The following is a 45,795-nucleotide window of genomic DNA, read 5'->3' as shown; positions in this document are numbered from 1 at the left end:
ACCGCCTGACCCGGGTGCGCCATCTGCGCGACGAATCGCTGGAACACATCAGCCACGACCTGGCCAACAACCTGCTGATCCACAACCGCCCCGGCCCCACCCGGATGCAGGGCAACCGCCTGCGCCAACGTGATGACAGCCATTACGACTACGACGCCTACGGCAACCTGATCCGCGAACGCCGCGATAACCCAAGCCAGGTCACCGAATACCACTACGACGGCCAGCACCGCCTGACCAGCGTCACCACCCCGGACGGCCGAAAAGCAAGCTACCGCTACGACGCCTTCGGCCGACGCATCGCCAAAACCGTTGACGGCCAGACCACACAGTTCTTCTGGCAAGGCGAGCAACTGATCGCCGAAAGCGGCCCCAACCACTACCGCAGCTACCTCTACGAACCCGGCACTTTCCGACCCTTGGTCATGCTCGACGGCAAGGGCCGCCAAAACGCCCTCCCGTTCTACTACCAACTCGACCACCTCGGCACCCCGCAGGAACTCACAAACCACGACGGCCAACGGGTCTGGTCAGCGCGCTACAGCGCCTACGGCAAACTGCGCGAAGTGAGCCACGGCGGCGGCGAACCACTGGAACAACCGCTGCGTTTTCAGGGCCAGTACTGCGACGCCGAGAGCGGCCTGCACTACAACCGGCATCGTTATTACCACCCGGATCTTGGACGTTACCTGACGCCGGATCCGGTGAAGTTGGCGGGTGGGTTGAATCCGTATCAGTACACGCGCAATCCGACCGGGTGGGTGGATCCGTTGGGGTTGAGCGGGAATTGTCCGGGGGCGAATAAATCGGGTTGCTCTGCGCCGGATGATATTTCTGGCGCTAAGGTTAATGAGGGAGAACCATCAGTTCCGGATGTATCAAGACGAGGGGCATTTCGGCAGGCTAAAGCCGATGCGGGGATTCCCAGAAGTCAGCAACCGGACATTCAGGTGGATGATTATAGTGGTAGGGCTAGCCAGGTTGGCTATGTCGATATGACTGATAAGAATGGTAAAAGCATTTTGAATAATCAGGGTGTGCCAATTAGGACCAGGCATTATCAATTTACTCGAGAAGACGGATTTACACTTGTGCTACAAGATCATGCTGCGGGCCATAAATTTAATGCAAAAAACAATGCGGGTGATCAAGGTCCACACTTCAATGTCCGACCGGCGGATAATTTGCGAAGTGGGAAGGTTGAGGGCGCAAAAAAGCACTATCCATTTGGGAGGTAAAGTATGAAGTATTGGAACGATTTCGAAGGTAGTGTTTTTTTTAATATGGTATTTAGTGGGTTGATTGAGGTTGGTGAAGTAAAGCTGTTTTCATTCAATATAGATAATGTTGGCGCGACAGTGGCTTTGGCGTTCGACATAAAAGAGTTGCCAGACAAACCTCCGCTGAAATGGAGGGCTATAAACTATAATGCCTGTCGTGTCGGAATAAGCTGTAGCGAAGTGAGCGATTTGTCAGTTAGAGATCTCCCAACAAGCTCTGTGCTGGCGCTGACTGTTGAACGCTATGATTCTCGATTTCGAGTGTCGGTTGGTGCGGAGAACTCATTGATAGAGTTTACTGCTGCATACGTAAGACTCCGTGATCCATCTGTTTACTTTACTGATGATGTTTTTTGAAATTCAAGGTGATCCAGTTATTGGTGGCAGGCTTATTGCGAAGTTTTACGGACAACAAACAGGTGGCTTTTGAGGTCTGTTGATTGGTGTATTGAGAGCAATGTTAGGAGTATGGATGGTTGATTTGGCGTTTGTCACTGGAGTAATTTCTTATGATGAATTGTCTTTGTTAAGAGGTGACGACCTGGTAAATCAGGTTGGCGTTTTGAAGGAAGACATGTTGCAAGTTTTGTATTCGTCATCAATTCTGCTAGATGTTGGTTGGTATCCTTCATTTGATGCAAGTGGAGGTTTTCAGATAAGGGCAATAAAGGATTGTGATTGGGAATCGCCGATATTCTTTACAAAAGCTGCCACAATTGCGCTGCTTCTTAAGGAGCTAATTGCTGCGCAAAATAAAATTAATAGGTTTTTTTAACTGGGTGCGGCGGTCGTTCTAAAATGATTATGGAGTATGTGGCGCTTGTGCTGTCGATTCACGAGAGCGTCGAGGCGGAGGTCGTTTTGCTCATTGGAAGCGTAGAAGCTAAATGCTTTATAAGCTACAGCCCATCAAAAATAGAAGTGGGAAAGCAATACAAAGTCGAATTCGAGATGATGCTTCCGGACAAGCCTCTTGTCATACTTTCTGAAGAGACAACGCAGGCAATTGAAATGATGGGTGGCGGGTTTTCGTGTGTTCTTTCCGGGTACTTGGACAATGACGTCTTCCGCTCGTTTGTTGATTTTTACGATCAAGACATCCACTACGACTATCCAGATCTCAACAAGCAATACGTGAAGATTGCGGTGGATAGAATTGATGTGTCTTTTGATTGAGGCAGGAAATTTCCGGACAAGGTCTTCGGAAGTTTCCTTCCAACCCCGGCGGCATCCATGAACTAGTGCGCATCTACTCCGTCGATCCTCAGCGATCGCCATAACGATGTGGCCGAGGCCTTCGGGTTGCGCTTCGCGTTGCCGGACTACCTGATCGAGTTGTATAAAAACCTGCGCAATGATCTGTCGGCCTTCAACGATGATCCGTCCTGGACATTGCCGATGCCGGCGCGTTACGTGATCGGGCAGGACGGCGTGATCCGTTACGCCGAGGTCAACCCCGATTACACTCAGCGTCCAGAGCCTGAAGCGATGCTGGGTGCGATTCGCGGTTCGCACTGACAACCTCCATCCCTTGTGGGCTTAAGACAACTCCAGGATTTGCACAGGGACCTTCAATGGACCGACTCGGCGCAATGGAAACCTTCGTCTACGTGGTGGAAACCGGCTCGTTTTCTGCTGCCGCCCGGCGCCTCAACATCGGCCAGCCGGCCGTGTCGAAAACCATCGCGCAACTTGAGTCTCGGCTGGCGGTGCGGCTGTTGCTGCGTTCGACGCGAGGCCTGACACCCACCGAGGCCGGGCTGGCCTTTTTCGATCGAGCCAAACGCGCCATCGAAGAGGCCGATGAAGCCGATAACGCCGCCCGCGGTTGCGCCAGTGGGCTAAGCGGCAACCTGCGTATCTGCGCGGCGGTCACCTTCGGCCGGCTGCACATCGTTCCGCACCTGGGGCCTTTCCTGGAGCAAAACCCCGAGCTGAACATCGACCTGATGCTCGATGATCGCAACGTCAACCTGGTCGAAGAAGGCGTCGATATCGCCCTGCGCATGGGCGCGTTGAGCGACTCGGGCCTGACCGCCCGCAAGATCGCCGAGTGCCGGCGTGTGGTCCTGGGCACACCGGCCTACTTCGAAAAACACGGCGAACCCACCTCCCCCGCCGACCTGTGCAAGCACCAGGCAATCGTCTACAGCCTCGGCGGCGGCGCCAACTGGCCATTCAACAAGGACGGCGAAGAGCAGTCGGTCATCATTAGCGGCCGGATTCGCGTCAACGCCGCCGAAGGCCTGCGTGAAGCCGTGCTGGCACACCAGGGGCTGACCATGGCCTCGCAATGGATGTTCGCCCCGGAACTGGCCAACGGCTCGGTCCGCGAAGTGATGAAGGACTGGGCGCTACCGAACCTGGATTTGTGGGCAGTGTTCCCCACCGGGAGAATGGCCAGCGCCAAGGCGCGGGCGTTTGTGGAGTATGTGCAGGGGTTGTTGAAAAAGGGGGCTTGAAAGCTTGCGATCTTGCCCCTCCTACAACACACACCCATCAAACCCAACCCTGACATTCGCCGGCAACTCGCTGAGATGCTTCATCAACCACGCATCCAGGGTGTGCCCGACATGGGTCAATACCGCCGATGTGGGTTGCAACTCGTCGATGCATTGCAGAGCCAAGGTCAGGTCATTGTGATTGCGCGGCGCCTGGGGTTGTGGCGGCATGGAGCAATCCAGCACCAGCACGTCCAGCAGTTCACGCTGCAGCCAGTGCAAGGTGTCTGGTGGCAGGCCTACGGTGTCGGTCAGGTAGGCGATGCGCCGCCCTTCCCCTTCCAGCAGATAACCGAGGGTCGGTTTCGAGTGTTGCAGCGCCAGCGCGGTGACGCTGAGTGCGCCGAACTGCCGGGTTTCGAAACCGTCGAACGGCTGGCTGAAGTCGAGTATGCCGGGGTGTTTGTAGAGGTCGGCCAGGCCTTCCGGGTCCACGGGGCCGTGGACCGGAATCACCAGGCCCTGGCCCCAGCGCAAGTGCAGAAGGCCCTGGGCGTGATCGGCGTGGTAGTGGGTCTGGAAAATGCCGTTGAAACTGCGCGGTGGAAAGCGTTCGCACAGGTCAGGCAAGCCGCTGTCGATCAACCAGCGCTGACCGGCGCATTCGATCAACGCGCTGCACGGTCGACGCTGCAAGCGCTCGTCGTAGCGGGCCGCATCGCACGCCGCACACTCACAACCGTAGACCGGAACCTGCCGGGCATCGCCGGTGCCCAGCAATGTCAGGCGCATGCGGCTTGACCATCGATGCAGGCCAGCATGCGTTGCACCGTATGCTCCAGTGCCCCGGAGTTATCCAGCACGTGCAGCGTCGGGTCTTTGTCGGCGAGCACGCGCCGGTTGAAGCGGGCATTGCGCGCCAAGCGGGCGTCGATTTCGGCCACCGACTCCCGCCCGCGTGCCAGCAGGCGCTCGCACAATACGGCCTGGTTCACGGTCAACAACAGCACCAGTACATTCGGGTAACGCTCGCGGGTTTTCTGCAAATGCCCCCGCGAGCCATTGACCAGCACATCGTGCCCGGCGGCCAGCCAATCGTCGATTTCCCGAGGGATGCCATAGGACAACCCGTTAGCGTGCCAGCACAGGGCAAATGCCCCTTCGGCCTCCATGTCGGCAAACTGCTGCGGGCTGACGCCCAGTGCCGCCTCGCCCACCGCTTCCGCCGAGCGAGTGATGACCCGGCGCACGATACGGCAACCGCGCTCGGCCAACCGCTCGCGTGCGGCATCCAACAGGCTGTCCTTGCCTGACCCTGAGGGTCCGATGAGATAGATCAACCTGCCCGCCATCAAAACACCCTCTTCGCTTGTCGCCATACTTGCTGGACCACTGGCAAACCATCCTGACTGCGCGCCTGGATCAAGTCGGCGCGTAGCCCTACAGCGATCTCGCCGCGGTCATTCAACCCGGCCGCCCGGGCCGGATTCAGGCTGACCATGCGTACCGCTTCGGCCAGGCCGATCCGTTCGCTCTGCCCTGCCAGCACGAACGCCGATTGCAGCAGGCTCGCCGGGTAGTAGTCGCTGGACAGAATATCCAGCAAGCCTTCGGCGGCCAGCGTTGCGGCGGCCACGTTACCCGAGTGCGAACCGCCGCGCACGATGTTCGGTGCGCCCATCAACACTTTCATATTGCGCTCGCGGCAACCGCGCGCCGCCTCGACCGTGGTCGGGAACTCGGCGATGGTCATGCCGTAGCGCGCCGACTCTTCAACATGCGCAAGCGTCGCATCATCATGGCTGGCCACCGACAAACCACGACCCAGGCAATGTTCGACAATCGCTGCGCGATAACGGTCGCTGTAGACCCGCGAGTTGGCCATTTGCAGGGTGATGAATTCGTCCATCTGCGGGGTGGTCAGGTGGTATTTGCCCATGTAGTACTCACGGTACTTGGATTCGAGCACGAACTGGCGCTGACCCGGCGAGTGGTCCATTACCGACACCAGTTGCACCAACGGGTTTTCCACCAGATCGCGAAACACGCTGAGCGTATCCGGGTGGCACAGCTCGCAACGCAAGTGCAGGCGGTGTTCGGCGCGGGTCAGCCCGGCGTCGGTGGCCTTGGAGATCGCATCGAGCATCGCCGGCAGTTTCTGCATGCGATTGCCCTTGGGGTTCACATCGCCGATGGACACCGCGTCGAACACCGTGGTGATGCCGGCCGCGATGATCTGCGCATCGTGGCTGAGCACCGCCGGCACCGACGGCCAGTCCACGCCGGGGCGCGGGGTCATGTGGCGTTCGAGGTTGTCGGTGTGCAACTCCACCAGCCCAGGCAACAGGTAATCGCCGTTCAGGTCCAGCGCTTGCGGCAGACGGCTCGGGCCTTCGGCGACCTCGGCGATCACGCCGTCGCGCAGCACCACGGTGCCGTAGAACACCCGGTCAGCGGTGACCAGTTGGGCATTGCTGAGGATCTGTTCAATGGGCATCGGCGTAGTCCTTTTCGGGCAGGGCGGCGGGCGTCATGTCGAAATGACGATCAGCAACCGCCTCGCGGGCGAGGCGGTCGTGGAAGATGCCGATCAACGCGGCACCGGCGGCTTTTGCTTCATTCATCAGTTCCAGCACCACCTGGCGGTTGCTGTCGTCGAGGGATGCGGTCGGCTCATCCAGCAACATCACCGGCCACGCGACCATGAAGCCGCGGGCGATGTTGACCCGCTGCTGCTCGCCACCGGAGAAGGTACCCGGCGCCAATTGCCACAAGCGTTGCGGGATGTTCAGGCGACTGAGCAAGGATTCGGCCCGCGCTTGCGCCTGCTCCTTGGTCCAGCCTCGGGCCAGGGCTGGCTCCATCACCACGTCCAGGCACGCCACCCGCGGGATCACCCGCAGGAACTGGCTGACATAACCCAGGGTACGCTGACGCACTTGCAGGATGTCCCGGGGTTCGGCGCCGACCAGTTCCAGCCATTGGCCGTCGTGTTGCAGGCGAATGCTGCCGCCCGCCGGCAGGTAGTTGCCATACAAGGTGCGCAGCAAGGTGCTCTTGCCCGCACCGGACTGACCGTGCAGCACCAGGCACTCGCCCGCCGCCACACTGAAATCGACACCGCGCAGCACGTTGAGGACCACGCCGTTCTGCTGATGCAACGTGAAGGTTTTCGAGAGGTCACGGACCTCGATCAAGGTTTTCATTGCTCGGTTTCCACAGTTGGACGGGGCTTCACGGCTGCAACACCGATGACACCAGCAGTTGCGAATAAGGGTGCTGAGGGTCGTCGAGGATCTGGTCGGTCAGCCCGGTTTCCACCACTCGCGAGCGGCGCATCACCATCAAGCGATCCGCCAGCAGACGCGCCACCGCCAAATCGTGGGTGACGATCACCACCGCCAGATCCAGTTCACGTACCAGGCCACGCAGCAAATCGAGCAAGCGCGCCTGCACCGACACATCGAGGCCACCGGTCGGCTCGTCCATGAACACCAGCCGTGGGCTCGACACCAGGTTGCGAGCGATTTGCAGGCGTTGCTGCATGCCGCCGGAGAACGTGCGCGGCAAGTCGTCGATGCGCTGCGGATCGATTTCCACCTGGCTCAGCCAGTCCAGCCCGGCCCCGCGCAGTTGCTGGTAGTTGCGCACGCCCTGCGCCATCAGACGCTCGCCGATGTTGGCCCCGGCCGACACGCCCATGCGCAAACCGTCCCGCGGGTTCTGTTCGACGAAGCCCCATTCGGTGCGCAACAGCGTGCGGCGCTCGGCTTCGCTGGCGCTGTACAGGTCCAGCCAATGGCCTTGCTTGTCGCGGTAACCGATGTGGCCGCGTTGCGGCGGCAGGCGACCGCTGAGCAGCGACAGCAAGGTCGATTTGCCCGAGCCGGACTCGCCGACAATCCCCAACACTTCGCCGGGGTACAAATCGAAACTGACGTCCTGGCAGCCCTTCTCCGGACCGTACAACAACGACAGGTCACGCACTCGCAACAGCGGTTCAGTGACCACCGACAACTGGTTTTTCAGTGCCTGGTTCATTGGCCCGTCTCCTGCTGGCTGACGCGCTGGGCGCAGTAATACGTGTCGGAACAGACGAAGCGCTGGGTGCCCGCGTCGTCGAGGATCAGTTCGTCGAGAAACGATTCACGGCTGCCGCAAATGGCGCAGCACGCTTCCCATTTCTGCGCTTCGAACGGGTGGTCCTCGAAATCCAGACTGGTGACGCGGGTAAACGGCGGCACCGCGTACAGACGCTTCTCGCGGCCCGCACCGAACAGCATCAGCGCCGAGCTCATGTCGAGTTTCGGGTTGTCGAATTTGGGGATCGGCGAGGGGTCCATCACGTAGCGTTCATCGACCATCACCGGGTAGGCGTAAGCCGTGGCGATGTGGCCGAAGGTGGCGATGTCTTCATACAGCTTGACGTGCATGACCCCGTAATCGTTGAGGGCGTGCATGGTCCGGGTCTCGGTTTCCGACGGTTCGATAAAACGCAGCGGCTCGGGGATTGGCACCTGATAGACCATGATCTGGTCGGCGTGCAGCGGGGTTTCCGGGATGCGGTGACGGGTCTGGATGACCGTCGCGTCCGGCGTACTCTCGGTTGTTTCAACACCGGCGGTGCGGGCGAAGAAGCGGCGGATCGACACGGCGTTGGTGGTGTCGTCGGCGCCCTGGTCGATGACCTTGAGCACGTCCTCGGCACCAAGAATCGCCGCGGTCAATTGCATGCCGCCGGTGCCCCAGCCGTAAGGTAACGGCATCTCGCGGCCGCCGAACGGCACCTGGTACCCGGGGATCGCCACGGCCTTGAGCAAGGCGCGGCGGATCATGCGTTTGGTCTGCTCATCGAGGTAGGCAAAGTTGTACGCGGCGTCGCGCACCGGAGCCTGGCTCAAGTCATTCATGTTGGTTGCCCTCGGCAGGCTTGCGCAATTTGCGGATCAGTTCCAGTTCGGCCTGGAAGTCGACGTAGTGAGGCAGCTTGAGGTGCGAGACGAAGCCCGCAGCCTCGACGTTGTCGCAATGCATCAGCACGAACTCTTCCTGCTGCGCCGGCGAGACGATCTCTTCGTTGTATTCGTCGGCGCGCAATGCACGGTCGACCAGCGCCATGCCCATGGCCTTGCGCTCGGCGTGTCCGAAGGCCAGGCCGTAGCCCCGAGTGAACTGCGCCAGTTCCGTGGCCGTGCCGACGAACTGGTTGACCATTTCGCATTCAGTGACTTCGATGCTGCCCAGGTTGATCGGGAAACCCAGCTCTTCAGGGTCGATCCACACCTCGACTTCACCGATGCGGATTTCCCCGGCGAACGGGTGATTACGGCCATAACCGCGCTGCGTCGAATAACCCAGCGCCAGCAGGAAACCTTCGTCGCCACGGGCCAGGGCTTGCAGTCGCTGGGCGCGACTGGCGGGCAATTCCAGCGGATCGCGGGTGATGTCCGCCACGGTTTCGCCATTGTCCGATTCGGTCTTGATCAGACCTTCCTGCGCCAGCAAACCGAGAACGCGCGGGCACGCTTCGAGGCTCGTTTCAGGGTCGGCCTGCGGCCCTGGATATTCACCTTCGGCCAGCAACGCAAAGTCCAGCAGTCGATGGGTGTAATCGAAAGTCGGACCAAGCAGCTGTCCGCCTGGCACATCCTTGAAGGTGGCTGACAGTCGACGGCTGAGCAGCATGTTCGCGGTATCGATCGGCAGGCTCGGGCTGAAGCGCGGCAACGTGGTGCGGTAGGCACGCAGCAGGAAGATCGCTTCCACCAGATCGCCGGCGGCTTGCTTGATCGCCAGAGCCGCCAGTTCTTCGTCGTAGAGCGAGCCTTCGCTCATGACCCGCGCCACGGCCAGCGGCAGTTGCTGGCGGATCTGCTCGACACCGAGTTCAGTGACCGACGTATCGCCCCGGCGTTTTTTCGCCAGCAGGCGGTGGGCGTTGTCGATGGCCTGTTCGCCACCTTTTACGGCTACGTACATCAGGCGCGCTCCTGTGCGATGCGAGTGCTGCGTGGCAGGCCGATCAGCTCGTGGCCGGCGGTGAAAAACAGGTCCAGGCCCCGGGGGAATTGATTGTGGCGTTCGCGTTCGGCCCAGAAACCGTCGGCCAGCGGCAGGCTGACCGTGTGCAGGGTTTCGATGCCCGGCCCCTGCCAGCCCAGCCCTTCTCCACCCACCAGCAAAGGCAACTCCACCAGCAAGGTGCAGGACTGATCGGGGTAACGGTCATTGCCGGTATCGAAACCGCTGAGGTCGTGCAAATCCGCCGCCGCCAGCACAGCAAAACGTGCAGTTTCGCGGTTTGCGGTCAGCGGGCAGCCGCAGTGAAACGCCAGGTTGGCGCGGATCGTTGGCGTGTCGAAGGACGGCGCCAACCACAGCGGCGTGTCGACATCCAGCAACGCCAGGCATAACGCGTAGGTCGCCGGCGCCAGCCCTTCGAGGGTCGGTGCCGCCTGTAGCGTCTGGATCAAGCCAGGGCTGGCCAATGCCTTGAGGGCGGTGCGAAAGCCACGTTGGGCATCCAGCACCGGATCGCTGAACGCCGGCTGTAACAGTTGTGCGCTCATCAGTTTTCTCCTCGCACGAGGGTGAAGAATTCGACTTTGGTGGCGGCGGTTTCCGCCTCTTTTGCGGCCCGGCGTTCGGCTTGCGCCGTGGCCAGCGGCGTGATCAGTTGCGCCAGCCAATGGCGTTGCTGCGAGCCCTGCAAATGCGCGTCGGCCAACGCGGCGAGTTCGGCGTGAACCTTGTCGCGACCCGCCAGGTAGCTGTAGCCAGTGCGGCCATCGGCCAGTCGCACCACGCAACGGGTCACACTCATTTCGCCAACGTTGAACGGTGCGCCATTGCCGCCCATGCGACCGCGGACCAGGGTCATGCCGATCTCCGGGGCGCGGATCAGTTGGTACTCGACATCGCGCAACGCATCTTCGAAAGGCTGCAATTGACCGCGACGGGCGCGGGCCAGCACGCCGATCCAGTGCTGGCGTTCGGTGTGAGGAACTGGGTTTTGCATGGACTTCTCCATCAGGTGACGACCTGGTACTGGAAGCGATCGGAGCGGCTGGTGGACTGGGCCAGCTCCACGGCACGGCCGTCGCGATCGCGGGAAAGGGTGAACACGCTCAGGGCCGGCAGATGCCGGGGCATCATCAGCAAGGCGGCTTCTTCGCGGTTGGGCAAACGGGCGCCGATCAAGCTTTGCGTGCGGGTCAGTGGCATGTCCCGTTCACGCAGGTACTGGCGCAGCGAGCCACCGTTGTAGTCCGCCAGCAGCGGCGCATGGCTGGCGCAGTAGCGGTGGCGGATCAGGCTGACCGGTTGGTGGTCGAGCTTGCGCAAGGTCTGCAATTCGATCATCGGGGCCATTTCGGCTAGCCCTAAGTGCTGCGCCTCTTCACGGCTGGCGAAGCAATAGCGGCGCTTGAGCAGCAACGCCTCGACACCCAGGCCCTGGGCCGACAGTGATTGGCTGTAGGCACTGTCGGCGGTCATCGAGTAAATCAGCGGCCGCTCCAGCACCTGGGTGCCCTTGCCCTGGCGGCGCAACAGGCTGCCCTCGAACACCAGCTCATCAATGGCGCGGCGCAACGTGTGACGGTTGACCCCGAAGCGTTCGGCCAACATCACTTCGCCCGGGAGGAAATCCCCGGCGCGGTAATCCGCCAACTCGCGACGCAGGATATCGGCCAGTTCGCGGTACACCGGCTCATCTTGTCTAGACAAGTTCATGCTTTAAAAAAAGCGCCCGCGGGCACCCCTCCGAAAAATCAGATGAACTGCTTGCGCAGGCGTTGCGACAGGATGTCGATCGAGCTGACCACGACGATGATCACCAGCAAAACGGCGCACGTCTGGACAAACTGGAAAGCGCGGATGTTCTCCCAGAGGATCACTCCGATCCCGCCAGCGCCGACCATTCCCACCACCGTCGCCGAGCGCACGTTGGCCTCGAAGCGGTACAGCGCGTAGGACACCCAAAGCGGCATCACCTGCGGGATCACCCCGTAGATCACCTCTTGCAAGGCACTGGCGCCGGTGGCGCGAACGCCTTCGACCGGGCCCGGATCAATCGCTTCGACGGCTTCGGCGAACAACTTGGCGAGGACCCCGGTGGTGCTGATCCACAGCGCCAGCACGCCGGCAAACGGGCCCAGGCCGACAGCCACCACAAACAACATGGCGAAGACCATTTCGTTGATCGAACGGAAGGCGTCCATCACCCGGCGCAGGGGTTGATGAACCCACCACGGCGTGATGTTTTCCGAGCAGAGGATGCCCAACGGCACCGAGCAGACAATCGCCAGCACCGTGCCCCACAGGGCGATCTGCACGGTGACGATCATTTCCTTGAGGTACATGCGCCATTCATGGAAATCCGGCGGGAAAAAGTCAGCGGCGAAGGTCGCCATGTTTCCCGAGTCGCGGTACAGCGCCATCGGATTCATCTCGGCGCCATGCCAGGCCCAGGCCAGTGCGACCAGGAACAGGCCCCAACCGGCGTACTGCGGCCAGGTACGCTTGCCGACAGCTTCAGCGTGCAGAGTGGTCATGAGGGTTCTCTAAATTGCGTCATACAGAACCTGTAGGAGCGAGCCTGCTCGCGATGAACGCAAGGACACCGCGTATCTCCCGGTTTCCCGCGTTATCGTTGACGACTATCGCGAGCAAGCTCGCTCCTACAGGGGTTAGCCGTTGGCTGCGGATTTCTTGTCGGCGGCTTCGTTGAGCAAGGTCAGGCGCTCTTGCAGCTTGGCCAGCTCGGCATCGATATCGGCCAGTTTCCTGGCCTTGTCGGCGGCATCCAGCTTGTCATCGGCGTTGACGGTGGTGCGCTGCTTGAACAGCTCAAGCTGACGAATCGGCAGCAACTGGTCGTCGCTGGATTTCAGGAACTTGCCCAACTGCATGCCCTTGAGCACGGCTTTCTCTTCGTCGGTGTCGCCGTAACTGAAGATGAAATCGCGGATCTTGGTTTTCTCGCTGTCACTCAGCGCTTTGCTCCACACCAGCGGGTCGGCCGGAATCAGCGGCGACTTCCAGATCACTTTGAGCAGCGCGGCTTTGTCTGGCTGGGTGACTTCCAGGCGATCCCAGCTTTCGGTGTTGAAGGTCGCGACATCCACTTGCCCCTTGACCACGCTCAACGCGTTGACTTCATGGCTGGAGTTCAAGGTGCGCTTGAAGGCGGTGGCGGCGTCGACGTGGTTCTTGGCGAACACGTAGTAGCCCGGCACCAGGTAGCCCGAAGTGGAGTTCGGATCACCGTTGCCGAAGGTCAGGCTCTTGGCGTTTTTCAGCATGTCGTCGACCGAGTTGATCGGGCTGTCCTTGCGCACGATCAGCACGCTCCAGTAACCGGCGGCGCCACTGGCGGCAGCGGTCTGGGCGAAGATCTCGCCATTGGAGCGGTCAACTGCCTCGATGGCGGCCTTGTTACCCAGCCAGGCCACATCGACCTTGTTAAAGCGCATGCCCTGGATCAGGCCGGCATAGTCGGAGGCGAACGTGGCGTTGATCTTCAGGCCGGTCTGCTTCTGCATATCATCGAGGAACGGCTGCCAGATGCTCTTGAGGTTTTGCGAAGACTCGGTGGACATGATGCCGAAGTTGATGGCATTTTCTTCAGCCTGGGCGCTGCCCGCTACACAGCTGGCGAGCATGGCAGCGCCAGCAAAAATGCGACCGATACGGTTCAACATGAAAAGGTTTCCTGGGGGTGAACGGTTAGGGATTCGAGGTTGATCACACGCGCGCCAGGACCAGCCGCGGTGCTGTTTCGCTGTGACGGGAGGACTCGGAACACATGAGGCTGGTGTCGATGTCGGCACCGTACAAATCGTTGAGTAACGGGCCGCTCAATTCGCAGCCCGGGCCATCGAAATGAATCCGCCCGGCCTTGAGCGCCACGGCACGCGGGCAATAACGGGTGGCGTAATCGACCTGATGCAGGGTCACCACCACGGTCTTGCCGTCGCGGCGATTGATGTCGGCGAGAATCTCCATGACCTTGCGCGCCGATTCCGGGTCGAGGGAGGCAATCGGCTCGTCCGCCAGAATCACCTCGGCCCGCTGGGTCAGCGCACGGGCAATCGCCACGCGCTGCTGCTGACCGCCGGACAGGGTCGAGGCGCGCTGTTGCGCCAGGTCCGCCAGGCCGACACGGTCCAGGGACTGCAGGGCGAACTGTTTTTCCTCGGCGTTGAACAGGCTCAGGTTGCCGCGCCAGCGCGGCATGCGCCCCAGGCAACCGAGCAGCACGTTGTCGAGCACGCTCAGGCGGTTGACCAGGTTGAACTGCTGGAAGATGTAGCCGATGTCGGCACGCAGGCGGCGTACCTTGCCATTCAAACGACCGGATGCCTGCACCTCGCGACCCAGCACCTTGACGCTGCCGCCATTGTTTTTGTCGCAGCACGCCAGGCCCGCCAGGTGGCGCAGCAACGTGGACTTGCCGGAACCGGACGCGCCGATCAGCGCGACCATCTCACCGGCCGCGATGGTCAGTTCGAGGTCGACCAATGCGCTTTTACGCGCAAAGGTCTTGTTCAGATGATCGACGTGGATGGCTGCGTTCATGGGCTTCTCTGTCTGGTTGAACAGCCGTCCATGGCTGCATTTGAGTTCAACCGACTTTAGGCACGGGGCATGTCAGCCCTATGACTTGCACATGTCGCTGGATGGGTCATTTGATGAAGGTTTTGTGAAAGGTTGAGCTGGCCCTTCGACACATATCCCGGTTTACCCGGCTTTGGCATTAACCGAAGAACCCTGTAGGAGCTGGCTTGCCAGCGAAGACTGCAAGCCAGTCGACAACGATGTTGAATGACCCACCGCATTCGCTGGCAAGCCAGCTCCTACAGGGGATTTGGGAGGTGCATGAATTTTTGACAGACACAAAAAAGGCGACCCGAAGGTCGCCTTGTCGTTACTGCCCGAACTGCCGCCCCAGTCCACCCGGTACGCCGTGGATGTCGGTCTCCTCCCACGGCCCGTTCGGACCAATCGAGCGGCTCCAGCCGTTATCCCAGCGGTAATAGGTGCGCTGGCGATAAAAGGTATTGGGCTGGTCATCCAGCACGTACACACCGAGCTTCTGATCCCAATGGCTATTGCCCCCCGGTGGTGGCGCGAAGCTGGCCGAGGTACGCGGCATTGGCTTGGCCGGTTTCGCTGGAACACCCGGCTTGCCTGGCGACGGGGATGTCGATGGCGTGGGGCTGGGTTGCGACGGCGGGATCGGTTCGGGCGCCCGCTGTTCTGGAGGTCGATGGACCGCACAAGCGCTTAATCCCAAAACAACACTGAGCAGGGTGATTCGAGCGAATGCGGTCATGGTGCGTTTTTCCTGTTATTTGTCCGGGCTGTCGATGGTCAGTGTTTGCGGCGCGGTGGTGCTGCTGGCCAGAGGCTGGCTGCGACCGATCCATTCGCCGGCGGTCGGTTTGCCGGCACGGGAGATGCGCGCAACCAGTTGGACTTCAGGGAAGTTCGACAGTTTCAACTGCGGCATCATTGCGTCGGCATCGCCCAGTTCGACAGTCACCGGCAAATCGGCCACGGTCATGCGCTTGACCGCCAGCGGCGCCGGCGGACCGGACATCGCACGGGCAAAGATGAACACGCTGTCACCGGGCTGGACCTTGGCTTTCAAGTCCGCCGCCAGATCGACGCTGACCTTGAGCACCGCCGAGGCCTTGGCGGCCGGGGCCTCCGCAACTTTGCCGCCACTGGCCAGCAGTTTCTCCTTGGCTCGGGTGATCCCGCCTTGCAGCGCTTCGCGGGATCGATCTTCCGGCGGCAATTGCGCCAGCAGTCGGTTCCAATAATCGATGGCGTCACGATAACGCTCACCCTCGAACGCAGCGATGCCCAGTAGACCGAGGCTGGTGACTTCTTTCGGGTCAGCCTTGAGCGCTTCGTCGGTCAGGGCCTGTATCTGCTCCGACCATTTCTTGTCATTGGCAAAGTACAGCGCCTGCGCCCATTGCCCCAGCAGCTCCGGCTGACGACCGCCCAATTCCACGGTGCGTTGGAACATCTTCGCGGCATCCGCCGGACGATCCTGGGCCATGTAGGTACGACCCAGGAAGTACACGCCTTCGGCAGAATCCGGTTGCGCGGCGACGGCGCGCTCCAGGCGCTTGGTCATCTCGTCCATTGACTGCGGTGCCTGGGCAAACTCGCGGGTCAGTTCGACCTTGTCGCTGGCGCCGTAATGCATGTACAGCCCCAGGCCAAGCACCGGCACCAGAACCGCCGCCAGCAATGGCAAAGGTTTGCCCAGGCGCGACACCCGAGGCGCTTCGACGCCTTCGGTGTCGGCCAGCAGTTCACGGGCGGCTTCGGCGCGACCGGCGTCCATTTGTGCGGCAGTAAGAACGCCCTCCTCCTGCTGAGACTGCAACTCAGCCACGCGCTCCTGATACAGCGCGACGTTCAGGGCAGTACGATCCTCTTCACGCTGGGCGCGACGGCTGCGCAACACCGGGATCAGCAGAAAACTCAGGGCAACCAGAAGCAGCAGACCTGCAGCGAGCCAGAAATCAATCATTCTTGGTTTTTATCCAACAGGTGGTCGAGGCGCGAGCGCTCCTCGGGAGAAAGCTCATCCTTGATGTCGGCGCGTTGCCCGCGACGACGGCGCACGATCACCGCAATGATCACCACGCCGCCCAGCAAAAGGCCGGCAGGACTGAACCAGAGCAAGGCGGTCTTGGCGTTCAGGGCCGGCTTGTAGCGGACGAAATCACCATAGCGGTCGACCATGAAGTCGATGATCTGCTGGTTGTCCTTGCCCTCGCCGAGCATGCGGAAAATCTCTTTGCGCAAGTCGGCGGCGATCGGTGCGTTGGAATCGGCGATGTCCTGGTTCTGGCACTTGGGGCAACGCAGCTCCTTGGTCAGCTCGCGAAAGCGCTCGCGATCACCCTCCTTGGCGAACTCGTAGGTATCGATGGCCGCGTGGGCCACGCCGGCCAGGCTCAAGCCCAGGACAACAGCAGCAAACCAGCGCTTCATGGCGTGGCCTCATCGACCAGCGCCTGGTACTTGGCCGCCAGTTTTTCACGCCAGACCTGCTCGTCGATTACGCCGACGAACTTGTCGCGGATGATGCCCTTGGCATCGATGAAGAAGGTTTCCGGCGCGCCGTACACGCCGAGGTTCAGGCCCAGCGAGCCTTCATCGTCACGGATGTCCAGCACATACGGATTGTGGAAATCCGTCAGCCACTTCAAGGCATCGACGTTGGTGTCCTTGTAGTTGATGCCGTAGATCGTCACGCCCTGCTGGGCCAGTTTGTTCAGCACCGGGTGCTCGACCCGGCAGGAAATGCACCAGGTGCCCCAGACGTTGACCAGCGCCGGCTTGCCGAGAATGTCGGCCTTGGTCAGGGTTTTGTCGCCCTGCACCGCCGGCAGAGAGAACTCTGGAAACGGCTTGCCGATCATCGCCGAAGGCAGCTCGGCCGGGTCGAGGTACAACCCACGGTAAAGAAACACAGCAACCACCAGAAAAATCGCCAGTGGCAACAACATCAACCAACGCTTCATGCAGTGGCTCCCGACAGGCCCAGTGCTTCACGCACGCGGCTCTTGACCTTGACCCGATAACGCCGATCCAGCGCCGCCAGCAATCCTCCGAAACCGGTCAGCAGTCCGCCGAACCAGATCCAGCGCACGAACGGCTTGACGTGCACGCGCACAGCCCAGGCGCCATTGCCCAGCGGTTCACCGAGGGCGACATAGAGGTCGCGGGTGAAACCGGCGTCGATGCCCGCTTCGGTCATCACCGAGTTCTGCACGGTGTACAGGCGTTTTTCCGGGTGCAGTACGCTGACTTCCTTGCCGCCCTTGATCACCCGGATGGTGCCCTTGTCGGAAGTGAAGTTCGGGCCCTCGAAGTGTTTGGCGCCTTCGAAGATGAAGTGGTAGCCGGCCAGGTCCATGGACTCGCCCGGCGCCAGACGCAAATCGCGTTCGGCACTGTTCTGGCTCGACAGCACGACACCCAGCGCACACACGGCAATGCCCAGGTGCGCGACCTGCATGCCCCAGTAGCTGCGGGTCAGGGTCGGCAGGCCCTTGATCAGGCCTTTGTGGCGGGTCTTGTCGAAAAGGTCGCGCACACCGGCCAGTAACACCCAGGCCGCGAGCATGAAGGTCGCGAGCACGGCCCAGTTGAAATCGCCGTAAGCGATGCCAGCCACCACGGCCATGGCGGCGCTGCCGAGCAACACTGGGGTGAGCATGCTAATCAGCCATTTCACCGGGGTGTCCTTCCAGCGCACGATCACACCGACCGCCATCACCATCATCAACAACGCCATCAATGGAATGAACAGTGCGTTGAAGTACGGCGGGCCAACCGACAGCTTGGCGCCGGTCATGGCGTCCAGAATCAGCGGGTACAAGGTGCCGAGCAGGATCATCGACGCCGCCACCACCAACACCAGGTTGTTGCCCAGCAGCAGGGTTTCCCGGGACCAGAGGTTGAAGCCCACCTGGCTCTTGACCACCGGCGCGCGCAGGGCGAACAGCGTCAGCGACCCGCCGACCACGAACAACAGGAAGATCAGGATGAACACGCCGCGCTCTGGGTCGGAGGCAAACGCATGCACCGAGGTCAGCACGCCGGAACGCACGAGGAAGGTGCCCAGCAAGCTCAACGAGAACGCGGCGATGGCCAGCAGCACGGTCCAGCTCTTGAACACGCCACGTTTTTCCGTGACGGCCAACGAGTGAATCAGCGCCGTGCCCACCAGCCAGGGCATGAACGAGGCGTTTTCAACCGGGTCCCAGAACCACCAGCCGCCCCAACCGAGTTCGTAATAGGCCCACCACGAGCCGAGGGTGATACCGATGCCGAGGAACGCCCAGGCCACGATGGTCCACGGACGCGACCAGCGCGCCCACGCCGCATCCAGGCGACCGCCCATCAGCGCAGCGATGGCGAAGGCGAAGGCCACCGAGAAACCGACATAGCCCATGTACAGCATCGGCGGGTGCACGATCAGGCCGATGTCTTGCAGCAGCGGGTTGAGGTCGGCGCCGTCACTCGGCACCTGCGGCAGGATGCGCTTGAACGGGTTGGAGGTCATGATCAGGAACAGCAGGAACCCGGTGCTGATCATCCCCATCACCGCCAGCACGCGGGCCAGCATGACCTGCGGCAACTGCCGCGAGAACACCGACACCGCAAAGGTCCAGCCGCCGAGGATCAAGGCCCACAACAGCAGGGAGCCTTCATGGGCACCCCACACGGCGCTGAACTTGTAATACCACGGCAACGCACTGTTGGAGTTGTTGGCCACATACGCGACAGAGAAGTCATCGGTCATGAACGCGTAGGTCAGGCAACCAAAGGCAAACACCAGGAAGGTGAACTGCCCCCACGCAGCAGGCTGGGCCAAACTCATCCACAAGCGATCACCGCGCCAGGCACCGAGCAATGGCACCACGGCCTGGGCCAAGGCAAAGCACAGGGCGAGAATCATCGCCAGATGACCCAGTTCAGGAATAAAGATGCCGGATGTCATGGATCAACCCTCCTTCGCGGGCGTTGGAGCCGATTGACCGCTGTCCTTCAACGCCTTGGTCACTTCCGGCGGCATGTACTTCTCGTCGTGTTTGGCCAGCACTTCATCGGCCACCACCACGCCTTCACCATTGAGCTTGCCCAGGGCAACGATGCCCTGCCCCTCGCGGAACAGGTCCGGGAGGATGCCGCGATAGGTGATGGTGACGGATTTATTGAAGTCGGTGACGACGAATTTCACGTCCAGAGAATCGCTGGAACGCTCCAGCGAACCCTTCTCGACCATGCCGCCAGCGCGGATGCGTGTGTCGAGCGGGGCTTCGCCGTTGGCGATCTGGGTCGGTGTGTAAAACAGGTTGATGTTCTGCTGCAGGGCGCTCAGGGCCAGGCCGACGGCAGCGCCGACCCCCACCAGGATCGCAAGAATGATGATAAGGCGCTTTTTACGCAGCGGATTCACTTGCCGTTCTCCCGGCGCAAACGACGCGCCTCTTGTTGCAGATACCGCTTGCGGGCCAGGATCGGCGCCGCCACGTTGAGGGCCAATACCGCCAGGCAGATGCCGTAGGCGGACCAGACATACAGGCCATGATGACCCATGGCGATGAAGTCGCCGAATGAAGCAAAACTCATCGAGCGGTCTCCAGGCTGTTTTCCACTTCGGCCTTGACCCAACTGGCCCGGGCTTCGCGCTTGAGCACTTCAAGGCGCATGCGCAGCAACAGCACCGCGCCGAAGAAACAGTAGAAACCCAGCACCGTCAGCAGCAAGGGCAGCCACATCTCGGGGGGCATCGCCGGTTTTTCAGTGAGGGTGAAGGTCGCGCCCTGGTGCAGGGTGTTCCACCACTCCACCGAGTACTTGATGATCGGGATGTTGATCACGCCGACAATCGCCAGTACCGCGCAGGCCTTGGCCGCGCTGTCACGATTGCTGATGGCGTTGCCCAGTGCAATGAGACCGAAGTACAGGAACAGCAGAATCAACATGGACGTCAGTCGTGCATCCCAGACCCACCATGAGCCCCAGGTCGGCTTGCCCCATATTGCCCCGGTGACCAGCGCCACGGCGGTCATCCAGGCGCCAATCGGCGCCGCGCATTGCAGGGCGACGTCGGCCAGTTTCATTTTCCACACCAGCCCGACGATGCCACACACGGCCAGCATCACGTAGATCGACTGCGCCAGCATGGCGGCCGGAACGTGGATATAGATGATGCGAAAGCTGTTGCCCTGCTGGTAATCGGGAGGCGCGAACGCCAGGCCCCAGACGACGCCAACGCCGATCAACAGCAACGCCGCGACGCTCAGCCACGGCAACATTCTGCCGCTGATGCCGTAAAACCATTTGGGCGAGCCAAGCTTGTGAAACCACGTCCAATTCATACTGTTTCCATCACGGTTGCTCTTTACTGTGAAGAGCCAGGGCCTGCTTTTTTTCAAAAAGAGTGGTTAATTTTTAACCAGGCCTCATTATTATTCGCCGACACTGATCTTCAGGCCAGCAGCTATTGCAAAAGGTGTCAGGGTTATCGCCAGGGCGGTCAGGCTGCCCAGCCATAACAGATAACCAGTCGCCGGCATGCCTTGCAGGGCCGCTTGCAACGCGCCACTGCCAAGGATCAACACCGGGATGTAAAGCGGCAGAATCAGCAGCGCCAGCAACAGGCCACCGCGCTTCAAGCCCACCGTCAGCGCCGCGCCCACTGCACCGAGCAGGCTCAACACCGGTGTACCGAGCAATAACGAAAGCAGCAACACCGGCAGACAGGCGGCAGGTAAACCGAGCATCAACGCCAACAAGGGTGCGAGACAAACCAGTGCCAGTCCGGAAAAAGCCCAGTGTGCCAGCACTTTGGCCAGTACCAGAAGGGGCAAAGGGTGCGACGAAAGGACCCACTGTTCAAGCGATCCGTCTTCGAAATCACTGCGGAAAAGCCCGTCCAGCGAGAGCAAAACCGATAAAAGGGCCGCGACCCAGACCAACCCCGGAGACAAGGTTTGCAACAATTGAGACTCGGGTCCGACGGCCAGCGGGAACAGCGAAACCACGATAGCGAAGAAAACCAGTGGGTTGGCCAATTCCGCCGGACGGCGGAACAGCAGACGGGCCTCACGGGCGACCAACAGGCCGAAAACACTCATACCGCCCACTTCCCCAGATCGATGTCGCGGTAACTGGCCGGCATCCGGCTCAGCGTGTGGTGGGTGGTCAACATCACCATGCCACCGCGTTCGCAGTGGCCGGCCAGGTGTTCTTCGAGTTGGGCCACGCCCTGTTTGTCGAGGGCGGTAAAGGGTTCATCGAGGATCCACAGCGGTGGGCTGTCCAGATACAACCGCGCCAAGGCAACACGACGTTGCTGGCCTGCGGACAAGGTATGACAGGGAACGTCCTCGAATCCGCGCAGGCCCACGACGGCGAGCGCCTGCCAGATCGCCTCGTGGCTCGCCCGATGGTGCAAGGCACAGAGCCAGCTCAGGTTCTCCTCCGGCGTCAGCAAATCCTTGATCCCGGCCGCGTGGCCGATCCATAACAGGTTGCGCGCCAGCAGGCCGCGTTGCGAGTTCAGCGGCTGGCCGTTGAGCAACACCTGACCGGCGGTCGGTTGCATCAAACCCGAGAGCAGACGCAACAGGCTGGTCTTGCCGCTGCCGTTGGGGCCGCTGATTTGTACCATTTCGCCACTGGCCAGTCGCAAATCGAGATTTTCGAAGAGCAGCCGCAGGTCTCGCTCGCAGGCAAGGGCAACGGTTTGCAGGACAGGACTGGTCAAGGGTTCACGGGCCTTATACGGTTCAAGTCGGCTCTGGCGCGGCCGTTAAAGAGATGCAGCATAGTTGTAATGACGACGTGTTCTAGCGAGCTGCGTCAAACTATTGCAAAGTTTTCGCCATTTTTGGATACAACGGCGCGGCATTATACATGCCGTGCCTTACTCTAAAGAGTGCATTTTCCTCAGGTTGTGACCGCGTATGACAGGCGAAATGAACATCCTCCCGCTGCCGCCAACCGTCCCGGCGACTTCGCGCCCGCAGGCGGTAGGCGAGTTGCTCAAGTTGCTGACGCCGGTGGAGGGGCTGATCAGCGCCGGCCAGACCGCCCAGGCCGAAGTCCTGTCGCTCAAGCAGGCGGACCAGACGTTCCAGATGCTGCTCAAGGTCACCCTCGATAGCGGCCGTCAGACCACTGTGCAGACCAGCAGCAACCAGCCGCTGGCACTGGGCACGACACTGGTCGTCACCCAGCCCTCGGCCGGCAACCTGGCCGTGACCGTGCAGCAAGCCATCGCCTCCAACGTCGCCACCCTCACCCGCCTCGACACCGCGCAACTGCCCGTCGGCACGCTGCTGCAAGGCAAAGTGCTGACGTCGCAACTGTTGCCGCAGGTGCCTGGCCAACCCATGGTGTTCCGCTCGATGGTGAACCTGCTCAACACCGCACTGAGTGGGAGTACCCTGAGCATCGACAGCCCCCAACCCTTGCGCATCGGCACCTTGCTCAGCGCGCAGGTGCAGGACGCCCAGACGTTGAAGTTTGTGCCGCTGAGTAGCCGACAAGAACAGCTGGCGGTGACCCAGCAACTGGTCGACCAGCAAAGCCGCCAGGGTTCACTGGACGGCCTGCTCAAGCGCCTGCAAAACCTTCCGGACTCGGACCAGACATCTGTCGAATTGCGCAGCGTCGCTGCCCGACTGCTGGCCGGTCTGCCGGATGTCCAACAATTGAGTTCTCCCAAGGGCCTGGCCCTGGCGTTGGCCAGCAGTGGTGCGCTCTTGGAAAGCAAATTGCTGAGCGGGCAAAACCCGACGCTCGCGCCGGACATGAAAGGCGATCTGCTGAAACTGGTGGCGCAGTTGAGCCAAGGCTTACCGGCCAACACCAACCTGGGCGCGATCATCGCCGCCAACACCCTGGCCCAGGCCCTGCCGAATTTTGTCCGCAACGCCTTGGGCATGCTCGGTCAGGTCAGCGCAAAGCCGTCACCTAGCGGTTTTCCGCTGCCCGAACGCCAGTTGCCAAGCGCTGAAGGCGAAGGCGATCTCGAACATCTGCTGCGCCTCGCGGCCGCCGCGGTTTCACGCCTGCAAAGCCATCAGTTGTCGAGCCTGGAGCAAACCGGCGTCACCGCCGACGGACGGCTGATGAGCACCTGGCAACTGGAAATTCCGATGCGCAACCTGCAAGACATCGTACCGTTGCAGGTCAAGTTCCAGCGCGAAGACGCGCCCGAAAAAGAACAGCCAAGGGAACGTCACGAAGAACGCGAACCCAAGCAGCAACTGTGGCGGGTGGAACTGGCGTTCGCCATGGAACCGCTGGGGCCGCTGCAAATTCAGGCGCAACTGATCAAGGGCAGCCTGTCCAGCCAGCTCTGGGCCGAACGGCCGTACACCGCCAGCCTGATCGAAAGCAATCTGGCCGGGTTGCGTGATCGCTTGCTCTCTGCCGGCCTGAACGTCGGCGACCTCGATTGCCATCTCGGCACGCCACCTCAGGGTCCGCAAACCCGTCTCGAACAACGCTGGGTCGACGAAACCGCATGAACACTTCCAATGCCCCACGCCAGGCCATCGCCCTCAAATACGACGGCACCCATGCCCCGACGCTGACCGCCAAGGGTGACGAAGAGCTGGCGGAAGAAATCCTGCGCATTGCCCGCGATTGCCAGGTGCCGATCTACGAAAACGCCGAGCTGGTGCGCTTGTTGGCGCGCATGGAACTGGGGGACAGCATTCCGCAGGAGCTGTACCTGACGATTGCCGAGATCATTGCGTTTGCGTGGCATTTGAAAGGGAAGTTTGCGGCGGGGCAGGATCCGGATGCGCCGATGGTCGAGAAAGACATCACCGAGCGCGGGGAGGATTATTGAGAATTCGAAGGCGCCTTCGCTGGCAAGCCAGCGCCTACAGGTTCGCTGCGATACCGTAGGAGCTGGCTTGCCAGCGAAAGCGATTTGCGCCCGAACGCAAGGCTCAGTGCTTGTGCAACTTGCTCATCAACTCGGCCTCAGCCTGGGTCAAGCCGCAGGACTGGGTCAGTTCGTCGACGCTGGCGCCCATCCCGACCAGTCGCGCCGCCTGGGCAAACGACAGGCTCGATGGATCGCGTTGCTCAACCTGAGCCAGTTTGTCCGGCAATGGCGCAACGATCGCCCGCAATTCATGCAGGTCCTCGCCCATGCGCACGTTGCCGTTCTGGTAATCGTCGACGCGCTTGCCCAGGTCGCGGATGCGTTGATCGCGCAACGCATCACCCTGGGCCTGTTGCGCGGCGATCAGCTTTTGACCGCGAATGTACGCCAGGAACATCGCCAGCGTGCCTGCCCAGAACAGGAACAGGACAATGACTGCAACCTCAAGCATCAATCAGATACTCTCCAGTTCCGACCATTCTTCTTCGCTCATCATCTTGTCCAGCTCGACCAGGATGAGCAGTTCGTTGTTCTTGTTGCACACGCCTTGAATGAACTTGGCGGACTCTTCGTTGCCGACGTTCGGCGCGGTTTCAATTTCTGACTGACGCAGGTAAACCACTTCGGCCACGCTGTCGACCATGATCCCGACCACTTGCTTGTCGGCCTCGATGATGACGATACGGGTGTTGTCGCTGATCTCGGCATTCATCAGTCCGAAGCGCTGACGGGTGTCGATCACGGTGACGACGTTGCCGCGCAGGTTGATGATGCCCAACACGTAGCTCGGAGCACCCGGCACCGGGGCGATTTCGGTGTAGCGCAGGACTTCCTGGACGCGCATCACGTTGATGCCGTAGGTCTCGTTGTCCAGCTTGAAGGTGACCCATTGCAGGATCGGATCTTCGGAACCTTTTGCCGCCGTCGCCTTATCATTCATACCCTGACCCCTCAAGAAACCGCCCTAGCGGTGTGTGTTCCGTGCAACGCCATCGAGTGCCGTCGCCTGTTGTTTATTTAACGTGTGTCGGTTTGTGGTTCGGCTTACTGCCGGACATGTGCTTGGCCCCGCCGCTGGCGATCAACTCCGCCAGCGAGGCAACGTCGAGCAACGCGCACATGTGTTCAATCACCGTGCCGGCGAGCCATGGCCGCTGACCTCGATGACTTCTCCATTTGATTTCATTCGGGTCCAGGCGCAGCGAGCGGCTGACTTGATGCACCGCCAGCCCCCATTCGTAGCCCTGGACCGAAATCACGTATTGCAGGCCTTGCTTGAAATCGTCGCGGTAGCGGTCTGGCATGACCCAGCGCGCGGTATCGAGCACCTTTAGATTGCCGGCCTGGCTCGGCAGGATGCCGAGGAACCAATCCGGCTGACCAAACAGCGGCGTCAGCTCGTGACCGGCCAACGAATAAATCGACCCCAGGCACACCAGCGGCACCGCCAGGGTCAACCCGGCGACATCGAACAGCAGGCATTCGAAAGGCTCGGCGGCCCACGACGGACGACCATCGGTTGCCACCGGAGGCGGCGTATTGCTTGGTGGCAAATGGACTTCGACGACCGGCGGCACCAGCACCAGAGGCTCTTCGATCAGCGGTGCATGAGGCGGCTCGACGAAGGGCTGCATCAGGCTGTGCAACAGCGGCGCGATGGCCGATACGGGTGCCAAAACCGGGGCCGGTGGCTCGATCAGCGCAATGGCGGTCTTCGGCTGCGGCGCGACAGATGAGACCTCTGCGGCGTGGTTCTGTGCGTCGCGGGCCTGTTCTTCGAGCACGGCCGCCTGGAACTCATCCAGCGCGCCTTGCGCTTCGATGGCCTTCACTGCCTCGACCACTTCCGTAACGTCGATAAGTACGTCGACTTCAGACACGAGTTCTTCGGTCGCATCTTGCAGCAAGTTGTCCAGATATGACTGCAACGCCAATTGCGGGCGTGACGTTGTCTTCACCGTCCGATTCATGAGTACGCCCCTGTAGGAGCGAGCCTGCTCGCGAAAAACATCCGGGCAACGCGATCATTCAGATAGCGAGCGTCATCGTTGTCGACCATCGCGAGCAAGCTTGCTCCTACAAATGCCAGGGTCATGTCAGGCCACCTGCGCAACAAGTTGTGCGGCCAGCAAATGCTTGAGCAATGCGCGGTAAGCGAGAACACCACGGCTCTTGCCGTCGAACTGCGAAGGCGTCAGCCCGGCACGGCTGGCGTCGCGCAGGCGCGTGTCTACCGGGATGTAGCCCTGCCATATTTCGTCGGGGAATTTGTCGCGCAGTACACGCAGCGTGCCGAGGGACGCCTGGGTGCGGCGGTCGAACAGGGTCGGCACGATGGTGAACGGCAACGCCTGTTTGCGCGAACGGTTGATCATCGCCAGGGTGTTGACCATGCGCTCCAGGCCTTTGACGGCCAGGTGTTCGGTCTGCACCGGGATCACCAATTGCTGGCTCGCCGCCAAGGCATTGACCATCAGCACGCCAAGCAACGGCGGGCTATCGATCACGGCGTAATCGAAGTCCTGCCACAGTTGCGCCAGGCTCTTGGCAATCACCAACCCCAGGCCGCTCTGCCCCGGCGACTGGCGCTCAAGGGTGGCCAGTGCGGTGCTGGAGGGCAACAGGGAAATGCGCTCGTCGCTGGTCGACAGCAGCAACTGGCCCGGCAAGCCTTGCGGCACGCTGCCCTTGTGCAGGAACAGGTCGTAGTTGCTGTGCTCCAGGGTGTCCGGGTCGTAGCCGAAATAACTGGTCATGGAGCCGTGCGGGTCGAGATCGACCACGACCACGCGCTTGCCCGCCTCCGCCAGTAAACCGGCTAAAGCGATAGAGGAAGTGGTTTTACCAACACCACCCTTTTGATTGGCGACTGCCCAGACTCTCATTCGGATTGTTCCTCCCGGCCGAACGGATCGGTCGAGAAATAGCTCAACGTGTTAATGCGGGTGACGGAGAATTGACGGCACTCTCGCGTCCCGGCGTCTTGACCGGGGTCGGTGCAGTTTGTGTGCCAGCGCGCTTCAATGCAGCGTCCGGTGTTGCATGAGCGGTGCCCGTGCCCGTCAGGCTGCGGCGCACATCGAGGTTGCGTGACACCACCAGCACCACCCGACGATTGCGCGCACGGCCTTCGGCGGTGGCGTTATTGGCCACCGGTTGAAACTCGCCGTAGCCCACCGACGCCAGCCGGCCAGGGTTGACGCCTTGCATCGCCAGCATGCGCACGATGCTCGCCGAACGGGCCGAGGACAGTTCCCAGTTGGTCGGGTATTGCGCGGTGCGGATCGGCTGATCGTCGGTGAAACCTTCGACGTGGATCGGGTTATCGAACGGTTTGAGGATCACCGCGACCTTGTCGATGATGTTGAACGCGATGTCGCTGGGCATGGCGTCGCCGCTGCCAAACAGCAGGCTGGAGTTGAGTTCGATCTCGACCCACAACTCATTGCCGCGCACGGTCATCTGGTTGGAAGCAATCAGGTCGCCGAACGCGGCGCTGATGTCATCGGAGATACTCTTGAGCGGATCGCTGGCCCCTGCGACGCCAGCATCGACCTGGTCGCTGTCCTTGACCAGCGGCTTGGCCGGGGTGACGGTCTGCGGCCGCTCCTCACCGACAGGGATCGGCTTGAGCGAGCGATCGGTGTCGGTAAAGACACCGATCAGCGCTTGGGAAATGACCTTGTACTTGCCCTCGTTGATCGAGGAGATCGAGTACATCACCACGAAAAACGCGAACAGCAAGGTGATGAAGTCGGCATAGGAAACCAGCCAACGTTCATGGTTTACATGCTCTTCATGCTGGCGACGACGGGCCATGAGCTTATTCCCTTAATCCATGAAGCCCTGAAGCTTCAACTCAATGGAGCGAGGGTTTTCACCTTCGGCGATCGACAGCAGCCCTTCCAACAACATTTCGCGATAACGCGACTGGCGCAACGCGATGGATTTGAGCTTGGCGGCAATTGGCAGCAACACCAGGTTGGCACTGGCCACACCGTAGATGGTCGCAACGAACGCCACGGCGATGCCGTTACCCAATTGCGACGGATCGCCCAGATTGCCCATGACGTGAATCAGGCCCATCACCGCACCGATGATGCCGATGGTCGGCGCGTAGCCGCCCATGCTTTCGAAGACCTTGGCGGCTTCGACATCGCGGCTTTCCTGGGTGTAGAAATCCACCTCCAGAATGCTGCGAATCGCTTCCGGTTCAGCACCGTCGACCAGCAATTGCAGGCCTTTGCGCGCGTAGTTGTCGGGCTCGGCGTCGGCGATCCCTTCCAGACCGAGCAGGCCTTCCTTGCGTGCCGTCAGGCTCCAGTTCACCACGCGGTCGATGCCACCGGCCAGGTCTACACGCGGCGGAAACAGGATCCACGCAAGGATCTGCATGGCGCGCTTGAAGGCGCTCATCGGCGATTGCAGCAACGCAGCGCCAATGGTCCCACCGAGCACGATCAGCGCTGCAGGGCCGTTGGCCAGGGCACCAAGGTGGCCACCTTCGAGGTAGTTGCCGCCGATAATGGCGACGAAGGCCATGATGATGCCGATCAGGCTGAGAACGTCCATCAGAGACACGCCTCGACCAAGTGCTTGCCAATGTCGTCGAGGCTGTACACCGCGTCAGCCAGTTCAGCTTTGACGATGGCCATCGGCATGCCATAGATCACGCAACTGGCTTCGTCCTGCGCCCAGATCGAACTGCCGCCCTGCTTGAGCAGGCGCGCACCTTCGCGACCGTCGGCGCCCATGCCGGTCAGCACGACCGCCAGAACTTTGTCGCCGTAGGACTTGGCCGCCGAACCGAAGGTGATGTCTACGCACGGCTTGTAGTTCAGGCGCTCGTCACCGGGGAGGATTTTCACCGCGCCACGGCCGTCGATCATCATTTGCTTGCCACCGGGCGCCAGCAGCGCCAGGCCCGGACGCAGGATGTCGCCATCCTCGGCTTCCTTGACGGTGATGCGGCACAGCTTGTCCAGGCGCTCGGCGAAGGCCTTGGTGAAGGCCGCCGGCATGTGTTGAACCAGCACGATCGGGGCCGGGAAGTGGGCCGGCAACTGGGTCAACACCCGTTGCAGCGCGACCGGGCCGCCGGTGGAGGTGCCAATGGCGACCAGCTTGTAGTTTTTGCGCTTTGGCGCCGGCGACGACGAACTGGCCGCCGTTGTACGGGTAGGCATCGGTGCGGGTGCAGGACGCGCAGGCGTGCTGTGGCCGTAGCTGCCAATGCTGGACGGCGCAGGAGCAGGGGCTGGCGCCGCGACAGGTGCCGGCGCGCTGTAGTGACTGACACGACGATTGCTGCGCGAAATGCTCAGGATCTTCTCGCACAGCAGTTGCTTGACCTTCTCGGGGTTGCGCGAGATGTCTTCGAAATTCTTCGGCAGGAAATCCACCGCGCCGGCATCCAGCGCATCGAGGGTCACCCGGGCGCCTTCGTGGGTCAGCGAGGAGAACATCAATACCGGCGTCGGGCAGCGCTGCATGATGTGCCGCACGGCCGTGATGCCGTCCATCATCGGCATCTCGTAGTCCATGGTGATCACGTCCGGCTTGAGGGCCAGCGCCTGATCAATCGCCTCTTTGCCGTTGGTCGCCGTGCCGACGACCTGGATATTCGAATCCGCTGAAAGAATTTCCGAGACGCGGCGGCGGAAAAACCCCGAATCGTCCACCACCAGGACTTTGACTGCCATAAACACTCCATTAGATGGAGCGAGGCCAGGCGCCCCGCTCCACCAGAATCAAATACGCCGCGTGGCGTAACGCTTGAGCATGCTCGGAACATCGAGAATCAGCGCGATGCGGCCGTCACCGGTAATGGTGGCGCCGGACATGCCCGGGGTTCCCTGGAGCATTTTGCCCAATGGCTTGATGACCACTTCTTCCTGGCCCACCAGTTGATCGACGACAAAGCCGATCCGCTGGGTGCCCACCGAAAGGATCACCACGTGGCCTTCGCGCTGCTCTTCGTGAGCGGCGGAGCTGACCAGCCAGCGCTTGAGGTAGAACAATGGCAGCGCCTTGTCCCGCACGATCACCACTTCCTGGCCGTCCACCACATTGGTGGTCGACAGGTCGAGGTGGAAGATCTCGTTGACGTTGACCAGCGGGAACGCAAACGCCTGGTTGCCAAGCATGACCATTAGCGTCGGCATGATCGCCAGGGTCAGCGGCACCTTGATGACGATCTTCGAACCCTGGCCCTTGGCCGAGTAGATGTTGATCGAACCGTTGAGCTGGGAAATCTTGGTTTTCACCACGTCCATGCCCACGCCACGACCCGACACGTCGGAGATCTCGGTCTTGGTCGAGAACCCTGGGGCGAAGATCAGGTTGTAGCACTCGGTGTCGCTCAGGCGATCGGCGGCATCCTTGTCCATCACACCGCGTTTTACCGCGATCGAACGCAGGACGTTCGGGTCCATGCCTTTGCCGTCATCGGAGATCGACAGCAGGATGTGGTCGCCTTCCTGCTCGGCCGCCAGGATGACCTTGCCGCCCCGGGCCTTGCCCGAGGCTTCGCGCTCTTCCGGCGACTCGATACCGTGGTCGACTGCGTTGCGCACCAAGTGGACCAGCGGATCGGCCAGCGCCTCGACGAGGTTCTTGTCGAGGTCGGTTTCTTCGCCGACCAGCTCCAGGTTGATCTCTTTCTTGAGCTGGCGAGCCAGGTCGCGAACCAGGCGCGGGAAGCGCCCGAAGACTTTCTTGATCGGTTGCATCCGCGTTTTCATGACCGCGGTTTGCAGGTCGGCCGTGACCACGTCGAGGTTCGACACGGCCTTGGACATGGCTTCGTCGCCGCTGTTGAGGCCCAGGCGTACCAGACGGTTACGCACCAGCACCAACTCGCCAACCATGTTCATGATCTCGTCCAGACGCGCGGTATCGACGCGTACCGTGGTCTCGGCTTCGCTCGCCGGTTTTTCCGGCGGTGGCGCGGCCGGGGCGCGGGCAGCCGCCGGGGCAGCCGCGGCGGCTGGGGCCGGCGCTTCGGCTTTTGGCTCGGGAGCCCTGGCCACGGGTTTCGGTGCCGCGGCCTTGGCGACCGGAGCCGCGGCGACAGCGCTCGAACCGTTGGCGACCGATGCGGTGCCAACTTCGCTGAACTTGCCTTTGCCGTGCAGTTCGTCGAGCAGCGCCTCGAACTCGTGATCGGAAATCAGATCACTGCCGACCGCCGCCGCAGCGGGGGCGGCGGGTGCAGGCACCGAAGCGATGGCCGACTCCAGCGCCTCGACAGCAAAGTTGCCCTTGCCGTGCAGCTGGTCGAGCAGCGCTTCGAATTCATCATCGGTAATGTCGGAACTGTCGCCCGCCGCTTTCGGTGCGTCTGGCGCGGCCGGAGCCGGCGCAACCGCATCGACGGCGAACTGGCCTTTACCGTGCAGTTGATCGAGCAACGACTCGAACTCGGCATCGGTGATTTCGTCGCTGGCGGCAGCATCGCCGGCCGGCGCAACAACAGCCGCCGGTGCTTCGGCCTGCGCCTTGACGGCGTTCAGCGAGTCCAGCAGTTGTTCGAATTCGGTGTCGGTGATGTCGTCGCAGGCGCTTTCGGCCACCGGTTGTTCGATCACCTCGGCGACGGGCGCAGGCGCCACTTCGTCGGCCGATTGCGGCTCGGCCAGACGGGCCAATGCCGCGAGCAGTTCCGGTGTCGCCGCCGTGATCGGGCTGCGCTCGCGGACTTCGCTGAACATGCTGTTCACCGCATCCAGCGCTTCGAGAACCACGTCCATCAGTTCCGAGTCGACGCGACGCTCACCCTTGCGCAGGATGTCGAACACGTTCTCGGCGATGTGGCAGCACTCCACCAGCTCGTTGAGCTGGAGGAAGCCGGCGCCCCCTTTTACAGTGTGAAAACCGCGAAAAATTGCATTGAGCAGGTCCGCATCATCCGGTCGGCTTTCCAGCTCGACCAATTGCTCGGACAGTTGCTCTAGAATCTCGCCGGCCTCAACCAGGAAATCCTGAAGGATCTCTTCATCGGCGCCGAAGCTCATTAAGGGGGTGCTCCTACAGGTCTAAAAACCCAAAAAACCTGAGATTGTGAAATCTCTAAAATCCCAGGCTGGATAACAAATCGTCCACATCGTCCTGACCGGACACAACGTCTTCTCTTTTATCGGCATGAATCTGCGGACCTTCACCCTGAGAGAGATGTTTTTGTGGATCTTTTTCAGCCAGCATCGCTTCACGGTCATGCTCGATGCCCGCAAAGCGGTCCACCTGACTGGCCATGAGCACGAGCTTGAGCAGGTTGCTTTCGACTTCGGTGACCAGGGTGGTCACACGCTTGATCACCTGGCCGGTGAGGTCCTGGTAATCCTGGGCGAGCAGGATGTCGTTCAGGTTGCCCGACACCGCGCGATTGTCCTGGCTGCTGCGCACCAGGAAGCCGTCGACCCGCCGGGCCAATTCGCGAAACTCTTCAGCGCCGACTTCACGACGCATGAAGCGCTTCCAGTCCGTGCCCAAGGCCTGGGCTTCATCGGCCAGGCTGTTGACCAGCGGCGTGGCGTTTTCCACCAGGTCCATGGTGCGGTTCGCAGCGGCTTCGGTCAGCTTCACCACGTACCCCAGGCGCTCGGTGGCGTCGGTGATCTGCGACACTTCCTCGGCTTGCGGCATGTGCGGGTCAATCTGGAAATTGACGATCGCACTGTGCAACTCGCGCGTGAGCTTGCCCACTTCCTGGTACAGGCCGCGGTCACGGGTCTGGTTGAGCTCATGGATCAATTGCACGGCGTCGCCGAACTTGCCTTTTTCAAGGCTCGCGACCAATTCGACGGCGTGTTTTTTCAGGGTCGATTCAAAATCGCCCAGTGAAGATTCGTTATTGCCCATAGCTCCCCCGTGGCGCACTCATCAACCGATGCGTTCGAAAATCTTCTCGATTTTTTCTTTCAACGCCTGGGCCGTAAAGGGTTTGACCACATAGCCGTTAACGCCGGCCTGGGCCGCTTCGATGATCTGCTCGCGCTTGGCTTCAGCGGTGACCATCAACACCGGCAGGTGCTTGAGCTTTTCATCGGCGCGCACGTGGCGCAGCAGATCGATTCCGGTCATGCCAGGCATGTTCCAGTCCGTTACCAGAAAGTCGATGCTTCCGCTGTTGAGCACCGGGATGGCGGTAGTGCCATCGTCGGCCTCGACGGTGTTGGTGAACCCAAGGTCACGCAGCAGGTTCTTGATGATCCGCCGCATCGTTGAGAAGTCATCAACGATGAGGATTTTCATGTTCTTGTCCAATTCGACCTCCAAGCAGTCTTAAACGCGCCCAGCACCTGGACGCGCCATTTCAATCAATCCGGCAAAGCACTCAATGACTGTCTGGAGCACAACAGATCGCGACCGGTGTGGTTCAACACCCCATCGGCCCCGTTCGCAGTGTCCCCACACTGCCTTCAGCGCGCTCGCCACTCCCCCAAACGCCCCCGCAAACGGGCCGCGCACTGGCTGTGTAACTGGCTGACCCGCGATTCGCTGACCCCCAGGACCTCACCGATTTCCTTGAGGTTCAACTCTTCGTCGTAGTACAGCGCCAACACCAGTCGCTCACGCTCCGGCAAATTGGCAATCGCATCCGCCAGCGCCGCCTGGAAGCGTTCATCTTCCAGATCGCGTAACGGCTCGAGATGAGCACTTGCGCCATCCTCGTGCAGCCCTTCGTGTTCGCCGTCCTGCAACAGGTCGTCGAAACTGAATAAGCGGCTGCCCAGGGTGTCGTTCAAAATCCCGTAATAATCGTCGAGACTCAATTGGAGTTCGGCCGCAACTTCGTGATCTTTAGCGTCACGACCGGTTTTCGCTTCAATCGAGCGAATCGCGTCGCTGACCATGCGCGTATTGCGGTGGACCGAGCGTGGCGCCCAGTCCCCCTTGCGCACTTCATCGAGCATCGCGCCGCGGATTCGAATGCCCGCGTACGTCTCGAAACTGGCGCCTTTGCTGGCGTCATATTTGGTCGACACTTCAAGCAGGCCGATCATCCCGGCCTGGATCAGGTCTTCGACCTGGACACTGGCTGGCAAGCGTGCCAGCAAGTGGTAGGCAATGCGTTTTACCAGCGGCGCGTAACGCTCGATCAGCTCGTACTGCGCATCGCGGGCCGATTTTTTATAGAGGTTGTAACCGCTGGCTGTCATAGCACAGGCCCTGCTGTCTGTTGCACGAGACGCTCGACGAAGAACTCCAGGTGCCCACGCGGGTTGGCCGGCAAAGGCCAGGTATCGACCTTCTGCGCGATGGCCTTGAAGGCCAGCGAGCACTTGGAACGCGGGAACGCTTCGTAGACCGCACGCTGCTTCTGCACGGCCTTGCGCACGCTTTCGTCGTAGGGCACGGCGCCGACGTATTGCAGAGCGACATCGAGGAAGCGATCGGTGACCTTGGTCAACTTGGCGAACAGGTTGCGCCCTTCCTGCGGGCTCTGGGCCATGTTGGCCAGGACGCGGAAGCGGTTCATGCCATAGTCGCGGTTGAGCAACTTGATCAGGGCGTAGGCATCGGTAATCGAGGTCGGCTCGTCGCACACCACCAGCAACACTTCCTGGGCGGCACGTACGAAACTGACTACCGAGTCACCAATGCCCGCAGCGGTGTCGATCACCAATACGTCAAGGTTATCGCCGATGTCGCTGAAGGCCTGGATCAGCCCAGCGTGCTGCGCAGGGCTCAGATGAACCATGCTCTGTGTGCCGGACGCCGCCGGAACGATACGGATGCCGCCGGGCCCCTGCAGCAGTACGTCGCGCAGCTCGCAGCGGCCTTCGATCACGTCGGCCAGGGTCCGTTTGGGTGTCAGGCCCAGCAGGACGTCGACGTTTGCCAGCCCCAGGTCGGCGTCCAGCAGCATGACGCGCCGGCCAAGCTCAGCGAGGGCCAGGGACAAGTTTACAGACACGTTAGTTTTCCCGACGCCACCTTTGCCGCCGGTCACCGCGATCACCTGAACGGGATGCATGCTGCCCATATTATTTCTTTACCTTGTCTTGCATAGACGGAGGCCACATTACTGGCTGCGCGTTCGCTAACGGAACAATGCATGGCAGACCATCGATGTAGGTACAAAAACTATTCATTAATTACCTCAGCCAACCTGCTTGGTCGGACTGTGGTAGATGTCAGCGAACATGTCAGCCATGGCTTCTTCGCTGGGTTCTTCCTGCATTTGCACGCTGACGGCGCGACTGACCAACTGGTGACGGCGCGGCAGATGAAGATCATCCGGGATCCGCGGGCCGTCGGTCAGGTAGGCCACGGGTAATTCGTGACTGATGGCCAGGCTCAACACCTCGCCCAGGCTCGCCGTCTCATCCAGTTTAGTCAGGATGCAGCCAGCCAGCCCGCACCGCTTGTAACTGTGATAAGCGGCGGTTAGAACCTGTTTCTGGCTGGTGGTTGCCAGGACCAGATAATTTTTTGAACGAATGCCGCGGCCGGCCAGGCTTTCAAGCTGCATGCGCAGGGCCGGATCGCTGGCTTGCAGGCCGGCGGTATCGATCAGCACCACGCGCTTGCGCAGCAACGGCTCCAGCGCCTGGACCAGCGACTGGCCCGGATCGACGTGGGTCACCGAGACATTGAGGATACGCCCCAGGGTCTTGAGCTGCTCCTGGGCACCGATGCGGAAGCTGTCCATGCTCACCAGGGCAATGTTCTGCGCGCCGTACTTGAGCACGTAGCGCGCAGCGAGCTTGGCCAACGTGGTGGTCTTGCCCATGCCGGCAGGGCCGACCATGGCGATCACGCCGCCCTCTTCCAGCGGTTCGACTTGCGGGGTGGCGATCATGCGCGCCAGGTGCGCCAGCAGCATGCGCCAGGCCTGACGAGGCTCTTCAATGTCGGTAATCATCGCCAGCAGATCGCGCGACAACGGGCCAGACAGGCCGATGCGTTGCAGGCGACGCCAGAGGTTCGCCTGATCCGGACGGCTGCCTTGCAGCTGATTCCAGGCCAGGGAGCCGAGCTGAACTTCCATGAGTTCGCGCAGGCTGTTGAGTTCGAAGCGCATCGAGTCGAATGCACGCGGGTCAACGCCACCGGAGGTTGGCGTCGGGGCCGGTGCAGGGCGACGGGGTTCGGCGTACGTGGGTTCGATCAACGGTTCGGCAGCGGTCAATGGCAAGCCGGCGAACAACTGGCGGTTGGTGCTCTGGTCGCTCTCGCCATCGCTACGCAGGCTCAGTTCAGCCTGGGCAGTGACGATCCGCGACTGCGTCTTGCGCAGCTCGTCTTCGAGTTCCATGTTCGGCACACGCGGTGCCAGCGCCGACAACTTGTAATCCAGCGCAGCCGTCAGCTCGACGCCCCCGGCGATCCGGCGGTTGCCAATGATGGCGGCATCAGCGCCCAGCTCATCACGAACCAGCTTCATGGCCTGACGCATATCGGCGGCGAAAAAACGCTTAACTTGCATAAACCACTACCTCAGCCGTTGGGCCCTACTGTCGCAACGATGGTCACTTGCTTGTTGTCAGGGATTTCCTGGTAAGCCAACACGTGCAAACCCGGGACTGCGAGCCGGCCAAATCGCGAGAGCATCGCGCGAACCGGACCGGCCACCAACAGAATCACCGGTTGACCTTGCATCTCTTGGCGCTGCGCTGCGTCGATCAATGAGCGTTGCAGCTTCTCAGCCATGCTTGGCTCCAGCAGAACGCCCTCTTCCGAGCCTTGTCCTGCCTTTTGCAGACTATTGAGCAATATCTGTTCCAACCTTGGCTCCAGCGTGATAACTGGCAGCTCAGACTCAGTCCCTACAATGCTTTGGACGATTGCACGGGATACGCCAACCCGCACGGCAGCCACCAGCGCGGCGGTATCTTGACTCTTGGCGGCATTGTTCGCGATGGCCTCGGCAATGCTGCGGATGTCGCGTACCGGTACCTGTTCGGCCAACAGCGCCTGCAACACTTTGAGCAATTGCGACAGCGACACCACCCCCGGCACCAGCTCTTCGGCCAGTTTCGGCGAGCTTTTGGCCAGCAATTGCATGAGTTGCTGCACTTCTTCGTGACCGATCAGCTCACTGGAATGTTTATAGAGTATCTGGTTCAAGTGAGTGGCCACCACTGTACTGGCATCGACTACCGTATAACCGAGCGATTGTGCCTGGGCGCGCTGGCTGATTTCGATCCAGACCGCCTCCAGGCCGAAAGCCGGATCTTTGGCGGTAATGCCGTTGAGCGTGCCGTAGACCTGCCCCGGGTTGATCGCCAGCTCGCGATCCGGGTAAATCTCCGCCTCGGCCAGGATCACCCCCATGAGGGTCAGGCGATAGGCACTCGGCGCCAGGTCGAGGTTGTCGCGGATGTGCACGGTCGGCATCAGGAAGCCCAAGTCCTGGGACAGCTTCTTGCGCACGCCCTTGATCCGCGCCAGCAACTGGCCGCCCTGGTTGCGATCCACCAGCGGAATCAGGCGGTAGCCCACTTCCAGGCCGATCATGTCGATCGGCGTCACATCATCCCAGCCCAGTTCCTTGGTTTCCTGGGCGCGGGCCGGCGACGGCAGCAGCTCCTGCTGGCGCTTGACCTCTTGCAGCGCCTGCACCTTGGCCACGCTCTGCTTCTTCCAGAACAGGTAAGCGCCGCCAGCAGCCAGGGCCGCCATGCTGAGAAACGAGAAGTGTGGCATGCCGGGCACCAGGCCCATCACCGCCATCAGGCCTGCCGCCACCGCCAGTGCCTTGGGCGAGGCGAACATCTGCCGGTTGATCTGCTTGCCCATGTCTTCCGAGCCGGAAGCACGGGTCACCATGATCGCCGCCGCTGTCGATAACAACAGTGATGGCAATTGCGCCACCAAACCGTCACCGATGGTCAGCAGCGCATACACCTTGCCAGCATCGGCGAAGTTCATGTTGTGCTGGAAGATACCGACCGCCATGCCGCCGATCAGGTTGATGAACAGGATCAATAGGCCGGCGATGGCGTCACCGCGAACGAATTTGCTCGCGCCGTCCATGGAACCGTAGAACTCGGCTTCCTGGGCGACTTCCATCCGGCGCAGCTTGGCCTGGTTCTGATCGATCAGGCCGGCGTTGAGGTCGGCGTCGATCGCCATTTGCTTGCCGGGCATCGCGTCGAGGGTGAAACGCGCGCTCACCTCGGAAATCCGCCCGGCACCCTTGGTCACCACGACGAAGTTGATGATCATCAAAATCGCGAAGACCACGATACCCACCACGTAGTTACCGCCGATCACCACCTCGCCGAAGGCCTGGATCACCTTGCCGGCGGCGGCGTGGCCGTCCTGGCCATGGAGCATCACCACCCGCGTCGAGGCCACGTTCAGCGCCAGGCGCAACAGCGTTGCCACCAGCAAAATGGTCGGGAACACCGCGAAATCCAGGGGGCGCAAGGCGTACACGCACACCAGCAGCACGACGATCGACAGGGCAATGTTAAAGGTGAAAAACACGTCCAGCAGGAACGGCGGCACCGGCAACATCATCATCGCCAGCATGACCAGCAGCAACAGCGGCACACCCAGATTGCCCCGACTGAGGTCGACGACGTTTGTGCGAGCGGCGTTGATTAACTGAGAGCGATCCACCGGTTTTCCCCGTTCCTTTAAAGCAAACTTTTGACGCCTGAAGCAGGCGCACGGCGGCTATTGCAAGAAGCCTTCCAACTTTTGCGGCAGGGGAAATAGAGTGGTTTTCCAACGGGATGTGCAGCGCCTGGTCAGACGCCTTCGCTGGCAAGCCAGCTCCTACAGATTGCGTAAAACCCTGTAGGAGCTGGCTTGCCAGCGAAGAGGCCATCAGCGACTGCGCAACACTCAGGAATCGCGGCGCAAATCCGGAGGGATCGGCAAGTCATCCTTCAACGGATCCGGCCGTTTGCCTTTACCCGCCCGGTACTGTCGAATCTGATAAACGTAAGCCAGCACCTGCGCCACCGCCAGATAGAGCCCGCCGGGAATCTCCTGCTCAAGTTCCGTCGAGTAGTAAATCGAGCGCGCCAGTGCCGGCGATTCCAGCAGCAGGATCTCGTTGGCCGCTGCGATCTCACGGATCTTCAGCGCCAGGAAGTCAGTGCCCTTGGCGATGAGCATCGGCGCTCCACCCTTCTCCGGGTCGTATTTGAGCGCCACGGCGTAGTGCGTCGGGTTGGTGATGACCACGTCGGCCTCGGGAATCGCCGCCATCATCCGCCGCTGGGACATCTCGCGCTGCAACTGGCGAATACGCTGCTTGACTTCGGGTCGCCCTTCCGCATCCTTGTGCTCATCTCGGATTTCCTGCTTGGTCATCAGCAACTTCTTGTGGCTTTCCCACAACTGCACCGGCACGTCGACGGCAGCGATGATGATCAGCCCGCACGCCATCCACAACGTGCTCCAGCCCACCACTTGCAGGCTATGGATGATCGCCGTGTCCAGCGGTTCATGAGCGATGCGCAGCAGGTCATCGATGTCGGACGACAACACCGACAGCGCCACGAACAGGATGATGATGAACTTGGCCAGAGCCTTGAGCAGTTCCACGAGCGCCTTGGTGGAGAACATGCGCTTGATGCCGGGCAAGGGGTTCAGCCGACCGAACTTGGGCGCCATGGAGCTCGTCGCAAACAGCCAGCCGCCCAGTGAAATCGGTCCGATAATCGCCGCCAGCACCAGCGAAATCATCACTGGCTGGATCGACCACAGCGCAATCTGCCCCGAGCGCAGCAAGTACGTGGACATCGAGTTCTGGTCCATGATCACTTCGCGCGACAGCGAGAAATTGATGCGCATCAACTCCATCATGTCCTGTGCCATCGCGCCGCCGAAAATCAGCAGCGCACTCGCGCCGATCAGCATGATCGCCAGGGTGTTGAGTTCCTTGGAACGCGCGACCTCCCCTTTCTCACGGGAGTCCTGCTTGCGCTTTTCCGTGGGGTCTTCTGTTTTGTCCTGACCGCTTTCGCTCTCGGCCATGGTTCAGCTCGCCCGTGCCAGTTCGCGTAAAAACTGCAAGGCCTCGGAGGCCAGTGGCTGATACTGGTTGAGGATGTCGGCCATGCCGACCCAAAAGATAAAGAAGCCGAGTACCAGTATCAGCGGGAAGCCGATGGAGAAGATATTCAACTGCGGCGCCGCCCGGGTCATGACCCCGAACGCGATGTTGACCACCAGCAACGCCGTGACTGCCGGCAACACCAGCAACAGCGCCGAGCCGAGCACCCAGCCGAGCTTGCCGGCCAGTTCCCAGTAATGATTGACCATCAGGCCACTGCCCACCGGCAAGGTGGTAAAGCTTTCGGTCAGGACCTCGAACACCACCAGATGGCCGTTCATGGACAGGAACAACAGCGTGACCAGCATGGTGAAGAATTGCCCGAGCACCGCCGACGACACCCCGTTGGTCGGGTCGATCGTGGAGGCGAAACCCATACCCATTTGAATCGCGACGATCTGCCCGGCCACCACAAACGCCTGAAACAACATCTGCAGGGAAAACCCCAGTACCGCACCAATCAGGATTTGCTCGGCAATCAGCAGCAGCCCGCTCAAGTCCAGGGCATTGACCGGCGGCATGGGCGGCAGGCCGGGGGCGATGACCACGGTAATGGCGAGCGTGAAATAGAGGCGGACCCGTCGCGGTACGAGGGTGGTTCCGAAAATCGGCATGACCATCAACAACGAACCGACACGAAACAGCGGCAACATGAAGGTCGCGACCCAGGTACTGATCTGGGTATCGGTCAGTTGCAGCAGCGACGGCATGGCTTAGCCGATGACCATCGGGATGTTGTGGTACAGCTGAGTGATGTATTCCATGAACGTCTGCACCAGCCACGGGCCGGCCACGATCAGGGTCACCAGCATCACCAGCAGGCGTGGCAGGAAGCTCAGGGTCTGTTCGTTGATCTGCGTGGCAGCCTGGAACATCGCCACCAGCAGCCCCACCAGCAGGCTGGGGATCACCAGGATCGCCACCATCATGGTGGTCAGCCACAGTGCTTCACGAAAGATATCGACTGCGACTTCTGGCGTCATGGCGAGACACCGCCGAAGCTACTGGCCAGCGTGCCGATGATCAGCGCCCAGCCATCGACCAGCACGAACAACATGATCTTGAACGGCAGGGAAATGATCAGCGGCGAGAGCATCATCATACCCATCGCCATCAGCACACTGGCCACGACCAGGTCGATGATCAGGAATGGAATGAAGATCATGAAGCCGATCTGGAACGCGGTCTTCAGCTCGGACGTCACGAAGGCCGGCACGATGATGGTCAGCGGCGCCTGGTCCGGCGTTGCAATGTCGGTGCGCTTGGACAGGCGCATGAACAGCTCAAGATCGCTGGTGCGGGTCTGGGCGAGCATGAAATCCTTGATCGGCACCTGCGCCTTGGTGACAGCCTCCTGGGCGGTCATCTTTTCTGCCAGGTACGGCTGCAAGGCATCCTGGTTCACCCGGTCGAATACCGGCGCCATGATGAACAGGGTCAGGAACATCGCCATGCCGGTGAGGATCTGGTTCGACGGCGTCTGCTGCAACCCGAGGGCCTGACGCAGGATCGAGAACACGATGATGATCCGGGTGAAGCTGGTCATCAGGATGACGAACGCCGGGATAAAACTCAGCGCGGTCATGATCAGCAGGATTTGCAGGCTGACCGAGTATTCCTGCGCACCCTGCGCATTGGTGCCCAGGGTGATCGCCGGGATCGACAACGGATCGGCGGCGAACGCCAGCGGCGCGACCAGCACCAGGGCCAGCGTCAAGACGATGCGTAGCGCACCCATTACTTCTTATCCTTCTGATCTTTGCCCAGCATCTCCAGCAGGCGCTGGGCAAATTCCGGCGTCGCTTTCTCGGTCGTCGGCACTTGCACCGGCTCCTTGAGCACGTGCAATGCCGAAATGTTGCCGGGGCTCAGGCCAAGCAGAATCTGTTCGTTGCCGACTTGTACCAGCATCAGCCGGTCACGCGGCCCCAGTGCACGGGAACCGATAATCTCGATGACCTGGCCTTTGCCGGCCGGACCGGCCTGTTGGACCCGACGCAACAGCCAGGCGAGCAGGAAGATCAACCCCAACACCAGCAGCAGGCCGAACACCAGTTGCGTCAGTTGGCCTCCCACGCCGCTACTCACCGCCGGCGCAGCGGCGGCGGTCGCCGTTGCGACCGGTTCGGCCGCCAGCACGCTGAACGGCATGGCCAACACGGCCCCCAGAATCCTTTTCACTCAGCGCAGCTTCTTGATTCGTTCGCTTGGGCTGATCACGTCGGTCAGGCGGATGCCGAACTTCTCGTTGACCACCACCACCTCGCCGTGAGCGATCAGCGTGCCGTTGACCAGCACGTCCAGCGGCTCGCCGGCCAGGCGATCCAGTTCGATCACCGACCCCTGGTTCAGTTGCAGCAGGTTGCGAATGTTGATGTCGGTGCTGCCGACCTCCATGGAAATCGACACCGGAATATCGAGGATCACGTCCAGGTTCGGGCCTTCGAGACTGACCGGGTCGTTGTTTTTCGGCACGCTGCCGAATTCTTCCATTGGCAGGCGGTTGGACGCCGAATTGGCCGAATCGGCAGCCAGCAAGGCGTCGATATCGGCCTGACCGGCATCACCGGTTTCTTCCAGAGCCGCAGCCCACTCATCGGCCAGAGCCTGATCGTCTTGGGTGTTCATAGTGTCAGTGTCCTCGGCGAGCAAAAATTCAGAATTCGGTTAATCGCGAATGGATGGGAGCGCCGCTCAACGGCGCTCGATCGGCTCGATCACTTGCAACGCGAGGTTGCCCTTGTGCGAGCCCATCTTGACCTTGAAGGCCGGCACGCCGTTGGCGCGCATGATCATTTCTTCCGGCATCTCGACCGGGATCACATCCCCCGGCTGCATGTGCAGGATGTCGCGCAGGCGCAATTGACGACGGGCCACCGTGGCACCGATCGGCACGTCGACATCCAGCACGTCCTGGCGCAGGGCGTTGACCCAGCGCTCGTCCTGGTCGTCGAGGTCCGACTGGAAGCCGGCGTCGAGCATCTCGCGAACCGGCTCGATCATCGAGTACGGCATGGTCACGTGCAGGTCGCCGCCACCGCCATCGAGTTCGATGTGGAAGGTCGACACCACAATGGCTTCGCTTGGGCCGACGATGTTGGCCATGGCCGGGTTCACTTCCGAGTTGATGTACTCGAAATTGACTTCCATGATCGCCTGCCAGGCTTCCTTCAAATCGACGAACGCCTGCTCCAGCACCATGCGCACCACGCGCAATTCGGTCGGGGTGAATTCACGCCCTTCGATCTTGGCGTGGCGGCCGTCGCCGCCGAAGAAGTTGTCCACCAGCTTGAACACCAGCTTGGCGTCGAGGATGAACAGCGCGGTGCCGCGCAGGGGTTTGATCTTGACCAGGTTGAGGCTGGTCGGCACATACAGCGAATGCACATATTCGCCGAACTTCATCACCTGCACGCCGCCGACCGCCACGTCTGCCGAGCGACGCAGCATGTTGAACATGCTGATGCGGGTATAGCGGGCGAAACGCTCGTTGATCATTTCCAGGGTCGGCATGCGTCCACGGACGATGCGATCCTGGCTGGTCAGGTCATAGCTTTTGACGGTGCCGGGTTCGGCAGCGTTTTCGGTCTGTACCAGACCGTCGTCGACACCATGCAACAGCGCGTCGATCTCATCCTGGGACAGCAGGTCCTGCACGGCCATGTCGTGTTCCTACTGCAGTACGAAATTAGTGAAAAGCAACTGTTCGACCACCACTTTGCCCAGCTCTTTCTGCGCCACTTCCTGGACGCTGGCGGTGGCTTTCTGCCGCAGCATTTCCTGGCCTACCGGCGACGCGAGGGTCGCAAAGTCCTGCCCGGAGAACAGCATGACCAGGTTGTTGCGAATAACCGGCATGTGCACTGTGAGCGCGTCCATATCCGCCTGGTTGCGGCCGAGCATGGTGATGCTCACTTGCATGTAGCGCTGGCGACCGTTCTGGTTGAAGTTGGCCACGAACGCGGGTGCCATCGACTCGAAAATCGCCGGCTGCTTGCCGACCGGCGCCGTTTCCGTAGCGGCGGCGGCAGGCTTGCTCTGCGCGCTGTGCATGAAGTACCAGGTCGCCCCCACGGACACACCGATCGCCAGCAGCAGGGCCACCACGATCATGATGATCAGCTTGAGTTTGCCTTTGGTTGCGGGGTCTTTTACTGCTGCTGCGTCACTCTTCGCCATGCCAATAATCCGTCACTAATCGGGTTTTCACAGTCGCACGGCAAGGCAAGAGCAAGTGTTATGCCAGAACTGACGGGGGACGGAGACGGCGAATGATCGGCAATGCCGAACCCTTGTAGGAGCTGGCTTGCCAGCGAAAGCGGCGTGTCAGCCAATGAATGGGTGACTGATGCATCGCCTTCGCTGGCAAGCCAGCTCCTACGGGGGGGAGTCAGGCGTAGTAGTCGACGGCGCTGGAGCCGATCACGCTGGTGGTGCTGGCGGCCACTTCAGCGATACTCGGCGTGGGATCGTCATCCATCGAGTCGAGACGTCCACCGCTCGCCTGGCTGCGACTGCCTTGCGCCTGCTGCTGTTGCCCCTGGTTTTGCGAGCCACGGGACTGGTCCGAGACATTGACGTCGACCTGGCCCATGCCCTGCTGGGCAAACATGTCGCGCAAGCGATGCATCTGGCCGTCCAGGGCCTCACGAACCCCCGGATGCGCACTCATGAACGTGACTTGGGTCTGCTGGTCGGGAACCATGTTCACCCGAATGTCCAGGCGCCCGAGTTCAGCGGGTTGCAGCTGGATGTCGGCGGCCTTGAGGTTGGCGCTGGACAGGTACATGACGCGGTTGACCACTTCTTCGGTCCAGCCGCTCTGGTGCATGGCGATAGGCTGGTTCACCGGCAAGGCGTTGGCGGTCTTCGGTGTGGCCGCCTGGGTCAGCGCAGCCAGACGGCTGGCGAAATCTTCGACACGGGTGTCGCTGCTCGCGGACTTGAGGTCCTTCAAGCCGTCATCGATCAAGCTGCTGAACGCCTTGTCGCCGCCCTGGTCGGTGCTGTCCTTGTCGGCCTTGAGGTCGAGCATGCTCGCCATGCCAGCGGCAAAATTTTGCGCCGAGGTCAGCTCACCGTCGGCCTGGGCTTGCGCCGGTGTCTGCGTTGTTTTGGATGGGGCCTGACTGGACGCCGACACGTGACCGCTCTGCTCCATTGCCAGGCGCAAGGCCGGCAAGGCATCGAGCGGGTCGGCCTGCGGATCGAAATCGCTCTCGGTACTGGTCGGTGCCGGCGCAGCGACGACCGCTGCAGCCAGCGAAGCATCGACGGCCGGTTGTGCCGTGTCGGCCACGACGGGAGTGACCGGTACCGGAGCTGGCGCCACTGGCTGGACGACGGGCTGCAAGGACGGATCAAGCGCCGGATCGACCGGCGCGACATCGACCACCGGCGCCGAGTCGGCATCGGCCGCATCGTCGTCGGCCTGCTTGCCATCTGTTTGCGTGGTTTTGTCGGCAGGCAAGGTTTTGCCGCCATCGGCAATGGTCGGCTCTGACGCGGCAGACGTGTCGTCGCCAGCGTCTTTCTTCACGGCGCTATCGCAGGTTTTATCGCGGGCCGACTTGACCGGGGCATCTGCCAGCGCACCGG

54 protein-coding genes (1 of these 54 cut by a window edge) are annotated in these 45,795 nt (G+C 61.2%); 8 read left to right on the top strand and 46 right to left on the bottom strand.

The annotated features are described in order from the left end of the window. From J1D76_RS20225 to J1D76_RS20200, 6 genes are all read left to right on the top strand, one after another. Positions 1 to 1,238, top strand: a 1,238-nt coding sequence (locus J1D76_RS20225) for an RHS repeat-associated core domain-containing protein (protein ID WP_421140111.1), incomplete at its 5' end; no start/stop codon positions are given. Between the two features lie 3 nt (positions 1,239 to 1,241). After that, positions 1,242 to 1,637, top strand: coding sequence for an Imm50 family immunity protein (locus J1D76_RS20220; protein ID WP_421140110.1), 396 nt, complete (start codon positions 1,242 to 1,244; stop codon positions 1,635 to 1,637). Positions 1,638 to 1,752: 115 nt separating this feature from the next. Beyond that, positions 1,753 to 2,055 carry a hypothetical protein gene (locus tag J1D76_RS20215; RefSeq protein ID WP_421140109.1) on the top strand — a complete coding sequence of 101 codons (303 nt, stop codon included), beginning with the start codon at positions 1,753 to 1,755 and terminating at the stop codon, positions 2,053 to 2,055. Between the two features lie 23 nt (positions 2,056 to 2,078). After that, positions 2,079 to 2,456, top strand: a complete 378-nt coding sequence (locus J1D76_RS20210) for a hypothetical protein (RefSeq protein WP_421140108.1) — start codon at positions 2,079 to 2,081, stop codon at positions 2,454 to 2,456. Positions 2,457 to 2,564: 108 nt separating this feature from the next. Next, on the top strand, positions 2,565 to 2,798 hold the full coding sequence (locus J1D76_RS20205; protein WP_421140107.1) for a hypothetical protein: 234 nt from the start codon (positions 2,565 to 2,567) through the stop codon (positions 2,796 to 2,798). 56 nt (positions 2,799 to 2,854) lie between these two features. Then, positions 2,855 to 3,742, top strand: coding sequence for a LysR family transcriptional regulator (locus tag J1D76_RS20200; protein ID WP_421140106.1), 888 nt, complete (start codon positions 2,855 to 2,857; stop codon positions 3,740 to 3,742). A 21-nt stretch (positions 3,743 to 3,763) separates the two neighbouring features. Here the strand turns inward: J1D76_RS20200 and phnP are convergent, their stop codons facing one another. The 23 genes from phnP to ccmA form a co-directional block, all read right to left on the bottom strand. After that, positions 3,764 to 4,513, bottom strand: coding sequence for a phosphonate metabolism protein PhnP (phnP, locus tag J1D76_RS20195; RefSeq protein ID WP_421140105.1), 750 nt, complete (start codon positions 4,511 to 4,513; stop codon positions 3,764 to 3,766). Beyond that, positions 4,504 to 5,073 (bottom strand): phosphonate metabolism protein/1,5-bisphosphokinase (PRPP-forming) PhnN, encoded by a 570-nt coding sequence (gene phnN, locus J1D76_RS20190; protein ID WP_421140104.1) that lies wholly within the window; start codon positions 5,071 to 5,073, stop codon positions 4,504 to 4,506. The genes phnP and phnN overlap by 10 nt, the downstream gene beginning before the upstream one ends. Then, on the bottom strand, positions 5,073 to 6,218 hold the full coding sequence (locus tag J1D76_RS20185) for an alpha-D-ribose 1-methylphosphonate 5-triphosphate diphosphatase (RefSeq protein ID WP_421140103.1): 1,146 nt from the start codon (positions 6,216 to 6,218) through the stop codon (positions 5,073 to 5,075). Before J1D76_RS20185 ends, phnN begins: the two co-directional genes overlap by 1 nt. Beyond that, positions 6,208 to 6,927, bottom strand: a complete 720-nt coding sequence (phnL, locus tag J1D76_RS20180; protein WP_421140102.1) for a phosphonate C-P lyase system protein PhnL — start codon at positions 6,925 to 6,927, stop codon at positions 6,208 to 6,210. The genes J1D76_RS20185 and phnL overlap by 11 nt, the downstream gene beginning before the upstream one ends. 28 nt (positions 6,928 to 6,955) lie before the next feature. Further along, the gene (gene phnK, locus J1D76_RS20175; RefSeq protein WP_421140101.1) at positions 6,956 to 7,762 is read right to left on the bottom strand and encodes a phosphonate C-P lyase system protein PhnK; all 807 of its coding nucleotides are present in this window, start codon (positions 7,760 to 7,762) and stop codon (positions 6,956 to 6,958) included. After that, a complete protein-coding gene (locus tag J1D76_RS20170; RefSeq protein ID WP_421140100.1) occupies positions 7,759 to 8,631 on the bottom strand; it encodes an alpha-D-ribose 1-methylphosphonate 5-phosphate C-P-lyase PhnJ in 873 nt (290 codons plus the stop codon). The genes phnK and J1D76_RS20170 overlap by 4 nt, the downstream gene beginning before the upstream one ends. Continuing rightward, complete coding sequence (locus J1D76_RS20165) at positions 8,624 to 9,700, bottom strand: carbon-phosphorus lyase complex subunit PhnI (RefSeq protein ID WP_421140099.1); 1,077 nt, start codon at positions 9,698 to 9,700, stop codon at positions 8,624 to 8,626. The genes J1D76_RS20170 and J1D76_RS20165 overlap by 8 nt, the downstream gene beginning before the upstream one ends. Next, positions 9,700 to 10,290 carry a phosphonate C-P lyase system protein PhnH gene (gene phnH / locus J1D76_RS20160; RefSeq protein WP_421140098.1) on the bottom strand — a complete coding sequence of 197 codons (591 nt, stop codon included), beginning with the start codon at positions 10,288 to 10,290 and terminating at the stop codon, positions 9,700 to 9,702. The genes J1D76_RS20165 and phnH overlap by 1 nt, the downstream gene beginning before the upstream one ends. Further along, positions 10,290 to 10,739, bottom strand: a complete 450-nt coding sequence (gene phnG / locus J1D76_RS20155) for a phosphonate C-P lyase system protein PhnG (protein WP_421140097.1) — start codon at positions 10,737 to 10,739, stop codon at positions 10,290 to 10,292. Before phnG ends, phnH begins: the two co-directional genes overlap by 1 nt. A gap of 11 nt (positions 10,740 to 10,750) precedes the next feature. Then, on the bottom strand, positions 10,751 to 11,455 hold the full coding sequence (gene phnF / locus J1D76_RS20150; RefSeq protein WP_421140096.1) for a phosphonate metabolism transcriptional regulator PhnF: 705 nt from the start codon (positions 11,453 to 11,455) through the stop codon (positions 10,751 to 10,753). Between the two features lie 38 nt (positions 11,456 to 11,493). Next, positions 11,494 to 12,276, bottom strand: coding sequence for a phosphonate ABC transporter, permease protein PhnE (phnE, locus tag J1D76_RS20145; RefSeq protein ID WP_421140095.1), 783 nt, complete (start codon positions 12,274 to 12,276; stop codon positions 11,494 to 11,496). Between the two features lie 135 nt (positions 12,277 to 12,411). Beyond that, entirely contained in the window at positions 12,412 to 13,425 is a 1,014-nt protein-coding gene (gene phnD, locus J1D76_RS20140) for a phosphonate ABC transporter substrate-binding protein (RefSeq protein WP_421140093.1), read from the bottom strand. A gap of 43 nt (positions 13,426 to 13,468) precedes the next feature. Beyond that, on the bottom strand, positions 13,469 to 14,302 hold the full coding sequence (phnC, locus tag J1D76_RS20135; RefSeq protein ID WP_421140092.1) for a phosphonate ABC transporter ATP-binding protein: 834 nt from the start codon (positions 14,300 to 14,302) through the stop codon (positions 13,469 to 13,471). Positions 14,303 to 14,651: 349 nt separating this feature from the next. Beyond that, positions 14,652 to 15,059: a hypothetical protein gene (locus J1D76_RS20130; RefSeq protein ID WP_421140090.1), complete on the bottom strand. Its 408-nt coding sequence runs from the start codon at positions 15,057 to 15,059 to the stop codon at positions 14,652 to 14,654. 15 nt (positions 15,060 to 15,074) lie between these two features. Further along, on the bottom strand, positions 15,075 to 16,277 hold the full coding sequence (gene ccmI, locus J1D76_RS20125; RefSeq protein WP_421140089.1) for a c-type cytochrome biogenesis protein CcmI: 1,203 nt from the start codon (positions 16,275 to 16,277) through the stop codon (positions 15,075 to 15,077). Next, complete coding sequence (locus J1D76_RS20120) at positions 16,274 to 16,744, bottom strand: cytochrome c-type biogenesis protein (protein ID WP_421140088.1); 471 nt, start codon at positions 16,742 to 16,744, stop codon at positions 16,274 to 16,276. The genes ccmI and J1D76_RS20120 overlap by 4 nt, the downstream gene beginning before the upstream one ends. After that, positions 16,741 to 17,277 (bottom strand): DsbE family thiol:disulfide interchange protein, encoded by a 537-nt coding sequence (locus tag J1D76_RS20115; protein ID WP_421140087.1) that lies wholly within the window; start codon positions 17,275 to 17,277, stop codon positions 16,741 to 16,743. Before J1D76_RS20115 ends, J1D76_RS20120 begins: the two co-directional genes overlap by 4 nt. Next, a complete protein-coding gene (locus J1D76_RS20110; RefSeq protein WP_421140086.1) occupies positions 17,274 to 19,262 on the bottom strand; it encodes a heme lyase CcmF/NrfE family subunit in 1,989 nt (662 codons plus the stop codon). Before J1D76_RS20110 ends, J1D76_RS20115 begins: the two co-directional genes overlap by 4 nt. Before the next feature lie 3 nt (positions 19,263 to 19,265). Beyond that, positions 19,266 to 19,721, bottom strand: a complete 456-nt coding sequence (ccmE, locus tag J1D76_RS20105; protein ID WP_421140084.1) for a cytochrome c maturation protein CcmE — start codon at positions 19,719 to 19,721, stop codon at positions 19,266 to 19,268. Continuing rightward, positions 19,718 to 19,894, bottom strand: coding sequence for a heme exporter protein CcmD (gene ccmD, locus J1D76_RS20100; RefSeq protein ID WP_007980758.1), 177 nt, complete (start codon positions 19,892 to 19,894; stop codon positions 19,718 to 19,720). Before ccmD ends, ccmE begins: the two co-directional genes overlap by 4 nt. Continuing rightward, positions 19,891 to 20,646 (bottom strand): heme ABC transporter permease, encoded by a 756-nt coding sequence (locus J1D76_RS20095; RefSeq protein WP_421140083.1) that lies wholly within the window; start codon positions 20,644 to 20,646, stop codon positions 19,891 to 19,893. Before J1D76_RS20095 ends, ccmD begins: the two co-directional genes overlap by 4 nt. A gap of 90 nt (positions 20,647 to 20,736) precedes the next feature. Further along, on the bottom strand, positions 20,737 to 21,405 hold the full coding sequence (gene ccmB / locus J1D76_RS20090) for a heme exporter protein CcmB (RefSeq protein WP_421140082.1): 669 nt from the start codon (positions 21,403 to 21,405) through the stop codon (positions 20,737 to 20,739). Then, positions 21,402 to 22,037 (bottom strand): cytochrome c biogenesis heme-transporting ATPase CcmA, encoded by a 636-nt coding sequence (ccmA, locus tag J1D76_RS20085; protein ID WP_421140081.1) that lies wholly within the window; start codon positions 22,035 to 22,037, stop codon positions 21,402 to 21,404. Before ccmA ends, ccmB begins: the two co-directional genes overlap by 4 nt. 199 nt (positions 22,038 to 22,236) lie before the next feature. On the opposite strand from ccmA, the gene J1D76_RS20080 reads away from it, so the two are divergent. Both J1D76_RS20080 and J1D76_RS20075 read left to right on the top strand, forming a co-directional pair. Further along, entirely contained in the window at positions 22,237 to 23,808 is a 1,572-nt protein-coding gene (locus tag J1D76_RS20080) for a flagellar hook-length control protein FliK (RefSeq protein WP_421140080.1), read from the top strand. Then, complete coding sequence (locus J1D76_RS20075) at positions 23,805 to 24,134, top strand: EscU/YscU/HrcU family type III secretion system export apparatus switch protein (protein WP_421140079.1); 330 nt, start codon at positions 23,805 to 23,807, stop codon at positions 24,132 to 24,134. The genes J1D76_RS20080 and J1D76_RS20075 overlap by 4 nt, the downstream gene beginning before the upstream one ends. 103 nt (positions 24,135 to 24,237) lie before the next feature. On the opposite strand, the gene J1D76_RS20070 is transcribed toward J1D76_RS20075, so the two are convergent. From J1D76_RS20070 to J1D76_RS19960, 23 genes are all read right to left on the bottom strand, one after another. Continuing rightward, a complete protein-coding gene (locus J1D76_RS20070) occupies positions 24,238 to 24,630 on the bottom strand; it encodes a DUF2802 domain-containing protein (RefSeq protein ID WP_421140078.1) in 393 nt (130 codons plus the stop codon). Beyond that, positions 24,631 to 25,116 carry a chemotaxis protein CheW gene (locus tag J1D76_RS20065; RefSeq protein WP_007980742.1) on the bottom strand — a complete coding sequence of 162 codons (486 nt, stop codon included), beginning with the start codon at positions 25,114 to 25,116 and terminating at the stop codon, positions 24,631 to 24,633. A 73-nt stretch (positions 25,117 to 25,189) separates the two neighbouring features. Then, the gene (locus J1D76_RS20060; RefSeq protein ID WP_421140076.1) at positions 25,190 to 26,146 is read right to left on the bottom strand and encodes a CheW domain-containing protein; all 957 of its coding nucleotides are present in this window, start codon (positions 26,144 to 26,146) and stop codon (positions 25,190 to 25,192) included. 126 nt (positions 26,147 to 26,272) lie between these two features. Further along, on the bottom strand, positions 26,273 to 27,061 hold the full coding sequence (locus tag J1D76_RS20055; protein WP_421140074.1) for a ParA family protein: 789 nt from the start codon (positions 27,059 to 27,061) through the stop codon (positions 26,273 to 26,275). Positions 27,062 to 27,104: 43 nt separating this feature from the next. After that, a complete protein-coding gene (motD, locus tag J1D76_RS20050; RefSeq protein WP_421140073.1) occupies positions 27,105 to 27,995 on the bottom strand; it encodes a flagellar motor protein MotD in 891 nt (296 codons plus the stop codon). 12 nt (positions 27,996 to 28,007) lie between these two features. Further along, positions 28,008 to 28,748, bottom strand: a complete 741-nt coding sequence (locus J1D76_RS20045) for a flagellar motor protein (protein ID WP_085716992.1) — start codon at positions 28,746 to 28,748, stop codon at positions 28,008 to 28,010. Continuing rightward, positions 28,748 to 29,878 (bottom strand): protein-glutamate methylesterase/protein-glutamine glutaminase, encoded by a 1,131-nt coding sequence (locus J1D76_RS20040; protein WP_421140072.1) that lies wholly within the window; start codon positions 29,876 to 29,878, stop codon positions 28,748 to 28,750. The genes J1D76_RS20045 and J1D76_RS20040 overlap by 1 nt, the downstream gene beginning before the upstream one ends. Before the next feature lie 48 nt (positions 29,879 to 29,926). Beyond that, on the bottom strand, positions 29,927 to 32,191 hold the full coding sequence (locus J1D76_RS20035; protein WP_421140070.1) for a chemotaxis protein CheA: 2,265 nt from the start codon (positions 32,189 to 32,191) through the stop codon (positions 29,927 to 29,929). A 55-nt stretch (positions 32,192 to 32,246) separates the two neighbouring features. After that, positions 32,247 to 33,035 carry a protein phosphatase CheZ gene (locus J1D76_RS20030; RefSeq protein WP_421140068.1) on the bottom strand — a complete coding sequence of 263 codons (789 nt, stop codon included), beginning with the start codon at positions 33,033 to 33,035 and terminating at the stop codon, positions 32,247 to 32,249. 21 nt (positions 33,036 to 33,056) lie between these two features. Then, on the bottom strand, positions 33,057 to 33,428 hold the full coding sequence (locus tag J1D76_RS20025; protein ID WP_003183998.1) for a chemotaxis response regulator CheY: 372 nt from the start codon (positions 33,426 to 33,428) through the stop codon (positions 33,057 to 33,059). A 167-nt stretch (positions 33,429 to 33,595) separates the two neighbouring features. Further along, the gene (gene fliA / locus J1D76_RS20020; RefSeq protein ID WP_421140066.1) at positions 33,596 to 34,336 is read right to left on the bottom strand and encodes an RNA polymerase sigma factor FliA; all 741 of its coding nucleotides are present in this window, start codon (positions 34,334 to 34,336) and stop codon (positions 33,596 to 33,598) included. Continuing rightward, positions 34,333 to 35,163 (bottom strand): flagellar synthesis regulator FleN, encoded by an 831-nt coding sequence (fleN, locus tag J1D76_RS20015; RefSeq protein WP_008001746.1) that lies wholly within the window; start codon positions 35,161 to 35,163, stop codon positions 34,333 to 34,335. Before fleN ends, fliA begins: the two co-directional genes overlap by 4 nt. Before the next feature lie 117 nt (positions 35,164 to 35,280). Next, positions 35,281 to 36,609 carry a flagellar biosynthesis protein FlhF gene (gene flhF, locus J1D76_RS20010; RefSeq protein WP_421140065.1) on the bottom strand — a complete coding sequence of 443 codons (1,329 nt, stop codon included), beginning with the start codon at positions 36,607 to 36,609 and terminating at the stop codon, positions 35,281 to 35,283. Between the two features lie 11 nt (positions 36,610 to 36,620). After that, complete coding sequence (flhA, locus tag J1D76_RS20005; protein WP_421140063.1) at positions 36,621 to 38,750, bottom strand: flagellar biosynthesis protein FlhA; 2,130 nt, start codon at positions 38,748 to 38,750, stop codon at positions 36,621 to 36,623. Positions 38,751 to 38,978: 228 nt separating this feature from the next. Next, complete coding sequence (flhB, locus tag J1D76_RS20000; RefSeq protein ID WP_421140061.1) at positions 38,979 to 40,118, bottom strand: flagellar biosynthesis protein FlhB; 1,140 nt, start codon at positions 40,116 to 40,118, stop codon at positions 38,979 to 38,981. Between the two features lie 3 nt (positions 40,119 to 40,121). Next, positions 40,122 to 40,907 carry a flagellar biosynthetic protein FliR gene (gene fliR, locus J1D76_RS19995; RefSeq protein ID WP_421140059.1) on the bottom strand — a complete coding sequence of 262 codons (786 nt, stop codon included), beginning with the start codon at positions 40,905 to 40,907 and terminating at the stop codon, positions 40,122 to 40,124. A gap of 3 nt (positions 40,908 to 40,910) precedes the next feature. Further along, the gene (fliQ, locus tag J1D76_RS19990) at positions 40,911 to 41,180 is read right to left on the bottom strand and encodes a flagellar biosynthesis protein FliQ (protein WP_421140058.1); all 270 of its coding nucleotides are present in this window, start codon (positions 41,178 to 41,180) and stop codon (positions 40,911 to 40,913) included. Then, the gene (gene fliP, locus J1D76_RS19985; RefSeq protein WP_421140057.1) at positions 41,177 to 41,935 is read right to left on the bottom strand and encodes a flagellar type III secretion system pore protein FliP; all 759 of its coding nucleotides are present in this window, start codon (positions 41,933 to 41,935) and stop codon (positions 41,177 to 41,179) included. Before fliP ends, fliQ begins: the two co-directional genes overlap by 4 nt. After that, positions 41,935 to 42,348, bottom strand: coding sequence for a flagellar biosynthetic protein FliO (gene fliO, locus J1D76_RS19980; RefSeq protein WP_421140114.1), 414 nt, complete (start codon positions 42,346 to 42,348; stop codon positions 41,935 to 41,937). Before fliO ends, fliP begins: the two co-directional genes overlap by 1 nt. A 30-nt stretch (positions 42,349 to 42,378) precedes the next feature. Further along, complete coding sequence (fliN, locus tag J1D76_RS19975; RefSeq protein WP_095963854.1) at positions 42,379 to 42,825, bottom strand: flagellar motor switch protein FliN; 447 nt, start codon at positions 42,823 to 42,825, stop codon at positions 42,379 to 42,381. A gap of 66 nt (positions 42,826 to 42,891) precedes the next feature. Then, complete coding sequence (gene fliM, locus J1D76_RS19970; RefSeq protein WP_057398369.1) at positions 42,892 to 43,860, bottom strand: flagellar motor switch protein FliM; 969 nt, start codon at positions 43,858 to 43,860, stop codon at positions 42,892 to 42,894. A gap of 9 nt (positions 43,861 to 43,869) precedes the next feature. Then, positions 43,870 to 44,376: a flagellar basal body-associated protein FliL gene (gene fliL, locus J1D76_RS19965; RefSeq protein ID WP_421140056.1), complete on the bottom strand. Its 507-nt coding sequence runs from the start codon at positions 44,374 to 44,376 to the stop codon at positions 43,870 to 43,872. A 211-nt stretch (positions 44,377 to 44,587) separates the two neighbouring features. Further along, positions 44,588 to 45,795 carry the 3' portion of a flagellar hook-length control protein FliK gene (locus tag J1D76_RS19960; RefSeq protein ID WP_421140054.1) on the bottom strand. Its footprint extends 148 nt past the window's final position, so the window shows 1,208 of its 1,356 coding nt (coding positions 149–1,356); its start codon lies beyond the right edge, outside the window; its stop codon occupies positions 44,588 to 44,590.

Source organism: Pseudomonas sp. NFX15 (assembly GCF_049132105.1).
Taxonomy (GTDB): Bacteria; Pseudomonadota; Gammaproteobacteria; order Pseudomonadales; family Pseudomonadaceae; genus Aquipseudomonas.
The sequence above is the reverse complement of the archived record's forward strand: the minus strand, read 5'-3'. Positions and strand labels throughout refer to the sequence as shown.

Coding starts and splice junctions, on each gene's coding strand:
- flhB (WP_421140061.1), bottom strand. CDS start 40,118: ATGGCCGAGAGCGAAAGCGGTCAGGACAAAACAGAAGACCCCACGGAA.
- phnG (WP_421140097.1), bottom strand. CDS start 10,739: ATGCAAAACCCAGTTCCTCACACCGAACGCCAGCACTGGATCGGCGTG.
- fliA (WP_421140066.1), bottom strand. CDS start 34,336: ATGACAGCCAGCGGTTACAACCTCTATAAAAAATCGGCCCGCGATGCG.
- J1D76_RS20170 (WP_421140100.1), bottom strand. CDS start 8,631: ATGAATGACTTGAGCCAGGCTCCGGTGCGCGACGCCGCGTACAACTTT.
- J1D76_RS20220 (WP_421140110.1), top strand. CDS start 1,242: ATGAAGTATTGGAACGATTTCGAAGGTAGTGTTTTTTTTAATATGGTA.
- J1D76_RS20060 (WP_421140076.1), bottom strand. CDS start 26,146: ATGAATCGGACGGTGAAGACAACGTCACGCCCGCAATTGGCGTTGCAG.
- J1D76_RS20025 (WP_003183998.1), bottom strand. CDS start 33,428: ATGAAAATCCTCATCGTTGATGACTTCTCAACGATGCGGCGGATCATC.
- J1D76_RS20215 (WP_421140109.1), top strand. CDS start 1,753: ATGGTTGATTTGGCGTTTGTCACTGGAGTAATTTCTTATGATGAATTG.
- ccmI (WP_421140089.1), bottom strand. CDS start 16,277: ATGATTGATTTCTGGCTCGCTGCAGGTCTGCTGCTTCTGGTTGCCCTG.
- phnF (WP_421140096.1), bottom strand. CDS start 11,455: ATGAACTTGTCTAGACAAGATGAGCCGGTGTACCGCGAACTGGCCGAT.
- J1D76_RS20115 (WP_421140087.1), bottom strand. CDS start 17,277: ATGAAGCGTTGGTTGATGTTGTTGCCACTGGCGATTTTTCTGGTGGTT.
- J1D76_RS20185 (WP_421140103.1), bottom strand. CDS start 6,218: ATGCCCATTGAACAGATCCTCAGCAATGCCCAACTGGTCACCGCTGAC.
- fliM (WP_057398369.1), bottom strand. CDS start 43,860: ATGGCCGTGCAGGACCTGCTGTCCCAGGATGAGATCGACGCGCTGTTG.
- fliR (WP_421140059.1), bottom strand. CDS start 40,907: ATGCCGTCGCTGCTGCAACTGACCGATACCCAGATCAGTACCTGGGTC.
- J1D76_RS20130 (WP_421140090.1), bottom strand. CDS start 15,059: ATGACCGCATTCGCTCGAATCACCCTGCTCAGTGTTGTTTTGGGATTA.
- fliN (WP_095963854.1), bottom strand. CDS start 42,825: ATGAACACCCAAGACGATCAGGCTCTGGCCGATGAGTGGGCTGCGGCT.
- fleN (WP_008001746.1), bottom strand. CDS start 35,163: ATGGGCAGCATGCATCCCGTTCAGGTGATCGCGGTGACCGGCGGCAAA.
- J1D76_RS20035 (WP_421140070.1), bottom strand. CDS start 32,191: ATGAGCTTCGGCGCCGATGAAGAGATCCTTCAGGATTTCCTGGTTGAG.
- J1D76_RS20030 (WP_421140068.1), bottom strand. CDS start 33,035: ATGGGCAATAACGAATCTTCACTGGGCGATTTTGAATCGACCCTGAAA.
- phnE (WP_421140095.1), bottom strand. CDS start 12,276: ATGACCACTCTGCACGCTGAAGCTGTCGGCAAGCGTACCTGGCCGCAG.
- motD (WP_421140073.1), bottom strand. CDS start 27,995: ATGGCCCGTCGTCGCCAGCATGAAGAGCATGTAAACCATGAACGTTGG.
- J1D76_RS20045 (WP_085716992.1), bottom strand. CDS start 28,748: ATGGACGTTCTCAGCCTGATCGGCATCATCATGGCCTTCGTCGCCATT.
- phnL (WP_421140102.1), bottom strand. CDS start 6,927: ATGAAAACCTTGATCGAGGTCCGTGACCTCTCGAAAACCTTCACGTTG.
- fliP (WP_421140057.1), bottom strand. CDS start 41,935: ATGGGTGCGCTACGCATCGTCTTGACGCTGGCCCTGGTGCTGGTCGCG.
- J1D76_RS20210 (WP_421140108.1), top strand. CDS start 2,079: ATGATTATGGAGTATGTGGCGCTTGTGCTGTCGATTCACGAGAGCGTC.
- phnH (WP_421140098.1), bottom strand. CDS start 10,290: ATGAGCGCACAACTGTTACAGCCGGCGTTCAGCGATCCGGTGCTGGAT.
- phnC (WP_421140092.1), bottom strand. CDS start 14,302: ATGAACGCAGCCATCCACGTCGATCATCTGAACAAGACCTTTGCGCGT.
- ccmD (WP_007980758.1), bottom strand. CDS start 19,894: ATGAGTTTTGCTTCATTCGGCGACTTCATCGCCATGGGTCATCATGGC.
- J1D76_RS20055 (WP_421140074.1), bottom strand. CDS start 27,061: ATGAGAGTCTGGGCAGTCGCCAATCAAAAGGGTGGTGTTGGTAAAACC.
- J1D76_RS20095 (WP_421140083.1), bottom strand. CDS start 20,646: ATGAATTGGACGTGGTTTCACAAGCTTGGCTCGCCCAAATGGTTTTAC.
- J1D76_RS20165 (WP_421140099.1), bottom strand. CDS start 9,700: ATGTACGTAGCCGTAAAAGGTGGCGAACAGGCCATCGACAACGCCCAC.
- phnN (WP_421140104.1), bottom strand. CDS start 5,073: ATGGCGGGCAGGTTGATCTATCTCATCGGACCCTCAGGGTCAGGCAAG.
- J1D76_RS20080 (WP_421140080.1), top strand. CDS start 22,237: ATGACAGGCGAAATGAACATCCTCCCGCTGCCGCCAACCGTCCCGGCG.
- phnD (WP_421140093.1), bottom strand. CDS start 13,425: ATGTTGAACCGTATCGGTCGCATTTTTGCTGGCGCTGCCATGCTCGCC.
- fliL (WP_421140056.1), bottom strand. CDS start 44,376: ATGGCGAAGAGTGACGCAGCAGCAGTAAAAGACCCCGCAACCAAAGGC.
- flhF (WP_421140065.1), bottom strand. CDS start 36,609: ATGCAAGTTAAGCGTTTTTTCGCCGCCGATATGCGTCAGGCCATGAAG.
- phnP (WP_421140105.1), bottom strand. CDS start 4,513: ATGCGCCTGACATTGCTGGGCACCGGCGATGCCCGGCAGGTTCCGGTC.
- J1D76_RS20040 (WP_421140072.1), bottom strand. CDS start 29,878: ATGGCAGTCAAAGTCCTGGTGGTGGACGATTCGGGGTTTTTCCGCCGC.
- ccmB (WP_421140082.1), bottom strand. CDS start 21,405: ATGAGTGTTTTCGGCCTGTTGGTCGCCCGTGAGGCCCGTCTGCTGTTC.
- fliO (WP_421140114.1), bottom strand. CDS start 42,348: ATGCCGTTCAGCGTGCTGGCGGCCGAACCGGTCGCAACGGCGACCGCC.
- J1D76_RS20200 (WP_421140106.1), top strand. CDS start 2,855: ATGGACCGACTCGGCGCAATGGAAACCTTCGTCTACGTGGTGGAAACC.
- J1D76_RS20120 (WP_421140088.1), bottom strand. CDS start 16,744: ATGAAGCGCTGGTTTGCTGCTGTTGTCCTGGGCTTGAGCCTGGCCGGC.
- fliQ (WP_421140058.1), bottom strand. CDS start 41,180: ATGACGCCAGAAGTCGCAGTCGATATCTTTCGTGAAGCACTGTGGCTG.
- J1D76_RS20065 (WP_007980742.1), bottom strand. CDS start 25,116: ATGAATGATAAGGCGACGGCGGCAAAAGGTTCCGAAGATCCGATCCTG.
- phnK (WP_421140101.1), bottom strand. CDS start 7,762: ATGAACCAGGCACTGAAAAACCAGTTGTCGGTGGTCACTGAACCGCTG.
- J1D76_RS20110 (WP_421140086.1), bottom strand. CDS start 19,262: ATGACATCCGGCATCTTTATTCCTGAACTGGGTCATCTGGCGATGATT.
- J1D76_RS20075 (WP_421140079.1), top strand. CDS start 23,805: ATGAACACTTCCAATGCCCCACGCCAGGCCATCGCCCTCAAATACGAC.